A 57,671-nucleotide genomic window follows, 5' to 3' on the forward strand; every position below is an offset into this window, starting at 1 on the left:
GGCAGCACAGGACACCGGCTACATCGACAGCTGGAAACTGACCTTCTGACGTGAACGCGCGGCACACGGTGATCGCATCGTGTGCCGCCCGGCCGTTCTCCCGGGATCAACGGCCGTACGTGTGCTCGTAGTCGAAGCGAGCCGCGACCTGCGCCGTGTCAGGCGGGACGGGCCCGATGCCGCACCGCCGACATTCATGCCGGGCAGGACGCGGGTCCAGCCGTCGTCGTCACCGCAGCCGCCCAGCAGGTACCCGCCGACAGCCACCAGGACCACGCTGCCCATCGGTCCGGTCGGCAGCGGGACGCTCGGGGCGAGCACCCCGCGCACATGGCCGGATCCCGTCATCCTGAAAGGGCACCTTCCGCGCAGGACCCGAATCCTGGGAAGTCGATCCCTGAGGCCAGGTGCGACAACTCGCGAACTCACCTCCCTTGTGGCCGAGCTTAGAAGCGACTTGGCGCACATCAGCGTTCAAGACTTGAAGCTTGTGCATCTTCTTGACGGTTCACCGCTGTCACTCAACACTGCCTTGACGGACCCAGCACCTCGCTCATCCGTAGATTGAGAGCGTTCTCAAGAGGTTGATTCAAAGGCCTGCAGAGTTGTCAAGGCGATGCACTGCACAGTGCCGAGACAGTCTGCACCCTGTCTTCCGCGTTGATCCGGTGTTCACTTCACGAAACCAGGTGAAAGGACTCCCACCCATGCGCACTACCGTCCCGCCCGGCCGCATGAGACCCCTGCCAGGTCCGAAGCACCGCGTCATCGCTCTGCTGAGTGCGCTCCTCGCGCTCGTCGGACTGCTCGGCCTCGATCAGAGCGCCGCTCCCGCCTCGGCAGCAGCGCCCGACTACACCCAGAGCGTCACTCAGCTGAGCTCCACGCAAGCTCAGATCTCGTTCACACCGACCACGTCCGCTGTCTACGTCGATGTGCACTACCTGGTCAGCAGCGCCAACCAGCAGAACGTCCGTATGACCAACAATGCGGGCACGTGGACTCAGACCGTCGGCTCGCTCGCCAACGGGACGGTCCTGGAGTACTGGTTCACCTACGAGAAGAGCGGGCCGCAGTACGACACACCCCACTTCACGTACACCCAGGGCGGTGGTGGAACCGGCACTGTTGCCACACCCACCTTCACTCCCGCAGCGGGCTCCTACGCATCGGCCCAGAGCGTGACGCTCGCCGACGCGACCGCGGGCGCGAGCATCCGCTACACGCGTGACGGCTCCACCCCCACCGCGGCGTCCACCCTGTACAGCGCGCCGATCAGCGTCACAGCCACTGCCACCATCAAGGCCATCGCCATCAAGTCCGGACTCGCCGACTCCGCTGTCGCCAGTGCGACTTACACGATCGGCGCATCGGGAAGCTGCCCCACCCAGTCGGACACACCGGACTTCGGCCCGAACGTCCACATCTACGACCCGAGCATGTCCAGTGCCACCATTCAGGCGCAGCTCGACGCGCAGTTCGCCCAGATGAAGGACACCGCCTCCGCGCAGTTCAGCGAGAACCGGGTGGCACAGCTCTTCAAGCCGGGTACGTACGCCGTCGACGACAATGTCGGCTACTACACCTCGGTGGCGGGTCTCGGGCAGAATCCGGGCGACGTGACGATCAACGGACACGTCACCGTGGACGCCTTCAACGCCTCGGACGCGGGCAACGCGACGCAGAACTTCTGGCGCTCGGCCGAGAATCTGGCCATCAACCCGGTGGGCGGGAACCGTTGGGCCGTGGCCCAGGCGGCCCCGTTCCGCCGGATCGACGTCCGCGGCGACCTGCAGCTCTACCCGGCCAGTTACGGCTGGGCGAGCGGCGGCTACATCGCCGACACCAAAGTCAGCGGCCAGGCGGCGTCCATCTCGCAGCAGCAGTGGTACACCCGGGACAGTAACGTGGGCAGCTGGGCCGGCGGCGTGTGGAACATGGTCTTCTCCGGCACCGCCGGTGCTCCCGCGAACACCTTCCCCAACCCGCCCGAAACCACCTTGGCCACCACCCCGGTCTCCCGTGACGTGCCATATCTGTACATCGACGGCGCCGGAAAGTACCGAGTGTTCCTTCCGTCGCTGCGCACCAACGCATCGGGGGCGAGCTGGGCGAACGGCAGCACTCCCGGCACCTCTCAGCCGATGAGCCAGTTCTACGTCGTCAAGGCCGGCGACACTGCCGCGACCATCAACAACGCCCTTTCTCAGGGCTGCAACCTGTTCGTCACGCCGGGCGTCTACCACCTGAACCAGACGCTGAACATCACCCGGCCCAACACGGTCGTCCTCGGCATCGGCTACCCGACCTTCGTCCCGGACAACGGCGTCAACGCGATCCAGGTCGCCGACGTGGACGGAGTCCGTCTCAAGGGCCTGCTGATCGACGCCGGAACCACCAACTCGGCTGCGCTGCTGACCGTCGGCCCGTCCGGATCGTCCGCGAGCCACGCGGGCAACCCGACGACCATCCAGGACGTGTTCTTCCGGATCGGTGGCCAGATCGCCGGCAAGGCGACGACCAGCCTGATCGTCAACAGCAACAACGCGATCATCGACCACATCTGGGCCTGGCGGGCCGACCACGGCAAGGCGGGAACCTTCGGCTGGACGACCAACACGGCGGACACCGGCGTGATCGTCAACGGCAGCAGCGTTCTGGCGACCGGCCTCTTCGTCGAGCACTACCAGAAGCACGAGGTCATCTGGAACGGTCAGAACGGCAAGACGATCTTCTTCCAGAACGAGATGCCGTACGACGTGCCCAACCAGGCCGCGTGGATGAGCGCGGCAGGGGTCAACGGATATGCCGCTTACAAGGTGGGCGCGGGCGTCACCACCCACGAGGCGTGGGGACTCGGCAGCTACTGCTACTTCAACGTCAACCCCGCGGTGAACAGCTACCACGCCTTCGAAGTGCCCAGCACCCCCGGCGTGAAGTTCCACAACGCTCTGACGGTCTCACTCGGTGGCGTGGGCACCATCACCCACGTCATCAACGACGTGGGGGCGGTGACCGCCTCGGACACCACTCCCAGCAATGTGGTCGCCTATCCATGAGGCAATGACCTGACGTGAAAAGTGGGCCGGGGCTCCTCGCGGATGCGAGGGGCTCCGGTGATCAGGTCGGTCGCCGACGATCTGGGGATCAACCCCGAGACGCTGCGGAACCGGGTGAGGTCGGCCGGCGTGAGCCGGCCCCGGGTACGCCGGGCGCAGGAACCGGCCCAGCCGCCGGCCCCGCTGGAAGCGGAGAACGCCGCTCTACGGAAGAAGGTCCGTGAGCTGGAGGAGGAACGCGAGATCCTGCTCCCGTGTTCAGGATTCGGGGCAGGGCCCGTCATCCATTCCCCCGAACCTTCCGACATCGGTGTGCACGACGCACGTATCCGCGCAGGGACGGCTTCATCGCGCACCCGGCGCGGACCGTGCGCAGTTACCGGAACGTACGAAGGCCATCGGACTGTGCACCGTCACCGTCGCGTCAGGGTTCGAACCGCCACCGGCCTTCAGAGAGGACATCCACCTCGCCGTCCCTGACGCGAACGGCCGTCTCGTCGTCGATGAAGTAGATCGGGAAGTCGGCCCTCCAGGACGTCGAACTCCCGCCAGCCGAGGCCGTGCAGCCGGTTCATGTCCTCGCCGAACCACCCGTGGTCGCCGGGCTCGGCCGGCGACGCCGTGGGAACGTACACGACGTTCGCGGATCCGAACGGCTTTCCCAGCATGTCTCGCAGCGCGTCTCGCTGTGTCTCGTTGCGCAGGCCACTCGCCGTCAGCGGAAAGCTCATCGGGCAAGCCAAGCACGGTTGACAGGCGCGCGCAAAGAATTCGGGATCCGCCGCGCGACCGGCACGAACTGCGCGCCGACTACCGCGAAGGCAACGCCGGGGCGGGGTGCTCAGGGTCTTCCGGAGAGGCCAGGGACCACCGACGGCCGTCCATCTCCGCAACAGGCTTGCCCGACGCGGGTACGGCCGGGACAACTCGCGCGCTGACGAACTCGCCTTCCCCGGGGAGGGGGAGGCCGAGCTGATCGGCGATGCGCCGGTGTGCGCTGTAGCCGCCCAGGATGATGATTCCTTCGCCGCTGAGCGCCGTGCGGGATCCACCGTTTGCGCGGATCCGCTTCATGTGGTCCCCCTGTTGAGCCACCGTGCGGACCGCCGTGCGTCCGATTCGGCGCCCTTGGGCACGCCGGAAGAGTTCATTGACCCGAAGCTGGCTCGAACTGCTCCTGAAGACCGCCTCCCGGTCGGTGTCGGACATGTGCAGCAGGACGTTCTCCGCAAGTTCGGCGTCCTGCCAGAGCCAGACAATCTTGTCGCGGTGCCCGGCAGCCAGCGTGGCCTTCCTGTCCCGGTTGCGCCCCGTGGTGAGCCACTCCTGCCTGACGCGCAGCAAACCGACGCTCCACCGGCTCTGGTGGTCGTCGGCCCAGACCAGTAGGCAGACGTGGTCCAGCATCTCAGGAGCGAACATCCAGCCGCCGAACCTGCGGCTGTAACGGATGTCCACATCGACACCGGCGACACGGAGGTCCGTCGCTCGACCGTCCTCGAAGCCGAACGCACGCTGGAACGCGATAGTCACCAAAGTGCCGAGGTTCCCCTTTTCCGCCTTGGTCAGCTGCTCCACGTCGTACCGACCAGTCACCTCACCGGCCAGCACCTCGTCGATGACATCCCGCAGGACGCGCCCGGTACGTGTACCAGCCGGGTCCGCATCGCGCACTGCCTCATAGACCTCGATCAGCTCCGCATCGTGCGTGCCCGCGCTCGTGAGCCGCTTCATCACCTCGACCGCAGTGGTCGACCGGTCGTCGGGCTCGACGGCCATGAGTTCCGTGACCAGCGCCACGAACTCGGGAGGAAAGCCGGGGGGCAGTTCCGGTGGAGGCTGCGGGGGGCGGTGGTCTCCCGCTTCACGTGGGGTGAGTGCGGTCATGTCGGGCGAGGCACCCGTGGCCATGGCGTAGAGCAGACAACCCAGTGCGTACAGGTCACTTCGGTGGTCGAAGGCGACACCCATGGAGTCCGTCAGACCACGGATGCCCGAACCGGGATCTGTCAGCAGCACCCGGCCGTCAGGGCGCACCACCAAGGCCGCGGCGCTGATGTCCAGGTGCAGCAGCCCGTGCCGGTGATACTCGGCGAGCATCCGCGCGGTCTGCCTACCGATGTCCTTGATTCTTTCCAACGGGAGGGCGCCGGAAGACGTACCCAGCAGGTTGTGCAGTTCTTCGCCGTCGACGGCATCCGTCACGAGGTACGGACGGTGATCGTGCAGTCCGTAGCCGCTGACGCGCACCAATCCCTCCGCGTCCATTGCGGCCAGCTGCCTCGCGTCGACAAGGAAGTCCCTTCGTGCGGACGCCTCGCCGTCCCGTGGCCCGGTGAAGATTTTGAGAGTGACATCTCGGCTGTCCCGCAGTTCGTCCGTCGCCCGCCACGTCATCGAGATCGCTGCGGCGCGGTGCTGCCGCACCAGCCGGTAGCGTCCCCCGACCAGCGTTCCTTCTCTCTCGGACTCGGAAGAAGCGGCTGGGCCGACCGGCCCACGGTTCGTCCTCCGTACAGTCTCCTCGGAGTCCAGGGACGCGCGTCGGGGCGCCGCAAGCGCGAACGCTCTGGCCAGTTCAGTGGCGGAGGGTCTGCGGTCGGAGTCCCGCTCCAGACACCGCCGAAGCGTTCGCAGGAGCACCGGGCCACCGTTTCCGGGGCCGGCCAGGAAAGCTCGTTCCGGGTTGTCGGTCCTCAGGCCGCTCCACTGCCCCGAGAGGAAGGCCAGCAGCAGCGCCCCGACGTCGTACATGTCGCTTTGCGGCGTGAGCGAACGCCCGTCGTCCTCCGCCTTCAGATAGGTGTCGCTGAGGGGCAGCACGTTGCGGTGAGCGCTGTCGACGCCGTCGACCGTCGCGGTGGCCCAGCCGACCAGCCGTACGTCGCGGTCTGTTACGAGTACGGCCCGAGGGGAGAGCGAGCCGTGCACGAGCCCCCGGGAGTGCGCGAGGGCGACGGCCTCCGTCAGGCCGAGGCCGATGCGCAGGAAGAGTTCTTCCGGGACGATCCCTCCGTGTTCTGCGAGCACGACGCGCAGATTCGGTGCGGGCGGTGAGGACGGATCGCCCGCGCGACGGTGAACGCAGCTCGCGGCGACCCATGGCAGCTCTCCCCCGGTGGGCGCCGCCGAGCCGAGGAGGGTGGGGGTGTGCGTGCCCCGCATGCGCGACAGACACTCGGCTTCCGTCCGGACAAGGTCCCACGCGGTTTCCGGCTCGCGGGCGTACAGGCTGACCGGTGCGCGGACCGTGGAGACCGTGCCGTCCTCGGCCTCGGCCAGATACATCGTCAGGTGGGACCAGCCGTTCGCACTGCGCGCACGAAGCCGGAACCGGCCGAGCCGCGCCGGGTCCTCTGGGAGCAGCGCCACCCAGCCCGAGGGCAGGAGCGGGTCGCGCGTGTCGTCGTACACCTCTTCACCTTCGTACGCCTCTTCGCCTTCAACGAGCAGAGCACTCGGAGCGCGCTGCACACGCAGCACCGGTGCCAACTCCGCCACCGGCACAGCATCAGCGGCGGACGGGATACCCAGCCGCGTGAGTACCTGCTCCCGTAGCCAGCCGAAGGAGCGTGCGGTGTTCTCGATGACGGCCGCGCCGTCCGGGTGGCCGATCCATGCCGGGAAGACCGGTGCGCGGCCGACCGCTGTCTCGATGCGTCGCGTCACCGCCTCGGCGGTGCTCAGCAGTTCCCTCGGGGAGACGGCGCTGAGGAGGAGGCGCCGGGTGTCGTCCGTGAAGTCGTAACGCCGGTGATGCGGCAGCCGTTCCGTTCCGCCGGTTCCATCCGTCCCGGCTGATGGATCAGTTCCGTCGGCGCCGGATTCGTGCATCAAACCCCCGAGGAACACTTCCACAAGGTGGCCGAGGTCCGTAGGCGGTCCGAGGGCCGCTTGCACCAAGCGCATGACGGGCGGCGTGACCGGGGTGACGGCCGCTATGTGGGCCGCGAGCCGGTACGCCTCGGCGGACGCGGCCTCTTTGAAGCCGAGTACTGCTTCGGCAGCGTCGTCGTCCGGGGAGTGGTTCGGGGCGTCCTCCACGATCCGGCCGGAGCCGGGCCGGGCCTCGTCCCACAGCGGGAGGAGCGCGGTGCCGCTCGGTGAGGCGACGAGCGCGGCCCAGTCGGCGACGGCTGCGGGCGTCGGCGTGAGGACGGGGACCGGCACGGAGTCGTAGCGGACAAGGTCCGGCGGCAGGTCCGGGTCGGTGACGTGCCAGGCGTGAGTGGGGCCGCCGCGGCGCTGGGTGGTCACCTGCCAGCGTCGCGCGCCGATGCCGGTGCTCGCCCAGAGCCTGGACGGCAGTGTCTGGACGATCGCGGTGGGACCGCGGCGTCCCCAACGGTTCATCACCTGGCGCATGCCGCCGTCCCGCCACGCTTCACCCACGCCGTCGCTGACGACGAGGACGAGGGTCGTGCCGCTCGGGTCGCACAGGGCTTCCGGCGTCAGAGGCCGGCCGCGGTGGCGGTACGGGCTGGTGCGCAGGGACGGAGTGACGCTGCGCGCGTCGAGTCCGTACACCCGCACGTCGCGGAAGGCCCCGGCCCGTTCCATCACGGCCCGGATGTCGGCGGCGAGCCGCTGCCACAGGACCATGGAGACACCGTCGTCGACCACGAGGGCCAGGGACAGCCAGCGGCCGCGCACCGCACGGGTGACGGTCTCGGGCACACCTGTCTCGGCGATGGCGGCAATGGTCCGCGGGACGTCGAGCTCCTGTCGGCGTCGGTCCGGGAAGCGCTGCCGCAGCGGTCGCAGAGACCTGCCGAGCCCGAGCTGCCCGGCGCCGAGGGCGCTGCTGTCCGGGACCCGGAGAGCGACCCCCGGCGAGAGGCTCGCGGGCCCCTGTGCGGCGTCGTGGCCGGGTCGCCCCGAGGCCAGGAGTGGGCGCGCGGGCCGCTCTTCCGCGGGCTCCGCACTGTCCGGCTCCGACGCGCGCTCCGCGGTCCTGCCCGATGGCACCGCCGTCCCATCGTGGTGCGGCTCGTCGTGCAGCTCCGAGGACGCGGCGGCCACGCCGGCGGAGCGCGCCAGGGGTTCGGAGCCTCGGGGCAGCTTTCCGGCGAGCCAGAGGGCGTCGAGGAGTTCCTCGTGGGAGAGGTCCGCGCCGCTCTCCGCCAGGAGCTTCGTCACGCGCGAGATCACGGCGTCACATGCCTCCGCCGAGCCGGTGCAGCACGCCTTGGAGGAGGGAGACCGCGTCGAGGTTCACGCCGCCCTTGCGCAGGAATACGGCGTTGAGCAGCTGATCGGTGGCCAGTTCCCCCTCGGCGCGGCGTGCGAGGAACTCCCGGAGCAGGTCGTCCACGTCCTCCAGGGCGTCGGGGCCGAGGTGCGCGGCGACGATCTCCCGGAGGCGCCGCTCGTCGGGCTCGGGGAGGTCGAGGCGGACGCAGCGCCGCAGGAAGGCGGGCGGGAACTCGCGTTCGCCGTTGCTGGTGATGACCACGACCGGGAACTCGGCGCAGCGGACGCGGCCCCGCGTGACCGGGGCGGTCTCGTCCAGGTCGTCGGTCCGCACCTGCACCGGTGCCCGGTTCGCGCGCAGCCGGGCGAGTTCGGGGATGGTGAACTCGCCCTCCTCGAAGACGGTCAGCAGGTCGTTGGGCAGGTCGACGTCGCCCTTGTCCAGCTCGTCGACGAGCAGCACGCGGGGGCGCTCCCGGGGCACGAGCGCGTTGCCCAGGGGGCCGAGGCGGATGTACTGGCCGATGTCCGGTTCCGTACTGTCCACGTCATGGCCGTCCACGTCGCGCCGCAGACTCGCCTCGCGCAGCCGGCCGACGGCGTCGTAGTGGTAGAGAGCGTCCTGAAGAGTCGAGCGGCTGTTCACCGGCCAGTGCAGGACGCGACCGAGCGTCATCTCGTGCGCGATGGCGTGGGCCAGTGAGGATTTGCCCGTGCCGGGCTGGCCGGTCACCAGGAGGGGGCGGCGCAGGTGGAGCGCCGCGTTCACCACCTGCACCTCGTCGGGGCCGATGAGGTAGGGCCGCGGGAACGCGGACCCGTCGCCGGTCGCCGTCTCAGTCCGGTCGAACCGGCGCCACGGAGGCGCGGCGGGGAACGGCACCTCACGGCGCTCACCGTCACCGCGGAAAAGCCACCACGCGTCGCCTTCACTGTGGGAAGACGAGAGCCGGGGGCCTGTACCGGCCAGGGGGTTTGGGGTGGTCATGACGCGTACGATCCTCTCCGCGGGTCACTCAGTCGAAGCCGCTCGGTCCGCGGGAGACTGCCTTCCGGTTCCCATACGAGGGCGGGCCGTGCCCGCCGCTCCGTCGGGCGGGCCGCCGAACCGCTCCGGAAGTGCCGGACCCGCTCGGCGAGTCCGTCCAGATCGTCTGCGGGAGCAAGGGCCCCCAGTCTTTCTGCGTCCTCGTAGCCCTGGGCGTCCCGGTCCCACAGCACGACCGGGACGCCCAGGGCGAGACACAGGATCGCCCAGGACCTGCGCTCGTGGGCGGGCCCGTGGATGACCACCCGCGCGGTGTCCCGATGCTTGGTCGTCAGCAGATCCTGGAGCTGCCGGGCGTCGTCGACCGCCCGGCTGGTGTCGAGCACCGACACGCGGCCGTTCTTCCACCGGCGCGCCTGGTCGCCTTCGCGTGCCGCCATCAGGCCGTTGAGTTCCGGGCAGCTCAGAGACAGGCGGTAACGCCCTCCGATCGGCCACGGCAGAATGAGGCCATCAGGTGCCGCGGGCTCCCACTCGTCGACGGCCAGGCCGAGCCCCTCCCGGTCGACCACGACGGTCACCCACACCGCCTGCTCGTCCTGTCCCGGCTCCTGGGAGACTGCGTACACCGCCGCTTCGAGGCTGTCGGCCACCTCCTGCGGGGTTCTGGGACTCGCCTCCGCCTCCTTGAGCACGCGGTGCGAACCGTCGTGCCGGACGTGCAGGATTCGGACCCGGTACCTCTCCTCCCCCGCGGCAGGGTCGTGCGCCAGCTCCATCACGATCCGCGACACCGGCGACGGCGCGCGCTCAGCCCACTGGGCGGCGTCCGCACGCCGCTCGCACAGAGCCCCCATGTCGACACCGAGCCGCTGGACGGTCTTCTCCGACCACGCACGCAGGTCGTCGCCGAGGCCGCCTCCCACGGCCGCCGCCGCGTACTCGACGACCCGCAGGAGAGCCGGCACCGGGAAGGCGCCGTCGGCGCCGCTCACCGCGTCGGACAGGTTCTCCAGGCCCTCGACCACGGCGCCGATGTCGTCCTCACCGAGCCGGGGGCGGGTGAGGATCTCCGGGAGAGCGGCGAACGGCAGCGCCTCCCTGGCCGTTCGGGGCAGCACCGCCGGCTGTTCCTCGCAGACACGGCCGAGCAGACCGGTCAGGGAGGCGTACTCGTGCTGGGAGAGGAGCGACGCGCGGTCGAACGCCGTGGCCCATGCGAATAGCTGAGTCAGGCTGGCCCTGGTCGCTGCTTGGGCGCCGGCCGCGACGGCTTCGCCGAGCGACGCGAGCGCCCGGGGATGCGCCATGAGCAGCGCCACGAGGTCGGCGACGGTGGGCGCATACCCCAGCGTCTCGTAGCCCAGTTCGCGCGCCAGGGTCCGAGCGTGATCGACACGTACCTCAGGCCGTGGGAACAGCGGCGCCAGCCACGTCTCCAGTTCACGCGCGTCGGGCCGGCGCTCGGCGGCGGGCGGGGCCGCGGGCGGGCGCGCACCGATCGCACTGAGCGCGGGAGGCCGGCCAGTGTGCTCCTCGACAAGGGTCACGAAGCCACCGTCCCCCGCGAAGGAGGCCACCGGAACGGCGATCAGCCGACGGGCACCGTAGGCGTGCGGCTCCTGGGTCACGACACCGACGAGGTGACCGTCGCAGAAGACCGCCGCCCCCGAGGCACCGCCCCAGGCGTTCCGGCCGTCGGTACGGGCGGTGGGGGCCGGGCCCTGATCGAGGACGTAGCGGTCCTTGCCCCCGGAGAGGACCGGCAGGACACCGCGCAGGTGCTCCGGGTCCCGGGTCTCCTCCTTGGCCGCCAAGGGGTAACCGAGGCCCTCGTACGGCAGCGGCACGCTGCCCGTCGGGCGACCCCAGCGGACGGAGCCGGGCGGATCGATCTCACCGTCGATCCGCAGCAGCGCGACGTCCAGTCCGCCCGAATGGGTCCATACGACTTCCGCGAGCGCGCGGGTCGTCGCACCGTCGCGGTGATGCCCCACCCACACGGTGATGTCCGGCCACAGCTCCTCGGCCTCGCGGTCCTCCAGCACATGACGGGCGGTCAGCACGAGCCGGGGGGCGACCAGGTAGCCGGAGCCGATGGTGGCGCGCCCCTCACCGCCACGTCCGCTGCGGATCAGCGCCAGTCTGCGGCGATCCACGTCACTCCTCGTCCAGCGGCCCGAACTCGTCATCGCCGATCTGCGGGCGCGCACCGCCGCGGGCCCGGTCGTTGACCGACAGCTTCAGCACCAGCTTGTGCGTACGGACGCTGGACTGCTCGCCCCCCGCGCTCACCGCGACCACCCCGAAGGCAAGCTTGCCGTCCGCCTTGGCGGTCTCGCGCAGTTCGAGCTGCAGCTCCAGCTGTGCCTCTTCGACACCGAAGCCGAACTGCTGATGCGCACCGAGCCGCTGCACCTCGTACAGCTCCTGCCGCAGTTCCTCGATGGCCGCGGCCAGCCCCATACCCGACACTTTCGCCCCGCCCCCCGGTTCACGCACATCGGACTAACAGTAGGTCGCCGTACGGTACAACGCGTACGAGACACCGCAAACTCGGGACAGGTGCGATGACCTGTGCGGTCCCGGCGAACGAGTCGCGCGTGAGGGGCTGGGCAGGCGGGGGCGCTCAGGCAGGTCGGTGACTTTTCCTGCGCGGCTTCAAGGGCACGTTCGGCAACTCCGGAGCGGGCAGCCGATCCCCGTCGTACCCCGTCACCTCACCGAACCTGTCCCCCTCCTTCCCATCCCGACGCGCCTTGCGATCACATCCGCTGATCGCCCGATGCAATCCACCGCATGACGATCTCCTCGCCGAACGGCGGCCCGCCCAGCAGGATCACGCTTGCCGTGCCATCGGTCTCGTTGGTGAGGGTGAGCATGACGTTGCCCGGTGCGAGATAGCCCAGTTCGGCCAGAAGAACCTGCTGTCACGCTGCGCAGGTACCCCGCGGTCGATGCAAAGCCCAGCGGCTGTGACCGACGGGCGACAACGCCGACCACTCGGTTGGCGCGGCCGGACTTCCCCTCCACAGTTCCAGCTGGTGCCCCCTTAACCAAGGAAGCTCAGCCGCACCTGCCGGCTGGGGTTGTCGACGTTCGTGTCCACCAGACACACCGACTGCCACGTCCCCAGCTCCAGCCGCCCCGCGATCACCGGCAGCGTCGCGTGCGGCGGGACGAAGGCGGGCAGTACGTGGTCGCGGCCGTGGCCCGGGCTGCCGTGGCGGTGCTGCCAGCGGTCGTCGGCCGGGAGCAGTGCGTGGAGGGCGGAGAGCAGGTCGTCGTCGCTGCCCGCGCCGGTCTCCAGGACGGCGATACCGGCGGTCGCGTGCGGGACGAAGATGTTGAGGAGGCCGTCGCGGCCCGCGGCCGTCCGGGTGAGGAACTGCTCGCAGTCGGACGTCAGGTCGGTGACGGTCTCCGTCGTACCCGTGGTGAGGTGCAGGACGGTGGTGGTGAAGGCGGAGGACATGGGTTCATTGTCCTGCCCGCCCGGCGCGATCGCTCGTCCACCTCCCGAGACACCGTTGACCACCCCCTTGCCGGACGCTACGTTCGGCGTCATGTTCCGGTCAGCCTTGCTCACTTCGCGCGGTCACATCGACCTGCTGCGGGTGGCCTCCGCCGCGTGTTGTCGCGGCTGCTGACGTTCCATCAGAGCTTGATGCGCCGGCCTTGAGCGGAAGAGCCCGGTACGGCGCCTTGTCTGCGCGTTGCTCCTGATGGCGTAAGCGTCCCGTCGCCCCGGTGTCCGGGGGTCTCGTTTCCACAGCCTCCCGCCGTAGTCCTGTCATGGCCCTTCCGGTGCCTGGCCGGGCTGTCCGGTACCCGGATTTCCGGGCAGGTGGCCGGGGAACCCGGCGGGGCCACGTCAATCGATGCCGTCGTCCGTATCCCCGAAAGGCTGCTGCCATGGCGACCGACCTGCGCGGACCTGCGAGCGCCCTCTCCCCTGCCCCGGCCGGTCCGGCGAAGGACGCCGTTCGGGTCGAGGGGCTGGTGCGTTCGTTCGCCGGACGCGTCGTCCTCGATGGACTCGATCTCACCCTGCGCACAGGCGAGATCGCCGCCGTTCTCGGAGGACGCGGCAGCGGAAAGTCGACGCTGTTGCGGGTGCTCGCCGGTCTCGACCGGGAAGTCCGGGGGACGGTTCTGGTGCCGAGGCGGCGGGCGCTCGTCCTGCGACCGCCGCGGCTGACGTCATGGAGACGGATCCCCCGCGGTGTGCTGCTCGGGCTGCTCGGGCTGCTCGGCAAGTCCGAACGCCCTGCGGAGGCAGGGATACGGGCCGAGCGGTCCCGGGCCCGGCCCAGGTGGTTCTCCGGCGCGGGGACGCCGCTCGTCCCGCTCGCACAGGCACTGGCCGGCGATCCCGGTCTGCTGCTGCTCGACGAGCCGTTCGCAGGGGCCCATACCCGGACCGGCGCCTCGGCGCAGCGGCTGGTGGCAGAGCTCCGGCGGCGCCGCGGCCGCACCGTCCTGCTCGTCACTCCCGACGTCGACGAGGCGCTGCTGCTCGCCGACCGTGTGCTCGTGCTGCGGAACGGGGCGATCGCGTACGAGACCCCGGCCGCGTGGGACCGCCCGCGCCGTCCCGGCACGCCCGAGTTCGCCGCGTTGCGTACGCGGCTGCTCGCCGAACTCGGCGCGGGGAGCGGACCCTCACCCGCGCCCCGGGCCGAGTCATCGAAGGATCCACGAACCCGCCCTCCCCGCTCGTACGGAAAGGCCTCCTCATGAACGTCCATCTGCACTGGTTCCTCCCCACCGGCGGCGACGGGCGCACCCTCGTCGACCGGCACGCCTACACCGACGGCGGAATCAAGCGGGAGCGGATCACCCCGGTCAGTGGAGTGCGCGCCCCGGACATCGAGTACCTGGCGCAAATCGCGAAGGCGGCGGAGCAGCTCGGGTTCGAGGCGGTGCTGACGCCGACCGGTACCTGGTGCGAGGACGCCTGGCTGACGACAGTGGCGCTGGCCCAGCACACCGAGCGGCTCAAGTTCCTGGTGGCGTTCCGGCCCGGGGTGATCTCCCCGGTGCTGGCGGCGCAGATGGCCGCCACCTACCAGCGGATCACGCGGGGGCGGCTGCTGCTGAACGTGGTGACGGGCGGTGACTCGACGGAGCAGCGGCGGTTCGGTGACCATCTGGACCACGACCGGCGCTACTCCAGGACCGCCGAGTTCCTGTCGGTGGTGCGGGGGGCCTGGAGCGGGCGGCCGTTCGACTTCGAGGGTGAGCACTACCAAGTGCGGGGCGGGCTGACGGCGCTGCCGCCGGATCCGCTGCCGGAGATCTTCTTCGGGGGTTCGTCCGCAGCTGCGGGACCGGTCGCGGCCGCGCACGCCGATGTCTATCTGACGTGGGGCGAGCCGCCTGCCGACGTGAAGAAGAAGATCGACTGGATTCGGGGTCTGGCCGAGGAGCAGGGACGCACGGTCCGGTTCGGGATCCGGCTGCACACCATCTCGCGCGACAGCTCGAAGGAGGCGTGGGCGACGGCCGACCGACTGCTCGGCGATCTCGATGCCGACACGATCGCCGCGGCTCAGCAGGCGCTGGGGCGGAGCGAGTCCGTGGGGCAGCAGCGCATGCTGGCGCTGCACGGCGGTTCGCGCGACAAGCTGGAGATCGCGCCGAACCTGTGGGCGGGGGTCGGTCTGGTGCGCGGCGGCGCCGGGACCGCTCTGGTCGGCAGCCATGCCGAGGTCGCGGACCGGATCGAGGAGTACCACTCCCTCGGTGTGGAGCACTTCGTGCTGTCCGGGTACCCGCATCTGGAGGAGGCGTACTGGTTCGGTGAGGGCGTCACTCCCGAGCTGGCGGCCCGGGGTCTGCTGTCCACGGTCCCGGCGTCCCCGCTGCTGGGGGTACCCGCGGTGAACGGCCGACCGGCCTCCGCGCCGGGCGGGGCTCCGCTCTTGGTGACCGGGGGCCGCTGACCACCTCGGCGCCGGGGCGGAGGCGGGCACCTTAAGGAGGCGCGTTTCCTTCAGGGAGTGGGGGTCTCCGCTCCCTGAAGGAGCCCACCGCCCGGCGTCCGGGCTGCTGAAGAGCCCCGGGAAGATCCTTGGCCTCGGCACGGTTGGTAGAAGCGTGAACGATGCCGGGGTGCACTCAGTGGATGTCGTGGTGATCGGTGCCGGGCAGGCAGGCCTGTCCGCCGCCTACCATCTGCGGCGCAGCGGCCTGGAACCGGACCGCGACTTCGTGGTCCTCGACCACGCCCCGCGCCCCGGCGGTGCCTGGCAGTTCCGCTGGCCCTCGCTGACGTACGGCAAGGTGCACGGCATGCACGCCCTGCCCGGCCTGGAGCTGACCGGCGCCGACGACAGCCGGCCATCGTCCGAGGTGATCGGGGCGTACTTCGACACGTACGAGCGCACCTTCGGCCTGCGGGTGCACCGTCCCGTCGAGGTGAGCGCGGTGCGTGAGGGCGAGGGCGGGCGGCTGCTCGTCGAGACGTCCGAGGGGGCGTACGCGACGCGTGCCCTGATCAACGCCACGGGGACCTGGGACCGGCCGTTCTGGCCGCGCTACCCGGGCCAGGAGACCTTCCGCGGGCGGCAGTTGCACACGGCGAACTACCCGGGGCCCGCCGAGTTCGCCGGGCAGCGGGTGGTCGTCGTGGGCGGTGGGGCTTCCGGGACCCAGCATCTGATGGAGATCGCCGAGGTGGCGGCGGACACGTACTGGGTGACGCGCCGGCCGCCGGTTTTCCGGGAGGGTCCGTTCGGTGCGGACGAGGGCCGGGCGGCCGTGGCCATGGTGGAGGAGCGGGTACGGCTCGGGCTGCCGCCGCAGAGCGTCGTGAGCGTCACCGGGCTGCCCCTGAACGATGCCGTGAGGCGGGCCCGCGCGTCCGGGGTGCTCGACCGGCTGCCCATGTTCGACCGGATCACACCGACCGGTGTGGCCTGGGCCGACGGCCGGACGGTCGAGGCCGACGTCATCCTCTGGGCTACGGGCTTCCGGGCCGCCGTCGACCATCTCGCCCCGCTGCGGCTCCGTGAACCCGGCGGCGGAATCCGGATCGAGGGGACGCAGGCCGTGCGCGACGAGCGCGTCCAACTCGTCGGGTACGGGCCGTCCGCGAGTACGATCGGCGCCAACCGGGCCGGGCGCGCCGCTGTGCGCGCTGTCGGCCGGCTTCTGAAGCGGGCCGAGGGGGCCGCGGAGGGAGCGGTGTCCGTGTCCGCATGAGCTACGGCGTGCTGCTCAGCCGGTGCCCGTGCTGCGCCGGTTGCGGTTGAACTCGGCGACGTTGCGCTGCTGTTCCGCGTAGTCGTCGGTGAAACGCGTGTCGCCGGGCGCGACCGTCACGAAGTACAGCCAGCGGCCGGGGGTGGGACCGATCGCCGCCACCATCGCCTGCTCTCCGGGATTGCCGATGGGCGTGGGCGGCAGGCCCTTGCGTTCGTAGGTGTTGTACGGACTGTCGATCTTCGTGTCGCCGGTGGTGGTGTCGAGGGTGCTGCGGTTCATCGCGTAGTTGAGCGTGGAGTCCATCTGGAGCGGCATGCCGCGGTCGAGCCGGTTGTGAATGACCCGGGACACCTTGCCCATGTCGGACGGGGTGTCCGCCTCCGCCTGCACGATGACGGCGATGATCACCGTCTGGTAGACGGTGACGTCGTTGCGGCGGGCCCCGGCCGTGATGTGATCCGCGCCGAAACGACTCAGCGCGGTGTCGACCATGTAGCGCAGCAAGCTCTTCGGGGTGGTGCCGGAGGTGATCGGGTACGTCGCCGGGAAAAGGTAGCCCTCGGGATTGCCCTTCGCCTCGGCCGGCAGCGGCAGGTCCGCGGTCGCGACCGCCTTCTCCGTGGTTCCGACGGGCTCGCCGAGGGCCTTGTCCGCGGCCACGTATACCTGCGAGGCCCGCCACCCCTCCGGAATCACCAGGGTGTGGCTCTGCTCGGTCCCGGGTTCCCTGGTCAGCAGTGGGACGAGTACGGCGGCGGCCACCGCGAGGACGAGGACGGCGCCGATGATCAGCACCAGACGGCCGCGACGGGTCGGGCGGATCCTGCGACCGGGCCTGCGGCCAGGAGGTACATCCGGGGACTCGTTCACCATGCCGGCACGCTATCCCGCGCCGATCACGCCGCCCGGCACCCCGTCCACGACGACACGCGGCACGCACCGCGCGATGTGAACACACGAACAGGGGATCGGGTGTTCGCTGGAACGCGTGATCGTATCGGTATTCGTTGCTCGACCGCCGGGGTGCGGTTGATGATTACAGGGCGCAACCGACGGGCTGCAGACCGCGACTGCGCTGTCCCAGAGATTCACCATGCAAGAGGAGAACCACCCGATGAACCTGATCACCAACCTGCTCGCCGGCGTCGTCCACTTCGTGGGTTGGCTCATCTGACCATTGCTCCACCCGGCGCCGTCGCTCCCCGTCCCACGGGGGCGGCGGCGTCGTCCTGTGCGCGCCGCGTCCCGTCGGCCTCGGGCCGCCAGAGCACGCGCGAAGGCGACAGCGGCTTCGATGTCGGGGACCGCCCAAGCGGCCTGGGCCGGTGTGTCGGGAGCGCGCCGACCCGGATCAGCGGCAGTCGGGGAAATCGCGCCCCACCGCGCACGGTCGGCTCCGTGCCGGTACCCGGGGACCTGGCCCCCCCGGTCGAGCTCTCCCGGCCGGGGATCATGGCGTCACCACCGCCCCCAACCCGGCGCCCCTGGGCAGCCGCTGTGCACCCCCTGGGCGATGGTCAGCCCGCCACGGGAGCGAGCCGGGTGTCGTCCCTGCGGACCAGGGCTGCGTACCGCCCGTCCTGCCGGAGCAGTTCCTCATGGCTGCCACGCTCCGCGGTGCGGCCGCCGTCGAGGACGACGATCTGGTCGGCATCACGGACGGTGGAGAGCCGGTGGGCGATGGTGATGGTCGTCCGTCCGGCCGAGAGCGCGTCGATAGCCTCCTGTACGGCGAATTCCGTACGGGTGTCGAGGGCGCTCGTCGCCTCGTCGAGGATCAGCACCGGGGGGTCGCGCAGGATCGTGCGGGCAATCGCCAGGCGCTGCTTCTCGCCGCCGGAGAAGCGGTAGCCGCGTTCGCCGACGAGGGTGTCGTAACCGTCGGGCAGCGAGGCGATGTGATCGTGGATCTGTGCGGCGCGGGCCGCCGCCTCGATCTCCTCGTCCGTCGCCTCCGGCTTGGCGAAGCGCAGGTTCTCGGCGACCGAGGCGTGGAAGAGATACGTCTCCTGGGAGACCACGCCGACCGCGCGGGCGAGGGTGTCGAAGTCCAGCTCGCGCACGTCGACCCCGTCGAGCGTCACGCGGCCGCCGGTGACGTCGTAGAGCCTCGGCACCAGATAGCTGAGGGTGGACTTGCCGGAACCGGTGGGACCGACGACCGCCAGGCTGGCTCCGGCGGGCACGGTCACGTCGACGCCGCTGAGGGTCGGGCCGCTCTTCTCGTCGTAACTGAAGTCGACGTTCTCGAAGCGGATCTCACCACGGACCTTCTCCAGCCGTACGGGCTTCTCCGGCTCGGTGATGTCCACCGTGAGATCGAGGTATTCGAAGATCCGCTGGAAGAGTGCGAGGGACGTCTGCATCTGCACCCCGGTGGAGAGCAGGCTCACGGCGGGCCGGAACAGCCCCTGCTGGAGCGAGACGAAAGCCACGAGCGTGCCGATCGAGACGTCCGGACCACTGGACTGCATGGCGATGCCTGCGGCCCAGTAGATGACGGCCGGCATGGCGGCCATCACGATGCCGATCGTCGACATCCGCCAGCGTCCGGCCATGCTGGAGCGTACTTCCAGGTCGACCAGCCGCTCGGATTCCTCGGCGAAGCCCTTGGTGAGCGAGTCGGAGCGGCCCATCGTGCGGCCGAGCAGGATGCCGCTGACGGAGAGCGACTCGGTGACCGTGGCCGCCATGGCGGCCATCTGCTTCTGGCGCTGGGTGGTGATCTTCTTCCGCTCGCGGCCGACCCTGCGGCTGATCCAGACGAAGACCGGCAGCAGGAGCAGCGAGACGACCGTGAGCCGCCAGTCGAGCGCCAGCATGGCGACGACCGTGGCGATGACGGCGGTGAGGTTGGAGACCAGGGAGGTCGCCGTCGAGGTGACGGTGGCCTGCATCCCTCCGATGTCGTTGGCGATGCGGGACTGGACCTCGCCCGTGCGGGTCTTGGTGAAGAAGGCGAGCGGCATCCGCTGGAGCTGCGTGTAGACGGCGGTGCGCAGGTCGTGCATGACCCGCTGGCCGACGGTGGTGGAGATGAGGGTCTGCAGCACGCCGAAGACGCTGTTCATCACCGCGGTGAGGATCATGCCGAGAGCGAGCAGGGAGAGCAGCCCGGTCCGTCCCTGCGGGATGGCGGTGTCCAGGATCTCGCGCAGCAGGAACGGGGAGGCGACCGACACCAGCGACGAGGCGCCGACGAGCAGTCCGACCACCGCGAGGCGGCCGCGGTAGGGCTGGAAGAGTCGGAGGATGCGGCGCAGCTCGGCAGGGGGCTGCGCGGCTTCCCGGGGCGGGGGTGTCCACGTGGGTTCGTCGGGTTTCATGGGCTCCTTCGTCAGGCGTGCGGCTACGGGGGGTGGGACGCGGGCACATCCGACGGCCTGCGCGCCCAAAGCCGGCAGGACGGCGTGGCAGCCTCCCTGCGGGCCCGGAGCTCGGAGATCTCAGCCCCGGTAAGTCCAATGGATCAGAGCATAGCTCATTGTTACCTATACTCACAATGAACAAGGTCCTGATATTGTTCCCGGTATGGATTCCCCCGACCCCGACGGTGTGCTCGCCGAACAGCTGCTGCGGCTGACGCGCAGACTCCAGCGCATTCAGAGCCGTCAGCTGGAGCCGATCGGCATCACTCCGGCGCAGTTCAGGCTGCTGCGCACCGTCGCACACTGCGAAGGTCCCCCCCGGATGGCGGATCTCGCTCAGCGGCTCGATGTCGTGCCCCGCGCCGTGACCACGCTGGTCGACGGCCTGGAAGCCGGGGGCCGGGTGCGCCGGATCCCCGATCCGGACAGCCGCCGGGTGGTCCGGATCGAGATCACCGAGGAGGGCATCGCCACACTCCGGTCGCTGCGCAGCGCGCGCCGGGCGGCCGCAGAGGAGATCCTGGCTCCATTGACCGCCGATCAGCGCGAGGTGCTCGGCGGTCTGCTGACCGCTCTGGTCAACGGAATGCCGGAGCGCCGCTGCTGACCGGGTGCGAAGCGCCGCGCCGAGCCGCCGAGGGGATCTGGACATGCCGCTGCTGGAGCCGAACCCGCAAGCCCTGCGCCCCGGCGCGGTCCGGTCCCCTTCCCACGACCGGGTGCCCGACGGACAGGCGCCGGGCACGCCCGAACCCCTGCGGGGCGAGCTGACCGCGCTCCTGGGCCCGCAGAAGGTGCTCTGGAAGATCTCCGACCTGGTGCGGTACGCCTCCGACGCGAGTCCGTACCGGTTCGTGCCCCAGGTCGTCGTCGTCCCGGAGGACATCGACGACATCTCCGCGATCCTGTCGTACGCCCACGGCAGGGGCCGCAACGTCGTCTTCCGGGCGGCGGGCACCAGCCTGAACGGCCAGGCGCAGGGCGAGGACATCCTCGTCGACGTACGGCACCACTGGGCAGGCATCGAGGTCCTGGACGGCGGTGCGCGGGCCAGGATCCGTCCGGGGACGACGGTCATGCGGGCGAACGCCACCCTCGCCCGGCACGGCCGGCTGCTGGGGCCCGACCCGGCGAGCGCGATCGCCTGCACGATCGGCGGGGTCGTCGCCAACAACGCCTCCGGGATGACCGCCGGCACCACCCGCAATTCGTACCGGACCGTCTCCTCCCTCACCTTCGTGCTGCCGAGCGGAACGGTGGTGGACACGGGCGATCCCGCGGCGGACGAGGACCTGGCGCACGCGGAGCCGCGGCTCTGCGAGGGGCTGCTCGCCCTGAAGGCGGAGATCGAGGCCGACGCCGCGCTCACCGCCCGGATCCGGGCGAAGTACGAGATCAAGAACACCAACGGCTACCGGCTCGACGCCTTCCTGGACGGTTCGACGCCGGTGGAGATCCTGCGCGGTCTCATGGTCGGTTCGGAGGGGACCTTCGGTTTCATCTCCGAGGTCGTGTTCGACACGCTGCCGCTGGACCGCCGCATCTCCACCGCGCTGCTCTTCTTCCCCTCGCTGACAGCGGCCGCGGCGGCCGTCCCGCTGTTCAACGAAGCGGGTGCCATCGCCGTGGAGCTGATGGACGGGAACACCCTGCGCGCCTCGGTCAGTGTCAAGGGGGTGCCCGGCGACTGGGCCGGGCTGCCGAAGGAGACCGCGGCCCTGCTGGTGGAGTTCCGCGCACCGGACGAACCGGGCCAGGAGGCGTACGAGGAGGCGGCGGCCAAAGTCGTACGGCAGCTGGACCTGGTCCGGCCCGTCACCTCGGTGACCAACGCGTTCACCCGCGACGCCGGGACCATCTCCGGATACTGGAAGGCCCGCAAGGCCTTCGTCACCGCGGTCGGCGGCTCCCGCCCGTCCGGGACGACGCTGATCACGGAGGACTTCGCGGTCCCGCCCTCCCGGCTGGCCGACGCTTGCGAGGCGCTGCTGGCCCTCCAGGCCGAGCACGGTTTCGATGCCGCCGTCGCGGGCCACGCGGCCCACGGCAATCTGCACTTCCTGCTGGCGTTCGACGCGGGAGAACAGTCCGACGTCGACCGGTACGCCGCGTTCATGGCGGACTTCTGCCGGCTCACCGTGGAGCGGTTCGACGGATCGCTCAAGGCGGAGCACGCCACCGGCCGCAACATCGCCCCGTTCCTGGAGCTGGAGTGGGGCCCGCGGGCGACCGAGCTGATGTGGCGCACGAAACAGGTCATCGACCCCGACGGGGTGCTGGCCCCCCGGATCGTGCTCGACCGCGACCCGAAGGCCCATCTGCGCGGGCTGAAGACCATTCCCAAGGTCGAGGCGGTGGCCGACCCCTGCATCGAGTGCGGCTTCTGCGAACCGACCTGCCCCAGCCACGACCTGACCACCTCGCCGCGCCAGCGCATCGTGCTGCGTCGGGAGATGATGCGGCAGCCCGACGGTTCACCGGTGGAGGCGGGACTGCTCGACGCCTACGGCTACGACGCCGTGGACACCTGCGCGGGCGACTCCACGTGCAAGCTCGCCTGCCCCGTCGGCATCGACACGGGCGCCATGATGAAGGACTTCCGGCATCTGCGTCACTCCCCGCGCGAGGAACGGATCGCCGCGCTCACCGCGAAGGGCTTCCGCGCCGTCGAGGCGGTCGCCCGGCTGGCGGTCGCCGCGGCCGACCGGATCGACGACCGGCTGCTCGAAGGCGTCACCGGACTCGCCCGCAAGGCCGTGCGCCCCGATCTGGTGCCCGAATGGCTGCCGGAGATCCCCGGCGCGGCTGCCCGGAAGCTGCCCCGCACCTCTCGGGTGGGGGCGAGCGCGGTCTACTATCCGGCCTGCGTCAACCGCATCTTCGGCGGCCCGGAGGGACATCGCGGCCCGTCGCTGCCGCAGGCCGTGGTACTCGTCTCGGCCCGCGCGGGCAAGCCCGTCTGGATCCCGGACGATGTCGCGGGCACCTGCTGCGCGACGATCTGGCACTCCAAGGGGTACGACGCCGGAAACGCCGTGATGGCCAACCGGATCGTCGAGGCCGCCTGGGGCTGGACAGCCGGCGGGAAGCTGCCCCTGATCGTCGACGCCTCCTCCTGCACGCTGGGCATCGCCCACGAGGTGGTGCCGTATCTGACCGAGGACAACCGGGAGTTGCACCGTGAACTGACCGTCGTCGACTCACTGGTCTGGGCGGCCGACGAACTCCTTCCGGAGCTGACGGTCCTGAGGAAGGCCGGTTCGGCGGTTCTGCACCCGACGTGCTCGATGGAACATCTCGACGACGTCGGCCAGTTGCGCACCGTCGCGGAGGCCTGCGCGGAGGAGGTCGTGATCCCGGACGACGCCGCTTGCTGCGGTTTCGCGGGCGACCGGGGCATGTTGCACAAGGAGCTGACGGCCTCGGCCACGGCGAAGGAGGCCGCCGAGGTGAACACCCGGGAGTACGACACGTATCTGTGTGCCAACCGCATGTGCGAGATCGGAATGGACCGGGCGACGGGCCGTTCGTACTACTCGGCGCTGATGGAGCTGGAGCGGGCGACCCGCCCCGGGCCCGCCTGAGGGCGGTCGAGGACAGACCGGCGCCCCTGGTGCCGGACGTGACGTTCAGGCCTTGAGGGCGACTCGGTCGCCCATCACCACGACCGGTTTCTGCTCGGGGTCCAGTGTGCGCAGCAGCTTCACCATGGCCGCCTTCGGCAGGCTCACGCAGGCCGATGTGCCGCTGCCGTGGTCCATGTGGAGCCAGATACTGCCGCCCTTCGACTGACCCTCGGGGCGCGTCGGGTCGTTGGGGGCGGTGCCCTTGACGCGGTTGTAGTCGATGGCGATGACGTAGTCGAAGTCGTGCCAGTACGGCTTGGCCCAGTAGCGGGGGGCCTGGATGGCAGCCGACTCGCTGTACGGGAGCAGAGCACCCGGGTCGGGCAGCGCGCCGCCCGCGTCGGTGAGGGTGAAGACGCCGACCGGGGAGCGCTTGTCGTCCTCGTGGTGGTCGGCGGTCCAGCCCTTGCGGCCGTTGTGGGCCTTCCAGCCGGCGGCCTTGTCCCAGGTGGATCCGGTCCGCTGGTACAGGACGACCGTGGACTGCGCGGAGTTTCTTCCCGCGCCGTACACGGCGACGACCTGGCGGGAGTCGTCCGGGATCTGTGACCGCAAGCGGCCACCCACGTCCGGAATGCGCTTCAGGCCGGTGGTCCGGGGCTCGTCCACGTCCTTCCGGGCGCCGGCCGACCGCGCGTCGCCCTTCTTCGTGTCCCCTCCGTCGCCGCACGAGGTCAGCGTCGTGAGCAGGACACCGCAGGCGGCCGCCGAGACCGCCACTCGTACCGCACCGGTTATACGCATTCGTCCATGCTCGCACTCATCGGTGTCCCGGGCCGTCCCCGTCGGCGAGGACGGGCGGATGCGTGCCCAATCTTTACTCCGTGGCCCGGCCCGGCCGCCCCGGTGCTCTCACGGGCCCGGACCGTAAAAGGGTTTGCCTCGGCCACGGCGGGAGGCGAGGCTTGGACGGTTTGGTCCCCCCACACGCCTCCCCCACGTGTTTCTGGAGATCCCCCGTGGATCTCAGCTCCTTCCGATCTTTTGGGACGTCATGCAAATTCGCGATCTTCCGTACTCGGATCCCGGCGATCCCGATGTCCGGTCGGGTCCTCGCTTCCTGCTCTGGCTCGGCCGCAACCAGATCCGCGGACAGCTCAAGTCCCTGTCCTGGGGTCTGCTGCACCAGTGCTCGCTCGCGGGGCTGCCGCTCGCCGTGGGATTCGCCGTCCAGTCGGTCGTCGACCGGTCCGGCGGACGGCTGGCCCTGGCCGGCGGCATGATCGCGGTGCTCGGCGTGCTGATCGCGGTGGGCGACACCATGCTTCACCGCACCGCCGTCACCAACTGGATCACCGCAGCCGCACGGGTCCAGCAACTGCTGGCCCGCAAGACCGCCGAGCTCGGCTCGGCGCTGACCCGACGGGTCGCCGCGGGCGAGGTCGTCGCGGTGTCCACCGGAGACGTGGAGAAGATCGGCTGGTTCGTCGAGGCGCTCTCCCGCTTCGCCGCCGCGGCCGCGGCCCTGGTCATCATCTGCGTCGGGCTCGTCCTGTATCTGCCCTCTCTCGGCGTGCTCGTGGCGCTCTCCATGCCGCTGCTCGCCCTCGCCGTGCTGCCGCTGCTCCCCCGGGCCACCCGCCGCGCCGATGTCCAGCGCGAGAAGGCGGGCCGGGCCACCGAGCTGGCTTCCGACACGGTGGCCGGGCTGCGCGTGCTGCGCGGCATCGGCGGCGAGGAGCTGTTCCTCGGCCGCTACCGGCGCGCCTCGCAGGAGGTCCGCAAGGCGGCCGTGCGCAGCGCGCGGATGTGGTCGCTGATCTCGGCGATCCAGGTGCTGCTGCCGGGCGTGCTGCTGGTCTCACTCGTCACCTACGGAGCCGCGCTGGCCCGGGACGGGAAGATCGACGTCGGTCAGCTCGTGACGGTCTACAGCGCGGCGACGCTGATGCTGTTCCCGCTGCGGCACTTCGAGGAGATCGCCATGGCGTACTCCTTCTCCCGTCCGTCCGCGCAGCGCGCGGTCCGGGTCCTGTCGCTGAACCGGGTCGCACGTCCGTCCACGGTCGATGCCGCTCCGGCCGGTGACCTCTATGACCCGGCCACCGGTCTGATGGCTCCCGAGGGCCTGTTCACCGCGGTGGTCTGCGGCGATCCGGACGAGGCGGGGCGGCTCGCGGACCGGCTCGGCGGCCATGCCCAGCCGGCCGCGGCGCAGGAGGGCGAGGCGGAGGACACCGCTCCACCCGGCCTGCCGTCGGTCCTGCTCGGGGGCGTACCGCTGGACGAACTGGAGCTGGAGGCGGCCCGGACGGCCGTCCTGGTGCAGGACAAGGATCCGGTGCTGCTCTCCGGCACTCTGCGTGAACTGCTGGACGTGCCGTCGTCCGGGCGGGTGACACCCCTGGACGCGCTGGCGGCCGCGCAGTGCGGCGACGTCCTGGACGCGCTCGCCCAGGCGTCCGTCGACGCCGACGGCGACCCCATGAACACCCGGATCACCGAACGCGGCAGGTCGCTGTCCGGCGGTCAGCGTCAGCGGCTCGCCCTGGCGCGCTCCCTGGTGACCGATCCGGAGGCGCTGGTGCTCGACGAGCCGACATCGGCCGTCGACTCGCACACCGAGGCGCGGGTCGCCCGGGGCATCAAGGCGCTGCGCAAGGACCGCACGACGGTGGCGTTCGCCTCGTCGCCGCTGCTGCTCGACCTCGCGGACCGGGTGGCGCTCGTCCACGACGGCGCCGTGGTGGCGGTCGGCACCCACCGTGAACTGCTGCGCGACGAACCGCTCTACCGCGCGGTCGTCACCCGTGAGACCGACGACGAGATCGCGGCCGCACCGCACAACGACCGGGACATCAACACGATCGGCACGATCGAGGAAATCGAGGAGAGGGCATGATCGGCGTCGCACCACCGACGTACGACCCAGCCGCCCCGGAGTCGGCGACGACCCTTCCGGTCGGCACCCCGGCGACCGTACGCACCTACGTCCGGGAGTTGATGAGGCGCCACCGGCGGCCGTTCGTCGTGGTCACGGCGCTGAACTCCGTCGCGGTGATCTCGTCGATCGTGGGCCCGTACCTGCTGGGCGGACTGGTCGAGGACCTGTCCGACGGGGTCACCGACCTTCACCTGGGCCGGACCGCCGCGATCTTCGGGATCGCGCTGGTCGTCCAGACCGTGGTCACCAGGATGATGCGCCTGCGGAGCGCGATGCTGGGCGAGGAGATGCTGGCCGATCTGCGCGAGGACTTCCTCGTCCGCTCGGTGCGGCTGCCGCCGGGTGTACTGGAACGGGCCGGGACGGGTGACCTGCTGTCCCGGATCACCACGGACATCGACCGGCTCGCCAATGCCATGCGTGAGGCAGTGCCGCAGCTGGCCATCGGGGTGGTGTGGGCGGGTCTGCTGGTCACGGCGCTCGCCGTCACCGCTCCCCCGCTGGCGCTCTCGGTGCTCGTCGCCCTGCCGGTGCTGATCGTCGGCTGCCGCTGGTACTTCCGCCGGGCGCCGTCGGCGTACCGCTCGGAGGCCGCGGGCTATGCGGCGGTCGCCGCGATGCTCGCGGAGACGGTCGATGCCGGGCGGACCGTGGAGGCGCACCGCCTGGGTGCGCGCAGGGTCGCGCTGTCGGACCGGCGGATCAAGGAGTGGACGGCCTGGGAGCGGTACACGCTGTTCCTGCGGTCCGTGCTCTTCCCCGTCATCAACGCCACGTACGTGACGATTCTCGGCGCGGTCCTGATGCTCGGCGGCTGGTTCGTCATCGAGGGCTGGCTCACCGTCGGGCAGCTGACGACGGGTGCGCTGCTCGCGCAGATGATGGTCGATCCGATCGGCCTGATCCTGCGCTGGTACGACGAGTTGCAGGTCGCCCAGGTGTCGCTGGCCCGACTCGTGGGGGTCCGTGAGATCGAGCCGGACGCGGGCGACGACGGTGTGGCCCCGGACGGCCGTGAGGTGCGCGCCGGCGAGGTCCACTTCGGCTACCGCGCCGGTCTCGACGTGCTGCACCGGGTGTCGCTGGACGTCGCTCCCGGTACACGTCTGGCGCTGGTCGGCCCGTCCGGCGCGGGCAAGTCCACGCTGGGCCGGCTGCTGGCGGGGATCTACGCGCCGAGGACCGGCGAAGTCACGCTGGGAGGTGCGCAGTTGTCACAGATGACGGCGGAGCGTGTCCGTACGCATGTGGCTCTGGTCAATCAGGAGCACCATGTGTTCGTCGGGTCGCTGCGGGACAACCTGCTGCTGGCCCGTACCGGCGCCGAGGACGCGGAGCTGTGGGCCTCGCTGGCCGCGGTCGACGCGGAGGGCTGGGCCAGGGCGCTCGACGAGGGGCTGGACTCCGAGGTCGGCTCGGGCGGTCTGGCGCTCACTCCCGCACAGGCGCAGCAGATCGCGCTGGCCCGGCTGGTGCTGGCCGATCCGCACACGCTGGTGCTGGACGAGGCGACCTCGCTGCTCGACCCGCGTGCGGCCCGTCATCTGGAGCGTTCGCTGGCCCGGGTGCTGGACGGCCGTACGGTCGTGGCCATCGCCCACCGGCTGCACACGGCGCACGACGCGGACGTGATCGCCGTCGTCGAGCAGGGCCGGATCAGCGAGCTGGGCAGTCATGACGAGCTGGTGGCGGCGGACGGCGCGTACGCGGCGCTGTGGCGGTCCTGGCACGGCTGAGCCGGACGGGCCCGCCGGGGGTTCCCGCACGACCGCCTTCCGGCCGGAGCGCACCGCTCCGCCGGAAGGCGTCGTCGTCACCGGGGCTGCCGCACCGTGGCCGGGTCGCCTGCCGGTCCGGATGTGCCCGCGTCGGCGGCGGGGCCGGCCACCGGCTGCGGGGTGGCCGGGGAAGCCGTCACCTTCGTGGTGGACGCCCTCGGCCGGAGCAGAACCGCCGAGACGACGGCCGCGAGCAGGGTGAGTGCCGCGGCGACGATCAGGCACAGCCGGAGCCCGTCGAGGAAGGCGTCGCCGACGGCGCCCAGGGCCTGGCCGGTGTGCGGGCCCAGGTTCATCCCGGCGACCGCGCCCAGCCCGCCCTCCCGGGCGGCGTCCACGATGCTCTGCCGGCTCGCTCCCGTGATTCCCGCTTCGGTGAGATGCGCGGGGAACGTGTCGAGGGCCCTGGAGGTGAGGAGGGCGCCCAGAACGGCCGGGCCGAGTGCGCCGCCGATCTGCCGGAAGGCGTTGTTGCCCGCCGCGGCCATACCGGCCAGGTGGTGCGGGACGGAGGCGACCGCGGTGGCCGTCATGGGTGTCAGGACGCCGCCCATCCCGCAGCCCAGCAGGACCAGCCGCCATGAGAGGGAGGCGAACGACGTGTCCGCGTCGAGGGTGGTCATCGAGAGCAGCGCGCCGGAGACCACGAGCAGCCCGGCGGTGATCAGGGTGCGGGCGGGAACCCGGTGCATGAGGCGTGAGACGGGACCGCCGACGGCGATGGAGGCGGCGGTGACCATGAGGAGGCGCCAGGCGGCCTGAAGCGTGTCGAGCTGTTGTACCAGGCCGAAGTAGAGGCTCAGCAGGAAGAAGAAGCCGATGAGTCCCAGGAAGGTGATCATCGCGACCAGGGTGGTGGCCGTGAACGCGGGGCTGCGGAACAGCGCCAGGTCCAGCATCGGGCTGTCGCTGCGCCGCTCCGCAACGACAAAGGCCGCGGCACCGGCCACTGCCACGAACAGCGCCACCAGGACCTGCGGGTCGGTGAAGGATCCGGCACCGCCCTCGATCACTCCGTACACCAGCGCGGTGATCGACACCGCCGCGGTGATCTGGCCCGGCCAGTCGAGCCGCCGTTCGTGCGGGGCACGCGAGTCGGTCAGCAGCCGCGCGGCGAAGACCATCGCGATCAGCGAGACGGGAATGACCAGGAGGTAGATCCACCGCCAGGCCGCGTGCTCCAGCACGACACCGGCTATCAACGGTCCGACGGCCAGCGCCATCAGGAGCGATGTCGCCCACAGGCCGATGAACTTGCCGCGTTCCCGGTGGTCGGGCACGGCATGGCTGATCAGGGCCAGGGTCGTGGGCAGCAGCGCGGCCGCACCCACCCCGGCGAGTGCCTGGCCGGCCCACAGCAACGGTACCGACGTCGCTGCCAGCGCGACTGCGGCACCGACGGCGGAGAACAGCAGGCCCGCCTGGAACACCTTCTTGCGCCCGTGGACGTCCCCGACCACACCGGCCGTCAGGATGAACGCCGCCATGGGCAGGACGAACGCGTCCTGGACCCAGGACAGCTGGGCCGTCGACGCGCCCAGCGCCGCCTGGATGGCGGGCAGGCTCACGGAGACGGTGGTCACCGGCAAGTAGGCGATGAAGACGCCCAGACAGGCCATGACGAGCGTGGCCGCCCGACGGTCGGGCCGACCGCCCGCCAAGGGTGTGACGTTCAAGGAAGCACTCCTTTGCGACGCGGTGCGCCGCGGTAGATGTCCAGCGGAGTTCCGTCACCCGAAGCACGGGTTCGTCCCGAAGTGCGGGCTCCCGTTCCCCCGGGCACGGGTTCCGTCCCGAAGCGCGGGCCCCCGTCCCCCGAAGCGCGGGTTCCGGCCCGCTGCGTAGCCCGGACGGCGCCGTCGGCGCCCGCACGAGGCGGGAGCCGGGACACGTCGGGCCCCTCGGTTCGGACCAGGCCGCGTCCCAGCTTCGGCGAGACCACGCGAGATCAACGAAGCGGCGGCGTCCTTCGAGTCCAAACCTCCATCTTGGAAGCGAACGGTGGCACAATTCCGTCGTGGCCGATGACGTAGACATGAGAATCCTCCGCACGCTCCATCACGCACCGCGCGCCCCGTTCCGGCTCATCGGTGAGGTGAGCGGAGTATCGGAGCAGACGGCGGCCCGCCGTTATCAGGCTCTGCGCCGCGCCGGCGTGTTGCGGGTCGTGGGCCTGGTCGATCCCGCCGTGCACGGTGAGGCGCAGTGGGTCGCCCGCATCCGCTGCCGTCCCGACCGCGCCGGCCCTCTAGCCGACTCGCTCGCCCGCCGCCCCGACATCGCCTACGTCGGCATCGCCTCGGGCGGTTCGGAGATCATCTGCGTCATTCGCTCACCGCTCCACACCCCGCGCGAGAACATGCTGCTCCAGCAACTCCCCCGGTCCGGCGCCGTCCTCGACCTGACCATCGACCTGCTCATCCACCCCTTCGGGGACCTCGGCACGTCCGGCTGGACCGGCTACGGCGGACACCTCACCGCCGAGCAGGAGCAGCGGCTGGCCGGCGCCGGCAGCCCGCCCTCCGCCCCGCCAAGCACGCTGCTCCCCCTCACCGCCGAGGACCGCCCGCTGCTCGACGCACTCACCGAGGACGGCCGCACCTCATACACGCGGCTTGCCGAAGTCACCGGGTGGTCCAAGGGGCGCGTCGCCCGCCGGCTGGAGTCCCTGGAGTCGTCCGGCACCCTCTCGTACGACATCGACCTGCTGCCCGAACACCTCGGCTACCACCTCAACGCCACCCTCTGGCTGCGCGTCGCCCCCGCCCGTCTGGAAAGCACCGGACACGCGATCGCCGCCCACCACGAGGTCGCGTTCGCCGCCGCCACGAGTGGCGACCACAACGTGATGGCCATCGTCATCTGCCGCGACGCCGAGGATTTCTACCGATACCTGACCACCCGCCTCGCCACCACCCCCGGCATCGACACCTATGGGGTCAGCATCCGGGTGCGGCGCCTCAAGCAGGCCGCCTCCCTCATCTCACACGGGCGACTGGTCCCTCCCGCACCTGTCCGGTGACGGCTTCCGGTTGTGCCGGACTGTGCCGGGCGGTTCCGGCCGGCCGGGGCCGGGCTTCCACCGGGCCCAGGCCGGAGGGGCCACCTGCGGAAGCCCCGGCCGGGGCGGCCGCTACATCGCCGCAGGCTCGGGCGTCCCGTCCCGCTCTGCGGCGGCGGGTTCCGCGGAGTCCCCGTCCGAGGAGCGGTCGGGCGACCGCACACCGATCAAGCCGACGGCCGTCAGGACCGCGGCCACGGCCGCGGCCGTACCGCAGATGAGGAAGGCCGTGCCGAAACCGCTGCCCAGGGCGTCGAGGGCGAGATCGTGCGCCGCCGACCCCGGAGTGCCGGGCGGCAGGCTGTTCACGGCGATCGGCCCGCCCTGCCCGGCGATTCCGCGCGCCGCTCCGAGCTGGTCGGCCGGCAGATCCGCCCCGTTGAGGTTCGACGAGAACGCCGAGGCCGCCTTGGACAGGGCGACCGCGCCGACGACGACGGGGCCGAGCGCGAAACCGAGGTCGCGGAGCATGTTGGTCGTCGCGCTCGCCATGCCGGCCAGCTGCGGGGGCACACTGTCCAGCGCCACGGCCGTCACCGAGCTCACGCACAGCGCGAAGCCGATGCCGATCAGCAGGTCGGGCACGACGAAGGCGGTCAGGCCGGGGTCCGTGACGTCGAGTCCCGTGCAGAGGAAGCAGCCGATGGACATCAGGGCGAAGCCCGACGTCAGCAGCCGGCTCGGGGCGACGCGGTGCAGCAGCCGGGAGACGACCGGGATCAGGACGAACGCGGGCCCCTGGAGCAGCAGGAACGGGATGGCGACGCGCAGCGGGTCCTGGTGCTGGACCGGACCGAGCCACATGCTCGTCGCGAAGCACGCGCCGAGGAAGGCGAGCATGCCGATCACGGCGACGACGGACGACACCGTGAAGGCACGGTTGCGGAACAGGCTCAGGTCGAAGATCGGGGACGTGGCGCCCACTTCGACCAGGACGAAGCCGGCGAGGAAGACCAGACCGAGCATCCCGGACAGGATGACGGGAAGGGTCGCCCAACCGGACTCGGGCCCCTCGACGGCCGCGTACAGGACCAGGATGAGACCGGCCGCGAACGTGACCTGGCCCGGGATGTCGAGCTCGCGGCCCTCGGGAGACTTCGACTCGGAGGTCAGCAGCAGCGTGAGCACCATGCTCACGACGGCCAGAGCTACGAGCACCCAGAAGGATCCGCGCCAGGAACCGACCTCGGCGAACACCCCGCCGAGGAGGGGCGAGAGGGCCGCACCGGCGGACAGGAACCCGCTCCACAGCGCGACCGCCTGAGCCCGCTCCCGCGGAGTGCGGGTGACCGACGCGAGCATGGTGAGCGAGCCGGGGAACAGGGCGCCGGCGCCGAGACCGTTGAGCGCCGCGCCGACCCAGAGGACCTGCACGCTGGGTGCGACCGCGGCCACTGCACTGCCGATGGCCAGGATGCCCGCGCCCGCGGTGATCAGCCTCTTGCGGCCGAACCGGTCGCCGAGCACGCCGAAGGTGAATTCGAAGCAGACCACGGCGACCATGAAGGCCGAGGTGATCCAGGTCAGCTGCGAACCGTGGGTGTTCAAATCCTCCTGGAACAGCCCGTTGAGCGAAGCCGGCAGCGCGTTGGCGACCTGCGCCACGAACACCGCGCAGCTGGTGGCAGCCAGCGTCCCCGCGTAGCCCGGTTTCCGGGCAGCCCCCGCGGTTGGGCCGTGGGACGTCGCTGTCCCTTTGTTGAGCGTCATTGCTTTCTCCCTGGCTGGGAAGGTGAGTGCCCCGCCGTCTCGGGCGGGGCCGGCTCCGGCCGACGGCCGTAGCGAGGGGAGGGGGGCGGGGAGCGTCGCGCGTCGCTCACCGTTCACGCCGGCTCTCCGGGCCCGGGCACGCCGACGAGGTCGTCGTCGAGCGTCGCGGGCCTGTCCTGGGCGGACAGGTGCGGCGAGCCGCTGCCGTGGTCACGGCGAAGGGGGAGGAGGCACGCGGCTCGAATCCGGCGTGGTGCCGTGGAGAATGACACTTCGCCATACAGCATGTCAATGAAATGTACGTTGCTTAAGGTAAATTGCCTCGACGTAATATGGGGCTGCCCGGGCGCGACGCGTACGGAAGAAGAGAGGGGTGCGCGGAAGGTGGGGGCACGGGAGAGCGCGGCAGCGGGTGTGGAGGCACCGCAGCGCACACCGGCACGCCGAGGTGCGCCCAGCGGACTCACCGCCCCCGGACGTACCGCCATGCCGCGGGGCGTTACCCCTCGGCCGGCTCCGCCTCGATCGCGCGCGCCGCGGCGTTGAGCGTTGCCACCAGCGACGGAAGGCCGTGCGAGTCGTAGCGCACGCTGGGCATCGACACCGACAGGCCGGCCTGCGCCACCCCGTCCCGGTCGCACACCGGGACACCCACCGCGACGAGCCCGCGCTCGGAGCGCTCCTGGTTCACGGCGAACCCGTTACGGGTGATACGCCGCAGCTCGCTCCGCAGCCGCGCGAGGTCCGGGCGGTCCGCGGGACGGTCGCGGTAGCGCGCGGCGGAGTAGATCTCCGCCAGTTCGCCGTCGTCCAGCCCGGCGAGCAGGAGCAGCCCGGCGGTCGTGCGGTGCGCCGCGAACACCATCCCCTCCCGGGAGCCGACCCGCAGCGCCTGCCGGCTCTCGACACTGGCGATGAACCTGGCCGTGTCTCCGGTGCGGATAGTGAGGTTGGCGGTCTCGTCCAGCAGGCCGACCAGCCGGTGCAGGTGGGGCAGGGCGGCGGCCCGCAGCCGGGACACCTGGGACTGCGAGTGCGCCGCCAGTTCGAGGACGGGGCCCGCCCGGTAGACGCGGTTCTCGTCCTGAACGGCGAAGTCCCGGTACACGAGCATCGCCAGGAGCCGGTGGGCGGTGGAGCGGGCGACCCCCAGCCGTTCGGCGATCTGCGAGACGGTCGCCCCGCCCTCCAGTTGCAGCATGGTCGCCGCTCTCAGGGCATGGTCGACGCTCGCGACGGGATACGGCGGCGGCGTCTTGAGCGGCTTGTCCACAGTGCCTCCTCGGGCGGGCTGCCGCCGCGTCGTCCGGCATGGCAGCGCGCGTCTCCCGCCTCCGCCTCCGCTGCGGCGGCGCGCCGTTCTGCGCCCCCGTATCCGGAACGGCAGCGACGTTCTGCGCCCCCATGTCCCGTACGGCAGGGCGCGTCTGCGCTTCTGTCCCCCCGGTGCGGCAGCGTGCCGGACAGGGGCGAGGGCGAAGGCAAAGATTCTGCTCTCCAGAATCTACATGTCCTGCGTGCGAAGCGGGCGCACGCTGAGGCCGTGACTCAGTCCTCCCCCGCTCAAGACATCGCCACGGGCTCTCCCGTCCGGCTCCGGGCCGTCGACGCAGCAGGCCAGCCCCAGGTCACCCCGGCACTCAAGGAGTTGTACCGGGGCTTCGAACAGGAACTCCTCGTCCCGCTCTGGACCGAGATCGGTGACCTGATGCCGGCCCATCCGCGCTCCCACGCGGTGCCGCACGTGTGGCGCTGGGAACAGGTGCGGGCGCTCGCGGCACAGGCCGGCGAGATCGTCCCGGTCGGCCGTGGCGGCGAGCGCCGCGCCATCGCGCTGGCGAATCCGTCCCTGGGCGGCCGCCCCTTCGCCACACCCACCCTGTGGGCCGCCATCCAGTACCTGATGCCGGGGGAAGACGCCCCCGAGCACCGCCACACCCAGCACGCGTTCCGGTTCGTCGTCGAGGGCGAGGGTGTGTGGACGGTCGTCGGCGGCGATCCCGTGGCCATGCGCCGTGGCGACTTCCTGCCGCAGGCCGGATGGAACATGCACGCGCACCACAACGCCACCGGCGAGCCGATGGCCTGGATCGACGGACTCGACATTCCGTTCCAGTACGCGGGTGAGACCCAGTTCTTCGAGTTCGGCCGGAACGGGATCAGCGAGGCCGAACGCATCACCCCGGACCGCTCGCGCGCCGAACGCCTGTGGGGCCACCCCGGGCTGCGCCCCGTCGCCGCCACCGGGTCCGCCCCCGGCACGCCGCTGCTCGCGTACCGCTGGGAGCACACCGACCGGGCGCTGAGCGACCAGCTCGCCCTGGAGGCGGAGGGCTTCGCCGGCACCGTCGGGCCCGGTCACGCCGCCGTCAGGTTCACCGACCCGGCGACCGCGGCCGACGTCCTGCCGACCATCCGGGCCGAGATGCACCGCGTGATGCGCGGCGCCGAGACGGCCCCGGTCCGCGAGACCGGCTCCTCGGTCTACCAGGTGTTCGACGGCTCGGGCACCGTCACCGTCGGGGAGCGGTCCTGGACCGTCACGCGCGGCGACCTCTTCGTCGTCCCGTCCTGGCAGCCCCTCTCCGTACGGTCCGAGGCCGGCACCACCGACTCCGACTCCGGCGCCCTGGACCTGTTCCGCTTCAGCGACTCCCCGATCTTCGAGGCCCTCCGGCTCGACCGCACCCATGTGGAAGGAACCACCCGATGAAGCTCGCCACCCTCCGTACCGGCACCACCACCCAGGCCGTCCGGGTCGACGGCGACGTCCTGACCGGCCTCGGTGTCCCGGACGTCGGCACCCTGCTGGGCCGGGACGACTGGGCCGGACACGCCGCCGCGGCCACCGCCGCGGACTCCGCGACGTACACCGTGGAAGGCGCCGAGTACGCGCCCGTCGTTCCGCAGCCCTCGAAGGTGATCTGCGTCGGGCTCAACTACCGCACCCACATCACGGAGATGGGCCGGGACCTGCCCGAACACCCCACCCTGTTCGCAAAGTTCGCCGACTCCCTGATCGGGGCGGGGGACGACATCCGGCGGCCCGAGGAAACCGACCGGTTCGACTGGGAGGTGGAGCTCGCGGTGGTCGTCGGCAGGCAGGTGCGCCGAGTGCGCGGCGAGGAGGCCGAGCAGGCGATCGCCGGGTTCACCGTCCTCAACGACCTCACCTGCCGGGACTGGCAGTTCCGCACCCGTGAGTGGCTCCAGGGCAAGATGTGGGACTCCAGCACCCCCGTCGGCCCGTTCCTGGTCACGCCCGACGAGCTGCCCGGCGGCGTACGGCCCGCGCTCGACGTCCGGCTCACCGTGGACGGTGAGCTCATGCAGTCCGACACGACGGCCGACCTGCTCTTCGACCCGGTGCACCTCGTGGAGTACGTCTCCACGATCACGCGTCTCAACCCTGGCGACATCATCGCCACCGGCACCCCGGGCGGTGTCGGACACGCCCGCAAGCCGGAGCGCTACCTGCTGGGCGGGGAGACGGTCGTCGCCGAGATCGACGGCATCGGCCGCCTGGAGAACCGCGTCGTCAAGGAGAAGTCCGCCTGATGTCCCGTACGTTCGAGGAAGCGCGCCGCTGGGCGCAGCTCGGTACCACCCTGTTCGTCCGGGCCGCCGACCTCGCGGACGCCGCACTGGCCGCGCCGAGCGCGCTGCCCGGCTGGACCCGCAAGCACTTGGTCGCGCATGTCGCGGCCAACGCCGACGCCCTGGGCAACCTCGTCCACTGGGCCGCCACGGGCGAGCCGACCCCGATGTACGCCTCCGCGGACGAGCGCGCCGCCGGCATCGAGCGGGGCGCCGCGATGCCGGCCGCCGAGCTCACCGCCTGGCTGCGCCGCAGCGCGGAGGAGCTGGCGGGAGCGACGGCCGTTCTCGGTGACGCCGAGTGGCAGGCCCCGGTGGTGACGGCGCAGGGCCGTACCGTCCCCGCCGCCGAACTGCCCTGGATGCGCTCCCGCGAGGTGTGTGTCCACGCGGTCGACCTGGGCACCGGTCCGACCTTCGCGGACCTGCCGGCCGGCTTCCTCGCCGCGCTCTGTGACGACGTCGTGGCCAAGCGCGCCAAGGAGTCCGGCCCTGCGCTGGTTCTGGAGGCGACGGGCAGCGGTGCGTTCTGGAAGCTCCCCGGGGCGGGCGAGCCCACCGTGATCGTCGGAGAGCTCCACGAGATCACCGCGTATCTCACCGGTCGTGCCCACGCTCTCGTGGCGCCCGGCGGCGGGCCGGTGCCCGTCCTTGCCCGCTGGCTCTGACGCACAGGACGGGGCAGGGGCGTGCGGTCTGGCTCACCCGCCCCGTCCCCGCCCCGCCCCCGCCCTGTCCCGCCCCGGGCACGGGCGTACGGCGACCGGATACCCCGACCGACCCCCAGCACTTCTGCCACGCGACGATCCCCGCGATTCGAGGAAGAGACGATGAATCCTGCGAACCCTCCCACCGGCGAAAACCCTGACGTGATCATCGTCGGAGGCGGCATCGGCGGCCTCAGCTCGGCGTTCGCCCTCGCCCGGCAGGGGCTGCGCGTACGCGTCCTCGAACGGGCCCCGGAGTTCGGCGAGGTCGGCGCGGGCCTTCAGATCGCGCCCAACTGCACCCGCATCCTCGACGAGTACGGTCTGCTCGACGAGGCCAAGGAGCTGGGCGTGCTCCCGGAGAACATGGTGATGCGTGACGCCCTCGACTCCCGTGAGCTGACCCGGCTCGACCTGCGGGACGTGGAGCGGCGCTACGGCTTCCCGTACATGGTGATCCACCGCAGCGATCTGCACGGCATCTTCCTGCGCGCCTGCCGCCGGGCCGGTGTGGAACTTCTGACCGACCGGACGGTGACCGATTACGAGCACACCGACGGCGGCGCCCGGATCCACCTGGCGGACGGCGGCACCGAGGAGGCTCCCGTCGTGATCGCCGCCGACGGGCTGCACTCGGTGGCCCGGCGCACACTGGTCGGCGACGAGGTGGTCAGTTCCGACTACGTCGCCTACCGCGCGGCTGTCCCGATCGACGAGGTGCGTGACAATGGCGTCGCCGAGAAGGACGTCACCGTGTACGTCGGTCCGCGCTGCCACTTCGTGCAGTACGCCCTGCGGGGCGGCGACATGTTCAACCAGGTCGCCGTGTTCGAGTCCCCGAAGGCTCTGGCCGGCAAGGACGACTGGGGCACTCCGGATGAGTTGGACGCGGCCTTCGCCGCCACCTGCGACGCCGTACGCAAGGGCATCCCCCTGATGTGGCGCGACCGGTGGTGGCAGATGCTCGACCGGGACCCGGTCGAGACGTGGGTGCACGGCCGGATCGCCCTGCTCGGCGATGCCGCCCACCCGCCCCTCCAGTACATGGCCCAGGGCGCGATCATGGCGATCGAGGACGGCTGGGTCCTCGCCCGGCACGTCGCCCGCCACACCGCCGCGAACGCGGGGGCGGATGCGCACGCGGGAGCGGCCGTGAACACCGGAACGGACCGGAACGCGGACGCGGAGGTGAACACCGCACCGGGCGGGAGCGCGGGAGTTCCGGACTGGGACGCCGTCCTCACCTCCTACGAAGCGGTCCGCGTCGAACACTGCCGCCGGGTGCAGACCACCGCCCGCGCCTGGGGGGAGCTGTGGCACCTGGACGGCGAGCAGCGGCTGCGGCGCAACGCGATCATGCGCGGCCGGGACGACCACGACTACGGGTTCACCGACTGGGTGTACGGCCCCACCGCATTGGACCCGGACGAGGAACCCGCGATGTTCACCCCGATCCCGCTGTCCTCGGCCCGGCTCGGGGACGACGCCGCTCACGAGGTGGCCCGGGCATGATCACGACCATTGCCGCGACGGCCGACGAGGCCGTCGCGGGTGCCGGGCACGGTTCGACGGTCCTGGTGGGCGGATTCGGTCTGGCGGGCATGCCGTTCGATCTCATCGACGCCCTGATCCGCCAGGCGCCGGCGAGCTGACTGCTCACCCGGGACGGCGCCTCCAAGGCCCGTGCCCGACCGCACCTCCCCGCCCACCGGCAGCGGCTGCGTCATCCGGGTCTGCACCGAGCACGGCGTCTTCGCGCCCGGCCCCGACGGGGTCACGGTCCTCGAGACGACGGGATCAGGACCGAGGAGCTGCGGGAACGGCTCGCCGTCGACCCGGTCCGACGATGCGCAGCCGGTCGGTATACAACGCGTCAGGACTCGGTGCGGGCTGTGTGGTGCCCAACCGCTTCGTGCGATCGACGAGCCGCGGCACGTTAGGATCCGGTCATGGCGAACCTTCGTGAGGCACAGAAGCAGATGACCCGTCGCCTGCTGCTGGAGTCGGGAATCGAGCAGTTCAGGACGAAGGGGTACGCCGCCACCACCGTCGACGACATCGCGACCGCGGCGGGTACGACGCGGGCGACCTTCTACGCGTACTTCTCCTCCCGCAGCGAGCTGATGCAGGCCCTGATCGACGAGCAGCTCAACGAGGTGTTGCAGCGCGTCGGTTCTCCCGAGCACGGGTCCACGGCGCAGGGCCTCGTGGCCACGGTCGCCGACGGCTCGCCGGAGGCGATCACGGACTGGCTGCGCCGCACCTCCGACAGCTGGCCGGCGATCTGGCCCCTCATCCGGATCGGCCGGGACGCCGCGGTGGTCGATCCGGAGCTCACCGACCTGGTCGAGCGGTGGATGGAGGAGGCCATCGGCGACATCGAGGACGGCCTGACGGCGGCCGGGCGACTGGAACCGTATCAGCGCCATTTCCGGGGTGTCCTGGCGATGGCCGAGCTCGACTTCGTCGCCCAGAACTGGCACCGCGCCGAGTGGAAGCTCACGCGCGACCAGATGCTCGACGAGCTCGGGACCAGCTGGGTGCGCCTGTTGCACTGAGCGCCGTCGCGGTCAGGCCCGCGCGGCGGCCTTCCAGGACAGCTTCCGTCGCGGTCACGTACGCGCGGCGGCGTGGCACGACGACCCCCTCGCGGCCACGTACGCGTCGCGGCAGCCCACCCCTTGCGGTCACGTACGGGCTGCAGCATGGGACGGCAACCACGCCGCCGCACTCATGTGCACGGCGGCGTTGCCCAGCCTCCCCTTTCCGGTCACAGATCCGCCGCGGCGTCGAACAGCAGCGCCCGCAGCCATGCGGTGAAGTGCTGATCGGTCAGGCGCGGGTTCCAGACGATGTCGATGCCGAGCCCCGGCAGCGGGAACGGGAACTCCTCGATCCGCAGGTCGGTGAGTGCCCGCATGGCGGTGGCCACCTGGTGGCGCAGGAGCGCCACGCCGCCGCCCGTACGGGCAACCAGGAAAGGGACCAGCAGGAAGTCGGAGATCAGCTGGCCGACCCGGTAGGTGATCCCGTTCTCCTCCAGCAACGCGTAGGGAAAGACCCGCCGTTCGGTGTCGACGACGATGTGCCGCTGCGTGGTCAGAAGTTCGATCGCGCTCGCCCCGGGCGGTGTGTCCGGTGAGGCCACCACCACGCAGCGGTCGTTGTACAGCCGCTCGCGCGGGTACGGCGAGAAGTGGCCCTCGGAGAGCAGCACCACGTCGACGCCCTTGTCGGTGAAGGTCGCCTCGGTCGGCACCGTGATCGTGCGGACGCGCAAGGTGGCGTGCGGGGCGCGCTCCGCGACGAGCCGGGTCAGGTGGGGTCCGACGACGAAGGCTGTGCTGTTCGTCATGGCGACCGTGATGACGCGCCGGTCCGTCACCGGGTCGAAGCACGGGAATTCCACGATGCGTGCCGTCTGCTCCAGGGCGCTGCGCAGCGGAGCGATCAGCTCCAGCGCGCGCGGAGTGAGCGTGACGCCGGTTCCCTGCCGGACGACGAGATCGTCACCCAGCAGCCGCCGCATGCGCGTGAGGGCGTGGCTCATCGCCGGCTGCGAAAGCCCCACCCGCTCCGCGGCCCGGGTCACCGATCCCTCCTCCAGGAGCGCGAGGAGGGGCACCAGCAGGTTGAGGTTGACCGAGGCCAGCCGGTCCAGACCCGAACCCGTGGTGCCCTCTTCGCCGTCATTCATGGAGGAGACCTTACGAGTCCGCCCGGGTCAGGCGACGCAGCCGGGGGACCGGGATCCGGTAGTTGAGCGCCACGGCCGCCCCGGTGCCGTCGGCGCGGGACCAGCGCATCAGCGCCGGCTCGCCACCGGGTCCTCCGTCGGCGTACGCGGGTTCCCCCTCCGGCGGAAGGAGGCCCACCGCGGTGAGGCGCAGGCCGAACTGCTCGGTCCAGAAGTACGGCTGGAGCCGGAGCGGGGGCGCGTCCTGACCGTGGACGAGTGCCCTGGCGGCGGTCTTCGCCTGCTCGATCGCGCTGCTCCACAGCGGGAGGCGGCGCGGTCCGTCGGGGGCGGGGAAGGCCGCGAGGTCGCCGACGGCGGCGACATCGGGGCGGACCAGCCCGCGTACGTCGACCGGGATCGCACCGCTCGCGGCGACAGGCACCGTGTCCGCGAGCCATTGCGTGTGGGGGATGTCGCCGACGGCGGACACGAGCAGGTCCGCTTCGTGGACCGTGCCGTCGTCGAGTACGGCCCGGGCGCTCTCCCCCGCCCCCTCGACCCGTACCGGCCCCGTCTCCACGAGGGTGAGCCCCCGTTCCCGTGCGGCCGTGACGAGGACGCGGGCGAGGTACGGGCCGAGCCGGGCCGTGAGCGGCGTTCCCTGTGAGACGAGGGTGACCCGGCAGCCGGCGGCCAGGCACCCGGAGGCGATCTCCATCCCGAGCGGCCCCCCGCCGACCACGACGACCGAGGGCCTGGACGCCAGCCTGCCGCGCAGACGGCGGGCGTCGTCGAGACCCCGCAGGGTGAGCTCGCCGGGCAGTCCGGACAGCCGTCGCGCCCGGGAGCCGGTGGCGAGGACGACGCGGTCGTACGGCAGCGCGTTGCCGTCGTCGAGCGCGACGAGCCGGCGGTCGAGGTCCAGCCCGGTGGCGCGTACGCCCAGGAGTTCCGCCGCCCCGTGTCCGGCCGGGGGGAGTTCGTGCGATGTCATGTCGGCGCCGTCGAGCAGGACCGACTTGGAGAGCGCCGGGCGGCTGTACGCCGGGTGCGGTTCGTCGCCGACGATCGTCAGCTCGCCGTCGAAGCCGGTCTCACGGAGCGTGTCGGCCGCGGTCAGCCCGGCGATCCCGTTGCCGACGACCACGACGCGCCGCATCGTCGCGCCGCTCATGCGATCCTCAGCGCGGCGACCGGGCACACACGGACGGCGGCGTTCGCCGGGCCGGCGTCGGCACTGCCGATCTCCTCGTGATCGAGGACGAGCTCGCCGTCGTCGTCGAGGTGCATGAGCTGCGGTGCGGCTTCCTCGCACAGGCCGTGGCCCTCGCAGCGGGGGCGGTCGAGAACGATCCTCATGCGGGAACCACCTCCAGGACGGGAAGCTCCTCGATGCTCCGGGTGATGTTGCCGGGAACCCGGACCTCGGGTCCGACCACAAGGCGCCGCACGCGCCGGGACAGTGCCTCGATCACCGCGTGGGCCTCCAGCCGGGCGAGCCCCTGGCCCGCGCAGCCGTGCGGGCCGTAACCGAAGGAGAGGTGGTCGACGGGATTGCGCCCGACCAGGAAGGTGTCCGGGTCATCGAAGTGCCGGGGGTCACGGTTGCCGGCGCCGAACAGGACGGCGACCTGGGCACCTGCGGGGATCACGGTCCCCTCGATCTCCACGTCCCGGGTGGCGCGGCGGCCCCAGGCGTGCACCGGGGCCCAGAAGCGGAGCACCTCGTTGAAGACCGCCGGGACCAGTGACGGGTCCCTGCGGATCTGTTCGAGCCGGTCGGGGTGCGGGCCGATGAGGGCGACGATGTTGCCGATGGCGGCCACCGTGGTGTCGATGCCCGCACCGAGGTACTGGTGGATGATCGGGCCCGCCGTGCCCGGTGCGATGGCCCCGCGCGCCTCGGCGTCGAAGATGCCGCGTCCCACGGACCCCTCGGCCAGATCGGTCGCGCGGACGCGGGAGCACCAGTCGTAGAGCTCACCGGCGATCGGGAAGCTCTCCGCCGTGCGCCGGTTCATCGGACCGATGACCTGCATGGCGGCCTGGCCCCAGCGCAGCATGTTGTCGCGTGCCCGGCCGGTGAAGCCGATCAGGTCGGCGACGACCTCCAGGGGGAAGGCGCGGGCCAGGGCGTCGATCGCCTCGAAGCTGCCCTGTCCGACGAGTCCGGCGACCAGAGCGTCGGCCTTGGCCTCGATGCGTCCCTTCAGTCCGCGCAGCGCGCGTGGTGAGAGGTTCTCGGTGAGTGCGGCCCGCAGCTGGGTGTGCGCCGGCGGATCGGAGGCGAGCGAGGTGCCGCCGAGGGCCTCGTTGACCATCGGGTTGAACCCGATGGAGTCCGAGGAGAACGACTCCCAGTCGGCGAGCGCGCCGCGGATGGCTTCGTACCGCGTCAGCACGTGGACGTCGTTCTTCGGCAGATGGACGACTGGGCCCTGTTCCCGCAGCTCGGCGTAGACGGGATAGGGGTCGAGCACGACCTCGTCCGCGAAGAGGTCGATATCGGAGGTGCGTGGGGTGGTCATGCGTCCAGTGAAGTGGCTGCCCACACATCCAGCAAATGAATGATTGACATGCGGAGACATGCAGCTGATTGATGTTCACCCACCCTCCCCCGGCACGCTCGTCGCACGCTCGGATGAATATTTTTTCTGCATGTCTGTTTCATTGACGCAATGTAAAGTGAATGGCTACGGTGACGGCAGCCACCAGGTGCAACGCACCCACCCGTACATGTGAGGGCAGGCATGAGCGTCAAGACCAACACCGTGAACACCGTCCTGGGACCGGTGCCGACCGAGGATCTGGGCGTCATCTCGGTCCATGAGGCCCTGCTGTCGGTGGTTCCGGGCGCGGAGTACGCCTTCGACATCACCATCGACCGCGCGGAGGTCTTCGAGATCCTCGCCGCGAAGCTGACGGACTTCCGGACCCACGGCGGCGGCACGATCGTCGACAGCACCGGGATGTTCCACGGCCGGGACGTCCGGCTGTACGAAGCCCTCTCCCGCACGACCGGCGTGCACATCGTCGCGTCGACGGGACAGGGGCCGCAGGCGCTGCTCGGCGGCTACTTCCTCACGCCGCAGACCAACCCGCCGACGCCCTGGCCGGCCGAGAAGTTCGCGGACCTCTTCACCGGGGAGGTCACCGAAGGCATGGTCGTCCCGCGCGTGGAGCGACGCGGCGCCGCCGGCCTGATCGCCACCGCAGCGACCCCCGGGGGCATGACCGCGACCGACGAGAGCCTGCTGCGCGGCGCGGCCCGGACCGCCCGGCACACCGGCGTCGCGCTCTCCGTCCGCTACGGCGGCGACGCCCTCCACGACCTCGGCGTCGCCCTGGACGAGGACTTGCCGGCCGACCGCGTCGTCGTCGCCGGTCTCGACCGCACGGACGCCGTCGCCGCCGGCGCTCCCCAGGAGGTCGCCCGCCGCGGAGCCTACGTCGCACTCGACCACGTCGGTGTCGAGGACGATGACCACATCGGCGACGCCGAGCGGGCCGCACTGGTCGCCGGCCTCGTGCGGGGCGGCCACGGAAACCGGGTCCTGCTGTCGGGCAACGCGACCGGGGTGGCGAAGGGCCACGCCGGCAACGACCTGCCGTACAGCCACATCCTGACCACTTTCGTCCCGCTCCTGAAGACAGCAGGTCTCAGCGACGAGGACACACAGCGGATTCTCGTGGACAACCCGCGCGACCTGCTGTCGGTGCGCTGAGCGCGCCGACGCGCACGACCATCAAGTCTCTTCGTTCAAAGGTGAGTGCTGTGTCGAGAGTGAACACCGTCCTCGGGACGATCCCGGCCGAGGAACTGGGCCTCGTGGCCGTCCATGAGCACATTGGCTACGGCATGCCCGGCTCCGAGCTGGACACGACGTGGTGGAAGACCCCCGAGCAGCGGTACGAGGAGACCGTCCCGAAACTGCGCACGTTCCATGAGAACGGCGGCGGGACCTTCGTCGACGCGACCGGGATCTGCAACGGCCGTGACGTCGACTACTACAGGTCGCTGTCGGCGAAGACCGGCGTCCACATCATCGCCTGCACCGGCTTCGTCGGCGGCGACACCGCCCTGCCGCACTTCGCCCGGGCCGAAGTGGACTACCTGGAGCGGCAGTTCGTCCACGAGATCACCGTCGGCATCGGGAACACCGGCAGCCGCGCCGGTGTCATCAAGGTCGGAGTGAGCCGCGGCGGCCGCATGACGGACCTGGACAAGCGCATCTACCGCGCCGCGGCCCGTGCCTCGCTCGCCACCGGCGTACCGATCCTGACCCATCTCGCGATCGACGCCGAGAACGCCGTCGCGATCTTCGCCGAGGAGGGGCTCCCGCTGGACCGCGTCCTGTTCGGGCACGTCGACGACGGCGTGAACGCCGACAAGACGCGCGATGTCTGGATCGCCGAGCAGGGCGGCCGAATCGGCTTCGACACCTTCGGTTACGAGACCGAGCTGCCGGACCCTCCGTTCTGGGCACGCCCACGCAAGGAACGCCTCGACCACTTCCTCCGGTTCATCGGCGCCGGTCGGCTGACGCAGGTCCTCGCCTCCGCCGACGCCAACTGCTCCCCGCTGGGCTGGCCGGGCGTGAAGGGCCACAGCGTCAACTACATCTTCGAGGACCTCATCCCGGACCTCCGCGCCGCGGGTCTCGACGAGGCCGCGATCAGGACGATCTTCGTGGACAACCCGGCCGGCTTCCTCACCCTTCAGAAGTAGAGAGAACCACCATGCAGCTCTCAGACCTCAAGAACCTCAAGATCGCCATCGTCGGAGCCGGATACGGTGGTGCGTCGGCGGCCAAGGCCCTGAGCCTGCTCGGCGCGGACGTCAACGTCTACGAGCAGGCGAACCAGATCCGCGAGGCGGGCGCGGGCATCGGTCTGCGGCCCTCCACGATGAACCGGTTCCGGGAGTGGGGGATCTTCGACGCGATCGCGAGGGTGAGCTCGCCGAGCGAGATCTTCGAGATCCTCACCCCCACCGGCGATCCGATCATGAAAGAGGAGTGGCCGGTCGCCGGCGAGCAGACCCACACCCACCTCATCCACCGCGGTGACTTCATCGACGCTCTCCTGAGCGTGCTCCCCGAGGGCATGGTGCACCTCGGCCACAAGCTGGAGCGTGTCCGGGACGAGGGCGAGGGCGCCGTCCTCACCTTCGCCAACGGTGTGAGCGTCGGGGCGGACCTGGTCATCGGCGCCGACGGCATCAAGTCGGTCGTCCGCCGGGAGCTGTTCAGCGACAAGGAGCCGGTCTTCTCCGGCGAGCACGCCTACCGCGCCGTCATCTCCGCCGACGACGCCTACGGGATGGTCGTCGACGACAACCTCCGGATGTACATCGGCCGGGGCACGAAGATCTATCTGCTGCCCCTGCGCCACCGCAACCAGGTGTCGTTCGACATCACCGCCCTGTGTCCGGACGGCACCTGGGTCCCCGAGGTCACCAAGGAAGACCTCCTGGCGACGGTGGAGGGCTTCGACGAGCGCCTCGTGAACATCACACGCGACCTCGACATGGACACCGTGAACATCCGCGCCGTCTACGACATCGACTCGATCGACACGTGGCACTCGGACTCCGTCGTCCTGATGGGCGACGCCGCGCACTCGATGCTGCATCACCAGGGCCAGGGCGCGAACTCCGCCGTCGAGGACGCCGGTGCGCTCGCCGACGCCCTGCGGGAGGCGGACTCCGTGAAGGAGGCACTGGCCCTGTTCCAGGCCACTCGCAAACCGGTGACCGACACGCTGCAGGCGGTCTCGCGCCAGGGCTGGAGCGAGGACGAGATCGACGAGGTCTTCCCCGGGCAGAAGCCCGCCTCCGCCGGCGCGAAGGGCTGACGCCGTGACGCTGCATCCCGAGATCGCCGCGTTCCTCGCCGGCCTTCCGGCCCACGCCCCGGGCCCGCTCGACCCGGTCGCCATGCGCGCAGAGGACGAGGCACACGTCCCGCCCCTCGACGAGCGCCTGCCGCTCCACGCCGTCGAGGACGTGACGGCACGCACCGCGTCCGGCGAGGTTCCGGTACGCATCTACACCCCCACCGAGGGCGACAGCCACGGCGTACTCGTCTACTTCCACGGCGGCGCGTTCTTCCTCGGCAGCCTGGACACGCACGACCACATCGCACGCTCGCTGGCGAAGGAGACCGGGCTCAAGGTCATATCCGTGGGCTACCGGCTGGCGCCGGAGGCGGCCTTTCCCGCCGGTCTCGACGACTGCTACGCCGTCGTGCGCTGGGCCGCGGAGGAGGGCGAGAGCCTCCGGGACGGCACGACCCTCGCCGTCGCAGGCGACAGCTCCGGCGCCACCTTCGTCGCCGCGGTCGCGGCCAGGGCCCACGACGACGGCTTCCACGGAATCACCCACCAGATCCTCTACTACCCGTCGCTCGACCTGGACTTCGACGTCGACCGATACCCCTCCCTGCGTGAGAACGCCGTGGGCTACGGCATGGAGACGGCCGGGCTGAAGCCCTTCAACGCCTTCTATCTCGACAGTGGCGCCGACCCCGCGGACCCGCGCGTTTCGCCGCTCAAGCGGACGGACCTCAGTGGGCTGCCGCCGGCGCTCGTCATCACCGCGGAGCACGACCCGCTGCGCGACGAGGGCGAGCTCTACGGCCGGCGGCTGCGTGAGGCGGGTGGGGACGCGACGGTGAGCCGGTACGAGGGCGCGGGCCACGGGTTCGTCCAGCACTTCTCCTGGATCCCGGAGTACCACCGGGTGTTCGACGAGACGCGCGCCTTCCTCGGCCGGCACTGACCGGCCGCTCCGCCCCACGTACGAGTCCGGAAAGAGAAGACCATGTCGCACGCAGTCAACGTCCATCCCCTGTTCTCGCCGTGGGGCCGGTTCGGCCTCTACAGCTTCTTCATCGACGCACCCGAGCCCGCCGTGGTCGACACGGGGATCGCCACCTCTCCCGCCGAGGGCATGGCCCCCGCACTGGAGGCGATCGGCCGGCGCATCGAGGACGTGCGCTGGATCCTCCTGACCCACGGTCACATCGACCACATCGGCGGGGCACACGCCCTGTGGGAGCTCACCGGCCGGCGCGCGAAAGTGGTCATCCACGAGGCCGACGCCCCGATGCTCCGCTCACGCAGGGCCCATGTGGAGGAGTACCGCGCGGGCCGGGGCCGGTACCTGGGTGACTCCGGGGGTGAGGCGAAGGTCGCGGCGGCCACGCAGGCCGTCATCTCCGGCGAGATGGAGCCCTCCCTGCTCGTCAACGGCGGGGAGACCCTCTCGCTCGGCGGCGAGGTCACCGTCTCGGTGCACGCGATACCGGGCCATACCCCCGGGTCGGTCGCCTACTCCCTGGACGGACAGCGCTCGGTGTTCGCCGGCGACGCCGTGCAGGTCCACGGCGCCGCCAACGGCTTCCCCGGATACACGCACCCGGCCGCCTACCGCGCCGGCCTGGAGTACGTCCGGGACGAGCTCCGCCCACAGCACCTGTATCTCGGGCACCCCTACCGCCGCGCCGACGGCACCCCGTACGGCGTCGAACTCGACGCCGCGCAGGCTCAGGAGGCCCTCACCCAGAGCCTCGACGCCGAGAGCCGGGTCGGCGCCGCAGCCTGCGGCTGCCTCCGGGACGGGCTGCGGGAGACGGAGTCGCGGTACTCCCCCTTCGCTGCCGCCGCCGAGGAGCTCGGCTACACCGCCGACCCCGCGCTCGAACCGTCGCCGTTCTTCACCTCGATGCACGGCTACCGCACGCAGCACCACCAGAACTCGTAGCACAGGAGCACTCATGACCGACTTCCAGACGATCCGGGCGGGCGGGCAGAAGATCGCCGTCCGCAAGGATCTCCGAGTGCCGATGCGCGACGGTGTCGTGCTCGCCGCCGACACCTACAGCGGCGTCGACGAAAAGCCGCGGCCGGCGCTCGTGGCGCTCAGCCCGTACGGCAAGGAACTCCAGGCACTCGCGCTGACCACACCGCCCCAGCGGCGCCCCAGCCCGATGTGGGACGGCTGCATCGAGGCCGGTGACATCGCGCGGGTCGTCCAGGAGGACTACGTCCACGTCATCGGTGACCTGCGCGGTTCCGGGGCCTCCGGGGGCGAGCACATCGGCAACTACAACGCCGGTGGGATCCCGCTCGGCCAGGACGCCCACGACTTCATCGAGTGGGTGGCGGCACAGCCGTGGTGCGACGGGAACGTCGGCATGATCGGCATCTCCTACTTCGGCTCGATGCAGGTGCTGGCCGCGGCCGAACGGCCGCCGAGCCTCAAGGCGATCTTCGTCAGCGGCGGTCACTACGACTTCTACGAGACCACCTACCACGGCGGCGTCATGTGGTTCATGCCGCGCGCCGCCCGCGAGGGCCGCGGCGGCGACTCCGGCTGGGCCTTCACCGACGGCGTCAAGTCCCGCATGCTGGAGGCGTTCTCGCCCGAGGAGATCAGGGAGCGCGTCGCCCGGCGGCTCCAGGACCCGGACGTGGCCGCCTGGCCGAACCTCTTCCACGTGCTGAACTACCCGAAGAACCACGAGGCCTGGTTCGACATCGTCATGAACGAGGTCGACGGCGAGTGGTACGAGGAACGCAACCCCCTCACCCTCGCGCCCCGCATCGACATCCCGGTCTGGCTCCAGATCGACCAGGGCCGCGGCTGGACGATGGACGGAACCATCGAGACCTACCACGCGCTGAAGGGCCCGAAGAAGCTCGACATCGGCCCCTATCCGCCGATGCAGTCGCGCCCCTTCGTCGAGGAGCACGACAAGATGTTCCGCTGGTACGAGTACTGGCTCAAGGGCATCGACAACGGGATCATGGACGAGCCGGCCGTCACCGTCCACGTCGAGGGTTCGCGCGAGACCGTCACCGGCTCGCAGTGGCCGCCGAAGGACGTGGCGTACGAGTCGCTCTACCTGCGTCCGCGCCGGAAACTGTCCTTCGAGCCGGAGCTCATGGGCACCGAGCACGCCGCGCCCGACGGCTTCTACCAGGCGCCGCTGACGGTCACCGACAAGGTCGAGATCCTCGACTGGAGCACCGAGCCGTTCACCGAGCCCACCGAGATGATCGGCCAGGGCGCGGCGCACATCTTCGCGGAGATCGACCAGCCGGACACCAACTTCATCCTGCGCATGTGGGACGAGGCCCCGGGCGGCCGGCGTCAGCTCATCACGACCGCCTATCTGAAGGCGTCGCACCGCGAGCTCGACGTGGAACGGACCGCGGAGGGCGACCCCTACCACCCGCACACCCGCGCGGTGCCGGTCGAACCGGGGCGGATCGAGGAGTACGTCCTGCGGGTCTACCCGTTCGCGGCGACGTTCCTGCCCGGGCACAGGCTGGTCGTGGAGCTCTCCAACGACGAGCCGCTCGCCGACGCGCACAACGCCCTGCTGCCGCCGGACGCCTTCCACCTGCCGGTGGGCCGGCCCGTCACGCACAAGATCTACCGTGACGCGGCGCACCCCTCCCGGCTCGTGCTGCCGTTCACGAAGGCCGCTGCCCGGTAGGGCGTACGGCCGACAGGCCCTGAACCCTGCCGGGGTTCAGGGCCGCGGTGCGTCAGATGAAGTTCATGGCGGCGGCCCCGCCCACTCCCCCGAGCACCATGAACACCGGCATCAGCACCTTCAGCTCCACCCAGCTGCCGGCCCTGAACCGCATGGCCTTCGGCGGGCCGATCGGGTACCAGCGCTTGCGGCCGACCGGGATCGGCCACAGGATCGGGCAGCCCGAGACGGTCAGCGCGTCGCCGATGTCATGGACGAGGGCGCCGAGCACGATGGGCAGACCGAGCCAGAGGTATTCCTGGCCGGGGGCGCTGAAGAGCCAGTCCGAGCCGTTGCCCGGCTTGTCCAGGACGCCGGCGAGAATCCACGCGCTGGTCGCGCCGAGCAGCCACACCAGGACGTCGCTGGACACCCGGGCGGCCCGCCAGAGCAGACCCTCGACGGCGAGCACCAGGTGGACGAAGAGGATCGCCAGCACCGCCCACCGGCCGCCGGTGATCGCCGCGGCGGAGGCCCCCGCTCCTATCAGGACCGCCCACAGCCAGGTGTGGGTGAGTGTCCGGTGGCCGCCGCTGCGGTTCGAGTCGCCCCGCAGCTTCGTGGCCTTGTAGACGGCGTGCGAGAGCTTGTCGACGATCTCGCAGAGTCCGCGGGAGACCGGTCCGAAGGCACGCGAGATGGTCGCCGACTTGTGGTCGAGGTCCGGGGCGAGCGCCGCGCCCGCGGTGATCAGAGCGCCGACGACGAGCACGGGCCACGGCATGGTGTGGCCCGCGGCAGCCGCGGCCGCGCCCACCCCCAGCCAGGCCGCTGCCCCTGACAGAGAGTGTGCCGGTCCCATCATGGCTGTTTCCGCCCCCGTAGGTGTCGTGAGTGCGACAGGCATTGCCTGTGCGCGGGTTCCGGCCACCGTCGGTGCGGTGCGGCCGAGTTGAGAGGGCAGCGTATCGTCCGTGATCTTCGAGCCGTCGTCCGGTTCCCTCATCGGGGTGGAAGACAGGCAAGATGGGGGTGTGACCCTTATCGATCAGCTGCCCCCGACCGACGACCCCGACGCCCTCTTCGAGGCCTTCTCGTCATGGACCGAGACGCAGGGGATCACCCTCTATCCCGCTCAGGAGGAGGCGCTGATCGAGGTGGTCTCCGGGGCCAACGTGATCCTTTCCACCCCCACCGGCTCCGGGAAGAGCCTGGTCGCGGCGGGTGCGCACTTCACCGCCCTGGCCCAGGACAAGGTCACCTTCTACACCGCTCCGATCAAGGCCCTGGTCTCGGAGAAGTTCTTCGACCTGTGCAAGCTGTTCGGTACGGAGAACGTCGGCATGCTCACGGGCGACGCCTCGGTCAACGCCGACGCCCCCGTGATCTGCTGCACGGCCGAGGTGCTGGCGTCCATCGCGCTGCGTGACGGGAAGTACGCGGACATCGGCCAGGTCGTCATGGACGAGTTCCACTTCTATGCGGAGCAGGACCGCGGCTGGGCGTGGCAGATCCCGATCCTGGAGCTGCCGCAGGCCCAGTTCGTCCTGATGTCGGCCACGCTCGGTGACGTCCGGATGTTCGAGGAGGACCTCACCCGCCGTACCGGCCGCCCCACCTCCGTGGTGCGCTCGGCGACCCGTCCGGTCCCGCTCAGTTACGAGTACCGGCTGACGCCGATCACCGAGACGATCACCGAGCTCCTGGACACCCGGCAGTCGCCCGTCTACATCGTGCACTTCACCCAGGCCGCGGCCGTCGAGCGGGCGCAGTCGCTGATGAGCATCAACATGTGCACCAAGGAGGAGAAGGAGAAGATCGCCGATCTCATCGGCAATTTCCGCTTCACCACCAAGTTCGGTCAGAACCTCTCCCGTTACGTGCGGCACGGCATCGGCGTGCACCATGCGGGCATGCTCCCGAAGTACCGCCGTCTGGTCGAGAAGCTCGCGCAGGCGGGCCTCCTGAAGGTGATCTGCGGTACGGACACGCTCGGCGTCGGTGTCAACGTCCCCATTCGCACGGTGCTGTTCACCGCCCTCACCAAGTACGACGGCACCCGGGTGCGGACGCTGCGCGCGCGTGAGTTCCACCAGATCGCGGGCCGGGCCGGCCGGGCGGGCTTCGACACGGCGGGGTTCGTCGTCGCGCAGGCCCCCGAGCACGTCGTCGAGAACGAGAAGGCGGTCAAGAAGGCCGGCGACGACCCGAAGAAGAAGCGCAAGGTCGTCCGCAAGAAGGCCCCCGAGGGCTTCGTCGCCTGGTCGGAGACCACGTTCGACAAGCTGATCCAGTCCGATCCGGAGCCGCTGACCTCCCGTTTCCGGGTCACGCACACCATGCTGCTGTCCGTCATCGCACGTCCCGGCAACGCCTTCGAGGCGATGCGGCACCTGCTGGAGGACAACCACGAACCGCGCAGGGCGCAGCTGCGCCACATCCGCCGGGCGATCGCGATCTACCGCTCGCTGCTGGACGGCGGCGTGGTGGAGCAGCTGGACAAGCCCGACGCGGAGGGCCGCATCGTGCGGCTCACCGTCGATCTGCAGCAGGACTTCGCACTGAACCAGCCCCTGTCCACGTTCGCGCTCGCCGCGTTCGAGCTGCTGGACGCCGACTCGCCGTCGTACGCGCTGGACATGGTCTCGGTGGTGGAGTCCACGCTCGACGATCCGCGTCAGATCCTCGCCGCGCAGCAGAACAAGGCGCGCGGTGAGGCGGTCGGGCAGATGAAGGCCGACGGCATCGAGTACGAGGAGCGGATGGAGCTCCTCCAGGAGGTCACGTACCCGAAGCCGCTGAGCGAGCTGCTGTGGCACGCGTACGACGTCTACCGCCAGAGCCATCCGTGGGTGGGTGACCACCCGGTGTCGCCGAAGTCGGTGATCCGCGACATGTACGAACGCGCCATGACGTTCACCGAGTTCACGTCGAACTACGAGCTGGCGCGCACCGAGGGCATCGTGCTGCGCTATCTCGCGAGCGCGTACAAGGCGCTGGAGCACACCATCCCGGACGACATCAAGTCCGAGGACCTGGAGGACCTCATCGCCTGGCTCGGCGAGATGGTCCGTCAGGTCGACTCCAGTCTTCTCGACGAGTGGGAGCAGCTCGCCAATCCCGAGGTGGAGACCGCCGAGCAGGCACAGGAGCGGGCCGACGAGGTCAAGCCGGTCACGGCCAACGCCCGCGCCTTCCGGGTGCTGGTGCGCAACGCGATGTTCCGCCGGGTCGAGCTGGCCGCGCTGGACCGGGTCCGTGACCTCGGCGAGCTGGACGGCGACGCGGGCTGGGACGAGGACGCGTGGGGCGAGGCGATGGACGCGTACTGGGACGAGTACGAGGAGCTGGGCACCGGCCCGGACGCCCGCGGGCCGAAGCTGCTGAAGATCGACGAGGACGCGGAGCACGGGCTGTGGCGGGTCCGGCAGACCTTTGCCGACCCGAACGGTGACCATGACTGGGGCATCAGTGCCGAGGTCGACCTGGCCGCGTCCGACGAGGAGGGCCGGGCGGTCGTCCGGGTCACCTCCGTGGGCCAGTTGTGAGCGCGTCCGTACCGGTGGCGCCGCTGCGAGAGTGGAGAAGAACCGCATGACGAACCCCGCCGAGCGCCTGGTCGACCTGCTCGACCTGGAGCGGATCGAGGTCAACATCTTCCGCGGCCGCAGTCCCGAGGAGTCCCTTCAGCGGGTCTTCGGCGGGCAGGTGGCCGGGCAGGCGCTGGTGGCGGCGGGCCGCACCACCGACGGGGACCGGCCGGTGCATTCGCTGCACGCCTATTTCCTGCGGCCGGGCCGTCCCGGGGTCCCGATCGTCTACGAGGTCGAGCGGGTCAGGGACGGCCGGTCCTTCACCACCCGCCGGGTGACGGCCGTCCAGCAGGGCCGGACGATCTTCAATCTGACGGCGTCCTTCCACCGCCCGGAGGAGGCCGGCTTCGAGCACCAGCTGCCGCCCGCCCGGGTGGTGCCCGATCCGGAAGAGCTGCCGACGGTCGCCGAAGAGGTGCGCGAGCACCTGGGCGGTCTGCCGGAGGCGCTGGAGCGGATGGCGCGGCGCCAGCCGTTCGACATCCGCTACGTCGACCGGCTGCGCTGGACGCAGGAGGAGATCAAGGACGCGGACCCGCGCAGCGCGGTGTGGATGCGCGCGGTCGGCCCGCTCGGTGATGATCCGCTGGTGCACACCTGTGCGCTGACGTACGCGAGCGACATGACGCTGCTGGACGCGGTGCGCATCCCGGTGGAGCCGCTGTGGGGGCCGCGCGGCTTCGACATGGCGTCGCTGGACCACGCGATGTGGTTCCACCGTCCGTTCCGGGCCGACGAGTGGTTCCTGTACGACCAGGAGTCGCCGGTGGCGACCGGTGGGCGGGGGCTGGCGCGTGGCCGTATCTACGACCGCGAGGGCAATCTGCTGGTGTCGGTGGTGCAGGAGGGACTGTTCCGGCGGCTGGGCGGGCCGTTGTCCTGACGGCTCAGACGCCTGGCAGCGGGTCCTGTTCGACCTCGTGACGTCGGGTGCGGATGTCGGGCGGCGCCGGATGCAGTTTGGCGTCGCAGGACGGGCCGAGACCGGTGCGGCGTGAGGCCGTGCCGGTGAGCGGGCGTCCGCACATGCGACAGCGCACGAGGCGGCGGCCGGTGGCCGCGGCGGTTCCTGGCAGCGGTTCGGCGTCGGGGGCGGGTTCCGGGGACTCCACGCGTCGATCCTCTCAGGTGCCCGTCTACGCTTCGACGTCCCGACCGCGCACAACGGAGGAGTCGCACGTGCTCAGCGCCCTGAAAGTGATGGCCCTGCCCCGGAGCGGGAAAGCCGGGGACGTGGTCCTGCCGGGCGTGGCCCAAGGATTCCGTCACGTCGTCACCGACACGTCCCAGGGCCCGTTCCACGTGGTCGCGTATCTGGAGCGGGAACTGCCGCAGGGCGGGATACCGGCGTACCTCGCGGCGCGGAGGACGGGCGCACGTTCCTTCGTCCTGTGGGACGGCCCGGAGAGGCGCTCCCGGCTGGCCACGCTCGTCACCACCTCGGCGGGCGACGGCGTTTCGACGTATCAGGTGTGGGGCGGTCAGGGCGAACTCATCGGCACGCTCGTGCGGGAGAAGGCCCTGTCGGGCAAGGGCCTGCGGACGCGGTGGACGGTCTCCCAGACCGGCTGCCCGGAGGCGGTCGGGTTCAAGGGCCGGATCTTCTGGTGGTACGTGTGGTGGCTGCTGTTCCCCGTCCAGGTGGCCATCGGCGTGGGCAGTCTGCTGAGCGGCGGCGGTGATGTGGCGCGCGGACCGCGGCGCGTCATCTGGCGGGCGGGCCGCGAGGTCCCGTTGGAGTTCCGGTCCGACGAGGACGAGGTCCAGGTGCGGGCGCAGTGGGCGGACCTGCGGCTGGCGGCCGCCCTGTCGGCACTGATCAGGAGCTTCGACAGCTGGATGGGCACTCCCTGGGACGACGGGAAGTGATCCGTGTGTGCGTAGCCTGACGTCGCTCACCCCTCAGCGGCGCACGACCGGGCCGCGGCGGGCCCCGTTAGCCCATACGGCGGATACCGGCGGGCCGGGAGGCCCGCCCGGAGCGAGCCCTCGCGTCGTGGCCGTGCGCTGCCACGGATGGTGGTCGCACGCGGTGCTCCGCGGGTCGCGACCGCTGCCCCGGCGCTCGCGCCACAGGAGGTGGCAATGACGGCGGATCAGGCACTGGTGGGCATCGGGCTGATCGTGGTGCTCGCGGTCGGATCACAGCTGCTGGCGAGCCGGCTGCGCATCCCGGCGCTGCTCGTCCTGCTGCCGGTCGGCTTCACCGCGGGGGCGATCACGGACAACGTCGATCCCGAGCGGCTGCTGGGCACTTCCTTCTCTCCGCTGGTGTCCCTGGCGGTGGCGGTGATCCTGTACGACGCCGGTCTGGGGCTGGAGCTGAAGAGGCTCAGGGGCCACACGCGCCGGGTCGTGGTCCGGCTGCTCTGGCTGGGGACGCTGCTGACCGTGGTGTCCGCCGCGCTGTTCGCCGTACCGGTCCTGGACATGTCGATGCGGGCGGCGGTGATGCTCGCGGCGATCCTGGTCGTGTCCGGACCGACCGTCGTCGGGCCGCTGCTCAACTTCGTCCGGCCCACCGAGCGGCTGCAGCGCGTCCTCATCTGGGAGGGATCGCTGATCGACCCGGTCGGCGGCATCCTGGGGGCGCTCGTCTTCCACGGGGTCGTCGCGGGCGACCGTCCGGGGTTCGGCAGTGAGCTGGCCGGTTTCTCGGCCAGCACGGCGGTGGGCGTGGCGGGTGGCGCGGTCGGGGCCGGCGTGCTGTGGCTGCTGCTCCGTCAGGTGCGGCTGAGCGAGGAGCTGGCCACCTCGGTGCAGTTCGCCGCCGTGATCGGCGTGGCGGCCGGCTGCGACGCGCTGCGGGACGACACGGGGCTGATCTCCGCCGTCGTGATGGGGATGGCCATGGCCAATCTGCCGGGCGTGGACCTCCCTGCGCGGCGGCCCTTCTTCGACACCCTGGTCTCGCTGATCATCGGGCTGCTGTTCATCTCCATCTCGGCCACGGTCACTCCGGCGTCGCTGCGGCACGTGGTGCTGCCGTCGCTCGCGCTGGTCGCACTGCTCGTGCTGGTGACCAGACCCCTGGTGGCTCATCTCGCGACGTTCCGTACCGATGTGCCGCGCGGGGAACGGTGGTTCATCGGCTGGATGGCACCGCGCGGCATCGTCGCGGCGGCGACGGCCTCCACCTTCTCGGCCGAACTGGTCGACGACCACGTCGCGGGTGCCCAGCGCATCCTCCCGGCGACGTTCGTGGTGATCGTCGCCACGGTCACGTTGTACGGCCTGACGGCGTTCCCGGTGGCCAGGCGGCTGGACGTGCTGCGTCCGGCTCGCTCCAGGCCGCTGCTGGTCGGCGGTGCCCCGTGGGCGGTGGACCTCGCGTGCGCCCTGCGTTCAGCCGGTCTGGACGTCCTGATGTGGGCGGGCGCCGACGGTGAGCGGGCACGGATCGAGCAGGCCGGGCTGAAGCTGGCGCCGGGCGAACTCCTCGCGTCGGCCACCGGTGCCGGTGCGGAGCTCGAAGGGATCACAGGGGTACTGCTGCTCACCGACGAGGACGATTTCAACGCACTCGCGTCCACGACGCTCCGGGAGAGCGTCGAAGGCCCCGTCCACCGTCTCGGGCCGCCTTCCTCCCGCCACGGGGTGGTGGCTCCGTACACCGGTGGCGAATCCCTGTTCGGTGACGGGCTCACCGGGCGCGAACTGGCCCGCCGGTACGAGGCCGGGGCGCGGGTGGTGACGCGGGCCTCCGACGGCCCGGTGCCGGCCGGTCACCG

42 protein-coding genes and 4 pseudogenes (2 of these 46 cut by a window edge) are annotated in these 57,671 nt (G+C 70.8%); 27 read left to right on the plus strand and 19 right to left on the minus strand.

Annotated elements, in window-relative coordinates; genetic code table 11:
* The 3 genes and pseudogenes from ACGFZA_RS29240 to ACGFZA_RS29250 form a co-directional block, all read left to right on the plus strand.
* Positions 1-49, plus strand: the 3' end of a protein-coding gene (locus ACGFZA_RS29240) for a M28 family metallopeptidase (RefSeq protein WP_393683005.1). 1,271 nt of this gene lie to the left of the window's left edge; 49 of the gene's 1,320 nt are visible here — the last part of the coding sequence; its start codon lies beyond the left edge, outside the window; its stop codon occupies positions 47-49.
* Between the two features lie 685 nt (positions 50-734).
* Positions 735-1,073, plus strand: a pseudogene (locus ACGFZA_RS29245) (hypothetical protein); the annotation flags it as partial.
* 108 nt (positions 1,074-1,181) lie between these two features.
* On the plus strand, positions 1,182-3,059 hold the full coding sequence (locus ACGFZA_RS29250; protein ID WP_393683325.1) for a chitobiase/beta-hexosaminidase C-terminal domain-containing protein: 1,878 nt from the start codon (positions 1,182-1,184) through the stop codon (positions 3,057-3,059).
* 424 nt (positions 3,060-3,483) lie between these two features.
* On the opposite strand, the pseudogene ACGFZA_RS29255 reads toward ACGFZA_RS29250, so the two are convergent.
* The 7 genes and pseudogenes from ACGFZA_RS29255 to ACGFZA_RS29285 form a co-directional block, all read right to left on the minus strand.
* Positions 3,484-3,790: pseudogene (locus ACGFZA_RS29255) on the minus strand (hypothetical protein).
* A 79-nt stretch (positions 3,791-3,869) separates the two neighbouring features.
* Positions 3,870-8,198 carry a NaeI family type II restriction endonuclease gene (locus ACGFZA_RS29260; RefSeq protein ID WP_393683007.1) on the minus strand — a complete coding sequence of 1,443 codons (4,329 nt, stop codon included), beginning with the start codon at positions 8,196-8,198 and terminating at the stop codon, positions 3,870-3,872.
* A gap of 16 nt (positions 8,199-8,214) precedes the next feature.
* Complete coding sequence (locus ACGFZA_RS29265; protein WP_385276542.1) at positions 8,215-9,240, minus strand: AAA family ATPase; 1,026 nt, start codon at positions 9,238-9,240, stop codon at positions 8,215-8,217.
* Positions 9,237-11,399 (minus strand): trypsin-like peptidase domain-containing protein, encoded by a 2,163-nt coding sequence (locus ACGFZA_RS29270; protein ID WP_385276539.1) that lies wholly within the window; start codon positions 11,397-11,399, stop codon positions 9,237-9,239. The genes ACGFZA_RS29265 and ACGFZA_RS29270 overlap by 4 nt, the downstream gene beginning before the upstream one ends.
* Before the next feature lies 1 nt (position 11,400).
* The gene (locus tag ACGFZA_RS29275) at positions 11,401-11,706 is read right to left on the minus strand and encodes a trypco2 family protein (RefSeq protein WP_385276536.1); all 306 of its coding nucleotides are present in this window, start codon (positions 11,704-11,706) and stop codon (positions 11,401-11,403) included.
* Between the two features lie 163 nt (positions 11,707-11,869).
* Positions 11,870-12,155 (minus strand): annotated as a pseudogene (locus ACGFZA_RS29280) (pirin family protein); the annotation flags it as partial.
* Positions 12,156-12,292: 137 nt separating this feature from the next.
* Entirely contained in the window at positions 12,293-12,715 is a 423-nt protein-coding gene (locus ACGFZA_RS29285) for a YjbQ family protein (RefSeq protein WP_385276533.1), read from the minus strand.
* A 440-nt stretch (positions 12,716-13,155) separates the two neighbouring features.
* Here ACGFZA_RS29285 and ACGFZA_RS29290 point away from each other — a divergent pair, with 440 nt between their 5' ends.
* From ACGFZA_RS29290 to ACGFZA_RS29300, 3 genes are all read left to right on the plus strand, one after another.
* Positions 13,156-13,983: an ATP-binding cassette domain-containing protein gene (locus tag ACGFZA_RS29290; RefSeq protein WP_393683011.1), complete on the plus strand. Its 828-nt coding sequence runs from the start codon at positions 13,156-13,158 to the stop codon at positions 13,981-13,983.
* Complete coding sequence (locus ACGFZA_RS29295; protein ID WP_385276527.1) at positions 13,980-15,188, plus strand: LLM class flavin-dependent oxidoreductase; 1,209 nt, start codon at positions 13,980-13,982, stop codon at positions 15,186-15,188. Before ACGFZA_RS29290 ends, ACGFZA_RS29295 begins: the two co-directional genes overlap by 4 nt.
* Positions 15,189-15,357: 169 nt before the next feature.
* Complete coding sequence (locus tag ACGFZA_RS29300) at positions 15,358-16,449, plus strand: NAD(P)-binding domain-containing protein (protein WP_393683013.1); 1,092 nt, start codon at positions 15,358-15,360, stop codon at positions 16,447-16,449.
* Positions 16,450-16,464: 15 nt separating this feature from the next.
* Here ACGFZA_RS29300 and mltG read toward each other — a convergent pair whose 3' ends face one another.
* Positions 16,465-17,325: an endolytic transglycosylase MltG gene (gene mltG, locus ACGFZA_RS29305; RefSeq protein ID WP_393683015.1), complete on the minus strand. Its 861-nt coding sequence runs from the start codon at positions 17,323-17,325 to the stop codon at positions 16,465-16,467.
* Between the two features lie 644 nt (positions 17,326-17,969).
* A complete protein-coding gene (locus tag ACGFZA_RS29310) occupies positions 17,970-19,778 on the minus strand; it encodes an ABC transporter ATP-binding protein (protein ID WP_393683017.1) in 1,809 nt (602 codons plus the stop codon).
* Positions 19,779-19,983: 205 nt separating this feature from the next.
* Here ACGFZA_RS29310 and ACGFZA_RS29315 point away from each other — a divergent pair, with 205 nt between their 5' ends.
* The gene (locus tag ACGFZA_RS29315; protein ID WP_385276515.1) at positions 19,984-20,427 is read left to right on the plus strand and encodes a MarR family winged helix-turn-helix transcriptional regulator; all 444 of its coding nucleotides are present in this window, start codon (positions 19,984-19,986) and stop codon (positions 20,425-20,427) included.
* 43 nt (positions 20,428-20,470) lie between these two features.
* Entirely contained in the window at positions 20,471-23,404 is a 2,934-nt protein-coding gene (locus ACGFZA_RS29320; protein ID WP_385276512.1) for an FAD-binding and (Fe-S)-binding domain-containing protein, read from the plus strand.
* Positions 23,405-23,449: 45 nt separating this feature from the next.
* Here the strand turns inward: ACGFZA_RS29320 and ACGFZA_RS29325 are convergent, their stop codons facing one another.
* The gene (locus tag ACGFZA_RS29325; protein WP_393683020.1) at positions 23,450-24,190 is read right to left on the minus strand and encodes a hypothetical protein; all 741 of its coding nucleotides are present in this window, start codon (positions 24,188-24,190) and stop codon (positions 23,450-23,452) included.
* A 250-nt stretch (positions 24,191-24,440) separates the two neighbouring features.
* Here ACGFZA_RS29325 and ACGFZA_RS29330 point away from each other — a divergent pair, with 250 nt between their 5' ends.
* Positions 24,441-26,288: an ABC transporter transmembrane domain-containing protein gene (locus ACGFZA_RS29330; RefSeq protein ID WP_393683022.1), complete on the plus strand. Its 1,848-nt coding sequence runs from the start codon at positions 24,441-24,443 to the stop codon at positions 26,286-26,288.
* Positions 26,285-28,066: an ABC transporter ATP-binding protein gene (locus ACGFZA_RS29335; protein WP_393683025.1), complete on the plus strand. Its 1,782-nt coding sequence runs from the start codon at positions 26,285-26,287 to the stop codon at positions 28,064-28,066. Before ACGFZA_RS29330 ends, ACGFZA_RS29335 begins: the two co-directional genes overlap by 4 nt.
* Before the next feature lie 77 nt (positions 28,067-28,143).
* Here ACGFZA_RS29335 and ACGFZA_RS29340 read toward each other — a convergent pair whose 3' ends face one another.
* Positions 28,144-29,784: an MFS transporter gene (locus ACGFZA_RS29340; protein ID WP_393683027.1), complete on the minus strand. Its 1,641-nt coding sequence runs from the start codon at positions 29,782-29,784 to the stop codon at positions 28,144-28,146.
* Positions 29,785-30,125: 341 nt separating this feature from the next.
* Between ACGFZA_RS29340 and ACGFZA_RS29345 the strand changes: the two genes are divergently transcribed.
* The gene (locus ACGFZA_RS29345; protein WP_393683029.1) at positions 30,126-31,130 is read left to right on the plus strand and encodes an Lrp/AsnC family transcriptional regulator; all 1,005 of its coding nucleotides are present in this window, start codon (positions 30,126-30,128) and stop codon (positions 31,128-31,130) included.
* Between the two features lie 111 nt (positions 31,131-31,241).
* Here ACGFZA_RS29345 and ACGFZA_RS29350 read toward each other — a convergent pair whose 3' ends face one another.
* Both ACGFZA_RS29350 and ACGFZA_RS29355 read right to left on the minus strand, forming a co-directional pair.
* Complete coding sequence (locus ACGFZA_RS29350) at positions 31,242-32,879, minus strand: MFS transporter (protein WP_393683031.1); 1,638 nt, start codon at positions 32,877-32,879, stop codon at positions 31,242-31,244.
* 499 nt (positions 32,880-33,378) lie between these two features.
* Positions 33,379-34,152 carry an IclR family transcriptional regulator gene (locus tag ACGFZA_RS29355; RefSeq protein WP_393683033.1) on the minus strand — a complete coding sequence of 258 codons (774 nt, stop codon included), beginning with the start codon at positions 34,150-34,152 and terminating at the stop codon, positions 33,379-33,381.
* Between the two features lie 270 nt (positions 34,153-34,422).
* On the opposite strand from ACGFZA_RS29355, the gene ACGFZA_RS29360 reads away from it, so the two are divergent.
* The 6 genes and pseudogenes from ACGFZA_RS29360 (at position 34,423) to ACGFZA_RS29385 (ending at position 39,741) form a co-directional block, all read left to right on the plus strand.
* Positions 34,423-35,592: a cupin domain-containing protein gene (locus ACGFZA_RS29360; RefSeq protein ID WP_393683035.1), complete on the plus strand. Its 1,170-nt coding sequence runs from the start codon at positions 34,423-34,425 to the stop codon at positions 35,590-35,592.
* Positions 35,589-36,437 carry a fumarylacetoacetate hydrolase family protein gene (locus ACGFZA_RS29365; RefSeq protein ID WP_393683037.1) on the plus strand — a complete coding sequence of 283 codons (849 nt, stop codon included), beginning with the start codon at positions 35,589-35,591 and terminating at the stop codon, positions 36,435-36,437. The genes ACGFZA_RS29360 and ACGFZA_RS29365 overlap by 4 nt, the downstream gene beginning before the upstream one ends.
* Positions 36,437-37,144 (plus strand): maleylpyruvate isomerase family mycothiol-dependent enzyme, encoded by a 708-nt coding sequence (locus ACGFZA_RS29370; RefSeq protein WP_385276483.1) that lies wholly within the window; start codon positions 36,437-36,439, stop codon positions 37,142-37,144. The genes ACGFZA_RS29365 and ACGFZA_RS29370 overlap by 1 nt, the downstream gene beginning before the upstream one ends.
* A gap of 162 nt (positions 37,145-37,306) precedes the next feature.
* On the plus strand, positions 37,307-38,695 hold the full coding sequence (locus ACGFZA_RS29375; RefSeq protein WP_393683039.1) for an FAD-dependent oxidoreductase: 1,389 nt from the start codon (positions 37,307-37,309) through the stop codon (positions 38,693-38,695).
* Positions 38,692-38,820 (plus strand): annotated as a pseudogene (locus ACGFZA_RS29380) (CoA-transferase); the annotation flags it as partial. The gene ACGFZA_RS29375 and the pseudogene ACGFZA_RS29380, both read left to right, overlap by 4 nt.
* A gap of 312 nt (positions 38,821-39,132) precedes the next feature.
* The gene (locus ACGFZA_RS29385; protein WP_385276477.1) at positions 39,133-39,741 is read left to right on the plus strand and encodes a TetR/AcrR family transcriptional regulator; all 609 of its coding nucleotides are present in this window, start codon (positions 39,133-39,135) and stop codon (positions 39,739-39,741) included.
* Positions 39,742-39,953: 212 nt separating this feature from the next.
* Here ACGFZA_RS29385 and ACGFZA_RS29390 read toward each other — a convergent pair whose 3' ends face one another.
* Genes ACGFZA_RS29390 through ACGFZA_RS29405 form a run of 4 tightly spaced genes read right to left on the minus strand, consistent with a single transcriptional unit; the run spans position 39,954 to position 43,390 of the window.
* Complete coding sequence (locus ACGFZA_RS29390; RefSeq protein ID WP_385276474.1) at positions 39,954-40,880, minus strand: LysR family transcriptional regulator; 927 nt, start codon at positions 40,878-40,880, stop codon at positions 39,954-39,956.
* 10 nt (positions 40,881-40,890) lie between these two features.
* Entirely contained in the window at positions 40,891-42,036 is a 1,146-nt protein-coding gene (locus ACGFZA_RS29395; RefSeq protein WP_393683042.1) for an NAD(P)/FAD-dependent oxidoreductase, read from the minus strand.
* Positions 42,033-42,221, minus strand: a complete 189-nt coding sequence (locus ACGFZA_RS29400) for a ferredoxin (protein WP_393683044.1) — start codon at positions 42,219-42,221, stop codon at positions 42,033-42,035. The genes ACGFZA_RS29395 and ACGFZA_RS29400 overlap by 4 nt, the downstream gene beginning before the upstream one ends.
* A complete protein-coding gene (locus tag ACGFZA_RS29405; protein ID WP_393683046.1) occupies positions 42,218-43,390 on the minus strand; it encodes a cytochrome P450 in 1,173 nt (390 codons plus the stop codon). Before ACGFZA_RS29405 ends, ACGFZA_RS29400 begins: the two co-directional genes overlap by 4 nt.
* Before the next feature lie 222 nt (positions 43,391-43,612).
* Between ACGFZA_RS29405 and ACGFZA_RS29410 the strand changes: the two genes are divergently transcribed.
* Genes ACGFZA_RS29410 through ACGFZA_RS29435 form a run of 6 tightly spaced genes read left to right on the plus strand, consistent with a single transcriptional unit; the run spans position 43,613 to position 50,368 of the window.
* A complete protein-coding gene (locus ACGFZA_RS29410; protein ID WP_393683048.1) occupies positions 43,613-44,587 on the plus strand; it encodes a phosphotriesterase in 975 nt (324 codons plus the stop codon).
* A gap of 50 nt (positions 44,588-44,637) precedes the next feature.
* On the plus strand, positions 44,638-45,591 hold the full coding sequence (locus ACGFZA_RS29415; RefSeq protein WP_393683050.1) for a phosphotriesterase: 954 nt from the start codon (positions 44,638-44,640) through the stop codon (positions 45,589-45,591).
* Positions 45,592-45,602: 11 nt separating this feature from the next.
* Complete coding sequence (locus ACGFZA_RS29420; RefSeq protein ID WP_393683052.1) at positions 45,603-46,718, plus strand: FAD-dependent monooxygenase; 1,116 nt, start codon at positions 45,603-45,605, stop codon at positions 46,716-46,718.
* 4 nt (positions 46,719-46,722) lie between these two features.
* On the plus strand, positions 46,723-47,643 hold the full coding sequence (locus ACGFZA_RS29425; protein WP_393683054.1) for an alpha/beta hydrolase: 921 nt from the start codon (positions 46,723-46,725) through the stop codon (positions 47,641-47,643).
* A gap of 42 nt (positions 47,644-47,685) precedes the next feature.
* On the plus strand, positions 47,686-48,627 hold the full coding sequence (locus tag ACGFZA_RS29430) for an MBL fold metallo-hydrolase (RefSeq protein WP_393683056.1): 942 nt from the start codon (positions 47,686-47,688) through the stop codon (positions 48,625-48,627).
* 13 nt (positions 48,628-48,640) lie between these two features.
* Positions 48,641-50,368, plus strand: a complete 1,728-nt coding sequence (locus ACGFZA_RS29435) for a CocE/NonD family hydrolase (RefSeq protein WP_393683058.1) — start codon at positions 48,641-48,643, stop codon at positions 50,366-50,368.
* A gap of 52 nt (positions 50,369-50,420) precedes the next feature.
* Here the strand turns inward: ACGFZA_RS29435 and ACGFZA_RS29440 are convergent, their stop codons facing one another.
* On the minus strand, positions 50,421-51,212 hold the full coding sequence (locus ACGFZA_RS29440; RefSeq protein WP_385276444.1) for a metal-dependent hydrolase: 792 nt from the start codon (positions 51,210-51,212) through the stop codon (positions 50,421-50,423).
* 169 nt (positions 51,213-51,381) lie between these two features.
* Between ACGFZA_RS29440 and ACGFZA_RS29445 the strand changes: the two genes are divergently transcribed.
* Together ACGFZA_RS29445 and ACGFZA_RS29450 are read left to right on the plus strand one after the other, a co-directional pair.
* Positions 51,382-53,895: a DEAD/DEAH box helicase gene (locus tag ACGFZA_RS29445; RefSeq protein ID WP_385276441.1), complete on the plus strand. Its 2,514-nt coding sequence runs from the start codon at positions 51,382-51,384 to the stop codon at positions 53,893-53,895.
* A 46-nt stretch (positions 53,896-53,941) separates the two neighbouring features.
* Complete coding sequence (locus ACGFZA_RS29450) at positions 53,942-54,823, plus strand: acyl-CoA thioesterase (protein WP_393683060.1); 882 nt, start codon at positions 53,942-53,944, stop codon at positions 54,821-54,823.
* A gap of 4 nt (positions 54,824-54,827) precedes the next feature.
* Here ACGFZA_RS29450 and ACGFZA_RS29455 read toward each other — a convergent pair whose 3' ends face one another.
* Positions 54,828-55,052 carry a DUF6011 domain-containing protein gene (locus ACGFZA_RS29455; protein ID WP_385276435.1) on the minus strand — a complete coding sequence of 75 codons (225 nt, stop codon included), beginning with the start codon at positions 55,050-55,052 and terminating at the stop codon, positions 54,828-54,830.
* 67 nt (positions 55,053-55,119) lie between these two features.
* On the opposite strand from ACGFZA_RS29455, the gene ACGFZA_RS29460 reads away from it, so the two are divergent.
* Both ACGFZA_RS29460 and ACGFZA_RS29465 read left to right on the plus strand, forming a co-directional pair.
* Entirely contained in the window at positions 55,120-55,809 is a 690-nt protein-coding gene (locus tag ACGFZA_RS29460) for a hypothetical protein (RefSeq protein ID WP_385276432.1), read from the plus strand.
* A 216-nt stretch (positions 55,810-56,025) separates the two neighbouring features.
* A protein-coding gene (locus ACGFZA_RS29465) for a cation:proton antiporter (RefSeq protein ID WP_385276429.1) crosses the window boundary here: on the plus strand, positions 56,026-57,671 show its 5' portion. The gene runs 124 nt beyond the window's last position; 1,646 of the gene's 1,770 nt are visible here — the first part of the coding sequence; the start codon lies at positions 56,026-56,028; its stop codon lies off the right edge, out of view.

Source organism: Streptomyces sp. NPDC048211 (assembly GCF_043202315.1).
Lineage (GTDB): Bacteria > Actinomycetota > Actinomycetes > Streptomycetales > Streptomycetaceae > Streptomyces.

Bases quoted from the DNA above. Each gene is read 5' to 3' on its own strand.
- ACGFZA_RS29265 (WP_385276542.1), bottom strand. From the start codon at position 9,240: ATGACCACCCCAAACCCCCTGGCCGGTACAGGCCCCCGGCTCTCGTCT.
- ACGFZA_RS29275 (WP_385276536.1), bottom strand. From the start codon at position 11,706: ATGGGGCTGGCCGCGGCCATCGAGGAACTGCGGCAGGAGCTGTACGAG.
- ACGFZA_RS29285 (WP_385276533.1), bottom strand. From the start codon at position 12,715: ATGTCCTCCGCCTTCACCACCACCGTCCTGCACCTCACCACGGGTACG.
- ACGFZA_RS29290 (WP_393683011.1), top strand. From the start codon at position 13,156: ATGGCGACCGACCTGCGCGGACCTGCGAGCGCCCTCTCCCCTGCCCCG.
- ACGFZA_RS29295 (WP_385276527.1), top strand. From the start codon at position 13,980: ATGAACGTCCATCTGCACTGGTTCCTCCCCACCGGCGGCGACGGGCGC.
- mltG (WP_393683015.1), bottom strand. From the start codon at position 17,325: ATGGTGAACGAGTCCCCGGATGTACCTCCTGGCCGCAGGCCCGGTCGC.
- ACGFZA_RS29310 (WP_393683017.1), bottom strand. From the start codon at position 19,778: ATGAAACCCGACGAACCCACGTGGACACCCCCGCCCCGGGAAGCCGCG.
- ACGFZA_RS29315 (WP_385276515.1), top strand. From the start codon at position 19,984: ATGGATTCCCCCGACCCCGACGGTGTGCTCGCCGAACAGCTGCTGCGG.
- ACGFZA_RS29320 (WP_385276512.1), top strand. From the start codon at position 20,471: ATGCCGCTGCTGGAGCCGAACCCGCAAGCCCTGCGCCCCGGCGCGGTC.
- ACGFZA_RS29325 (WP_393683020.1), bottom strand. From the start codon at position 24,190: ATGCGTATAACCGGTGCGGTACGAGTGGCGGTCTCGGCGGCCGCCTGC.
- ACGFZA_RS29330 (WP_393683022.1), top strand. From the start codon at position 24,441: ATGCAAATTCGCGATCTTCCGTACTCGGATCCCGGCGATCCCGATGTC.
- ACGFZA_RS29335 (WP_393683025.1), top strand. From the start codon at position 26,285: ATGATCGGCGTCGCACCACCGACGTACGACCCAGCCGCCCCGGAGTCG.
- ACGFZA_RS29350 (WP_393683031.1), bottom strand. From the start codon at position 32,879: ATGACGCTCAACAAAGGGACAGCGACGTCCCACGGCCCAACCGCGGGG.
- ACGFZA_RS29365 (WP_393683037.1), top strand. From the start codon at position 35,589: ATGAAGCTCGCCACCCTCCGTACCGGCACCACCACCCAGGCCGTCCGG.
- ACGFZA_RS29370 (WP_385276483.1), top strand. From the start codon at position 36,437: ATGTCCCGTACGTTCGAGGAAGCGCGCCGCTGGGCGCAGCTCGGTACC.
- ACGFZA_RS29375 (WP_393683039.1), top strand. From the start codon at position 37,307: ATGAATCCTGCGAACCCTCCCACCGGCGAAAACCCTGACGTGATCATC.
- ACGFZA_RS29385 (WP_385276477.1), top strand. From the start codon at position 39,133: ATGGCGAACCTTCGTGAGGCACAGAAGCAGATGACCCGTCGCCTGCTG.
- ACGFZA_RS29390 (WP_385276474.1), bottom strand. From the start codon at position 40,880: ATGAATGACGGCGAAGAGGGCACCACGGGTTCGGGTCTGGACCGGCTG.
- ACGFZA_RS29395 (WP_393683042.1), bottom strand. From the start codon at position 42,036: ATGAGCGGCGCGACGATGCGGCGCGTCGTGGTCGTCGGCAACGGGATC.
- ACGFZA_RS29400 (WP_393683044.1), bottom strand. From the start codon at position 42,221: ATGAGGATCGTTCTCGACCGCCCCCGCTGCGAGGGCCACGGCCTGTGC.
- ACGFZA_RS29405 (WP_393683046.1), bottom strand. From the start codon at position 43,390: ATGACCACCCCACGCACCTCCGATATCGACCTCTTCGCGGACGAGGTC.
- ACGFZA_RS29410 (WP_393683048.1), top strand. From the start codon at position 43,613: ATGAGCGTCAAGACCAACACCGTGAACACCGTCCTGGGACCGGTGCCG.
- ACGFZA_RS29420 (WP_393683052.1), top strand. From the start codon at position 45,603: ATGCAGCTCTCAGACCTCAAGAACCTCAAGATCGCCATCGTCGGAGCC.
- ACGFZA_RS29430 (WP_393683056.1), top strand. From the start codon at position 47,686: ATGTCGCACGCAGTCAACGTCCATCCCCTGTTCTCGCCGTGGGGCCGG.
- ACGFZA_RS29435 (WP_393683058.1), top strand. From the start codon at position 48,641: ATGACCGACTTCCAGACGATCCGGGCGGGCGGGCAGAAGATCGCCGTC.
- ACGFZA_RS29440 (WP_385276444.1), bottom strand. From the start codon at position 51,212: ATGATGGGACCGGCACACTCTCTGTCAGGGGCAGCGGCCTGGCTGGGG.
- ACGFZA_RS29450 (WP_393683060.1), top strand. From the start codon at position 53,942: ATGACGAACCCCGCCGAGCGCCTGGTCGACCTGCTCGACCTGGAGCGG.